This window comes from Vibrio chagasii (assembly GCF_024347355.1).
Classification (GTDB): domain Bacteria; phylum Pseudomonadota; class Gammaproteobacteria; order Enterobacterales; family Vibrionaceae; genus Vibrio; species Vibrio chagasii.
The window spans coordinates 1-57671 of record NZ_AP025465.1; the positions used below are offsets into that span (position 1 = coordinate 1).

Consider the following 57671-nt stretch of genomic DNA (forward strand, 5'->3'; position numbering starts at 1 on the left):
GTGTCATCTTCGCTTTGGTTGCAGTGTTTGCAACAGCTTCAAGAAGAGTTACCAGCTACAGAATTCAGTATGTGGGTTCGTCCGTTACAAGCGGAGCTCAATGACAATACTCTAACTCTATTTGCACCGAACCGTTTCGTACTCGATTGGGTTCGTGATAAGTACTTAAATAGCATTAACCGTCTGCTGCAAGAATATTGCGGCAATGATATCCCGCATCTGCATTTTGAAGTCGGCAGTAAGCGTGTGTCGGCACCAAAGCCAGCAGCGCCTGCATCGGCTCCTGCGCCAACTCGCACTGCTGCTGATGTAGCGGCAGAGTCGTCAGCGCCTGCACAGCTGCAAGCTCGTAAGCCTGTTCATAACACATGGCGTGATGAAGAGCCTGTGGATGTGGATATCAACCACCGTTCAAACGTCAACCCTAAGCATAAGTTCAATAACTTCGTTGAGGGTAAGTCGAACCAACTTGGTTTGGCTGCAGCACGTCAGGTGGCGGATAACCCAGGTGCGGCATACAACCCACTATTCCTATACGGTGGCACCGGCCTAGGTAAAACTCACTTGTTGCACGCGGTAGGTAATGCCATTGTTGATGGCAAGCCGAATGCAAAAGTGGTGTACATGCACTCTGAGCGTTTTGTTCAGGATATGGTTAAAGCGCTACAAAACAATGCGATCGAAGAATTCAAACGCTACTACCGTAGTGTTGATGCCTTGCTTATCGATGACATCCAATTCTTCGCTAATAAAGAACGTTCTCAAGAAGAGTTCTTCCATACCTTTAATGCGCTGCTTGAAGGCAACCAACAGATCATCCTAACTTCTGACCGTTATCCAAAAGAGATCAACGGCGTAGAAGATCGTCTTAAATCTCGTTTCGGTTGGGGTTTGACGGTTGCGATCGAGCCACCAGAGCTTGAGACGCGTGTTGCGATCTTAATGAAGAAAGCAGAAGACCATCAAATTCACCTTGCGGATGAGGTGGCATTCTTTATTGCTAAGCGTCTGCGTTCTAACGTTCGTGAGCTAGAAGGCGCACTGAACCGTGTAATCGCGAATGCGAACTTCACTGGCCGCCCAATCACGATCGATTTCGTGCGCGAAGCACTGCGTGACCTACTGGCTCTGCAAGAGAAGCTGGTTACTATCGATAATATTCAGAAGACCGTTGCTGAGTACTACAAAATCAAAGTGGCAGACCTGCTGTCTAAGCGTCGTTCTCGTTCTGTTGCTCGCCCACGTCAACTGGCGATGGCGCTAGCAAAAGAGCTGACTAACCACAGCTTGCCTGAGATCGGTGATGCATTTGGTGGCCGTGACCACACCACGGTACTGCACGCTTGCCGTAAGATTGCTCAGCTGCGTGAAGAGAGCCACGACATTAAAGAAGATTATTCGAACTTGATTCGTACCCTTTCTTCTTAATACACAGTATTCTTAACCTTAATAAGCAGAATCTTGGTCACGTACATATGCTGCGTGCCATTTAGACCGTAAGAGCAAGATATGAAATTTACCATTGAACGTAGTCATCTGATTAAGCCGTTACAACAAGTGTCTGGCGCGCTAGGTGGCAGGCCAACACTTCCAATTCTAGGAAACCTACTGATTAAGGTAGAAGATAACGTGTTGTCGATGACAGCAACGGACCTAGAAGTTGAATTGATCAGCCGTGTAACGCTTGAAGGTGATTTCGAAGCCGGCAGCATCACAGTACCTTCTCGTAAATTCCTAGATATCTGCCGTGGTTTACCTGATAGCTCAGTGATCACTGTGGTATTGGATGGCGACCGCGTTCAAGTACGTTCTGGGCGTAGCCGTTTCTCATTGGCAACCTTGCCTGCGGCCGATTTCCCTAATATAGAAGACTGGAGCAGCGAAGTTGAAGTGTCTGTGACGCAAGCCGAACTGCGTGGTCTTATCGAAAAAACTCAATTCTCAATGGCGAACCAAGACGTTCGTTACTACCTCAACGGTATGTTGTTTGAGATTGAAGGCTCTACATTACGCAGTGTGGCGACCGATGGTCACCGTATGGCGGTATCTCAAGCGCAGCTTGGTGCGGATTTCGCACAGAAGCAGATCATTGTTCCTCGTAAAGGCGTGCAAGAGCTGGTGAAGCTATTGGATGCGCCTGAACAACCGGTAACACTGCAGATTGGTAACTCAAACGTACGCGCTGAAGTGAACAACTATGTCTTCACTTCGAAGCTGGTTGATGGTCGTTTCCCAGATTATCGCCGCGTAATGCCGCAAAACACCACCAAAACGCTAGAAGCGGGTTGTGATGAACTGCGTTCAGCGTTCTCTCGAGCTGCGATTCTATCGAATGAAAAATTCCGTGGTGTTCGCGTTAACCTTGCAGATAGCGAGATGCGCATTACTGCTAACAACCCAGAGCAAGAAGAAGCCGAAGAGATGCTGGACGTGACCTTTGAGGGGGATGCACTAGAGATCGGCTTTAACGTAAGCTATGTACTTGATGTTCTCAATACACTGCGCTGTGAGCAAGTTCGTATCTCAATGTCAGACGCGAACGCGAGTGCCTTGATTGAAAATGCACAAGATGACAGCGCAATGTACGTTGTTATGCCAATCCGTCTGTAGAGTTGGTGCCATCGTTAATGATTAATATGATGACGCTATGCCACTCTCTCGTCTAATCGTTAAGCAGTTTAGAAATATTGAAGCCTGTGACATTCAACCGTCATCAGGCTTTAACTTTCTTATAGGGCCTAACGGAAGCGGTAAAACCAGTGTTCTTGAAGCGGTATATCTGCTCGGCCACGGTCGCTCATTTAAGAGTTCCCTAACGGGACGCATCATACAAAATGAGTGTAGCGAACTGTTTGTGCACGGCCGTTTTATGACCTCGGATCAATTTGAGCTGCCAATTGGCATTAATAAGCAGCGCGATGGCACAACAGAGGTTAAAATAAGCGGTCAAACTGGGCAAAAACTCGCGCAGTTAGCGCAAGTCTTACCTTTGCAGTTGATTCACCCGGAAGGGTTTGATTTACTGACAGATGGACCTAAGCATCGCCGCGCATTCATTGATTGGGGAGTCTTCCACAGTGAGTCGGGTTTCTATGATGCATGGGGCAGGGTAAAGCGCCTCAATAAGCAGCGAAACGCCTTATTGAAAACGGCAACGCATTATCGAGAGCTGAGCTACTGGGACCAAGAACTGGCCCGTTTAGCGGAAAGCATCAGTGAGTGGCGTGCCACCTACGTTGAGCAGCTTAAAGAAGTCGCCGAAGAGATCTGTGCGACCTTCCTACCTGAGTTTGAGATAAAGATTAACTACTATCGCGGCTGGGACAAAGACACCCCATACGCCGAGATATTAGAGAAGAATTTTGAAAGGGATCAGCAGCTTGGTTACACCTTTAGTGGGCCAAACAAAGCGGATCTGAAGATAAAAGTGAACGGCACTCCAGTGGAAGATGTCTTGTCACGAGGTCAATTGAAGTTGATGGTGTGTGCGTTGCGAGTAGCACAAGGGCAACACCTCACTCAAATGACAGGTAAGCAGTGCATCTATTTAATAGATGACTTCGCTTCCGAATTAGATAGCCAACGCCGTGCACGTCTTGCTGAGTGTTTAAAGGCGACCGAGGCTCAAGTTTTTGTAAGCTCTATTACCGCTGATCAGATTGCAGATATGCATGATGAAAATAGCAGGATGTTTCATGTGGAACATGGCAAAATAGAGCAAGGATAATTAGTCAGAGAGTAACTATGTCAGATAATTACGATTCATCGAGTATTAAGGTACTGAAGGGTCTGGATGCGGTTCGTAAGCGTCCTGGAATGTACATTGGCGACACGGATGATGGTACCGGTCTGCACCACATGGTCTTCGAGGTAGTAGATAACTCTATTGATGAAGCGCTTGCTGGTCACTGTAATGACATCATTGTTACTATCCATGAAGACAATTCAGTATCGGTACGCGATGACGGCCGTGGTATTCCAACTGAAATTCACCCAGAAGAGAACGTGTCTGCTGCTGAAGTAATCATGACGGTTCTTCACGCTGGTGGTAAGTTCGATGATAACTCATACAAGGTATCAGGTGGCTTGCACGGTGTAGGTGTTTCAGTAGTAAACGCACTGTCTAAGCAGGTTACTCTTACTATCCACCGCGGTGGTAAAATCCATACTCAAACGTACCACCATGGTGAGCCTCAATCGCCACTAGCTGTGATTGGTGATACGGACCAAACGGGTACAGAAATCCGTTTCTGGCCAAGTGAAGAGACATTCTCAAATGTACTTTTCCACTACGATATTCTAGCTAAACGTCTACGTGAACTGTCGTTCCTAAACTCAGGCGTTTCTATCAAGCTAATTGATGAGCGTGAAGAAGATAAATCGGATCACTTCATGTTTGAGGGTGGTATTCAGGCGTTCGTTGATCACCTAAACACCAACAAAACTCCGATCATCCAAAAAATCTTCCACTTCGACCACGAACGTGAAGACGGCATTACTGTTGAAGTAGCGATGCAATGGAATGATGGTTACCAAGAGAACATCTACTGTTTCACAAACAACATTCCTCAACGTGATGGTGGTACTCACCTTGCTGGTTTCCGTGCTGCGCTGACGCGTACTCTGAACAGCTTCATGGATAAGGAAGGCTTCTCTAAGAAAGCGAAGACAGCAACATCAGGTGATGATGCTCGTGAAGGCCTAACTGCGGTTATCTCGGTAAAAGTGCCAGATCCTAAGTTCTCTAGCCAAACTAAAGACAAGCTGGTTTCTTCTGAAGTGAAATCTGCCGTTGAACAAGCGATGGGTGAAAAACTGTCTGAGTTCCTTATCGAGAACCCAACAGAAGCGAAAACCGTTTGTACTAAAATTATCGATGCAGCACGAGCTCGTGATGCAGCGCGTAAAGCACGTGAAATGACGCGTCGTAAAGGTGCTTTAGACCTAGCTGGCCTACCAGGTAAGCTTGCAGACTGTCAGGAAAAAGACCCTGCACTGTCTGAACTATACATAGTGGAGGGTGACTCGGCAGGCGGCTCCGCAAAACAAGGCCGTAACCGTAAGAACCAAGCGATTCTTCCACTAAAAGGTAAGATCCTAAACGTAGAGAAAGCACGCTTCGATAAGATGCTTTCTTCACAAGAAGTGGCAACCCTAATCACGGCTCTTGGCTGTGGTATCGGTCGCGACGAATACAACCCAGATAAGCTGCGTTACCACAACATCATTATCATGACCGATGCCGATGTCGATGGTTCGCACATTCGTACGCTACTATTGACCTTCTTCTACCGTCAAATGCCAGAGCTTATTGAGCGTGGCTACATCTACATCGCTCAGCCACCGCTTTACAAAGTGAAGAAAGGTAAGCAAGAGCAGTACATCAAAGATGAAGATGCAATGAACCAGTACCAAGTGGCATTGGCTCTAGACAACGCAGCGCTACACGTAAACCCTGATGCACCAGCATTGGCAGGTGAAGCGCTAGAGAAGCTAGTTCAGCAATACAACTCTGGTATCAAGCTGGTAGAGCGCATGAGCCGCCGTTACCCATATGCTCTAATGCATGAAATGATCTACATGCCTCGTCTAACTGCAGAGCAGTGTCATGATGAGTCAGTAGTAGAAGCATGGGGCAAGCAGCTAGTAGAACAGTTGAACGCGAAAGAGGTTGGTGCAAGCCAGTACTCTCTAGAAGTTGAGAAGCATGAAGAGCTAGGTCTAAGCCTGCCTAAGATTGTGGTTCGTACTCACGGTGTGACACACGAACACGCGCTAAGCGTTGATCTGTTCAACTCGAAAGAGTACGGCAAGCTAGCAAGCCTATCAGAAGCGTTAGACGGTCTGATTGAGGAGGGCGCTTACATCAAACGTGGTGAGCGTACTCAAGCAGTATCAAACTTTGTTGAAGCGTTGAACTGGTTGATTAAAGAGTCTCGTCGTGGTCTAAGCCTACAACGATACAAAGGTCTAGGTGAGATGAACCCAGATCAGCTTTGGGAAACCACAATGGACCCAGAGACACGTCGCATGATGCAAGTAACTATTGAAGATGCAGTCGGTGCAGACCAACTGTTCACCACGCTAATGGGTGATCAAGTTGAACCGCGTCGTAACTTCATCGAAGAGAACGCACTTAAAGTATCAAACCTAGACGTTTAGTCATCAATATGGCTTGAGAGCTTTGGTTATGCTTTCCATTAAACCACCTCATTCGAGGTGGTTTTTTTGTCTCGAAAAACGGTGACTTTTGAGAGTTTTACTATTGAAATCGGCAACTTATCGGCCGTTATCTTGTATGGGTTCGAAGAGGCATGTTGATAAATATGCCACCAAATTGTATGCAACTTGTTGTTTTTGTGTGGATTGGTTCAAATATTGTTCAATTGATCTTTGTCTATCTGGCATGTTTATGGATAACTACGGAAATAATAATTTTTAGCATACTGGAATGAAAGGCATTTCCTTTTTAAAGGTTAATGTCCACCAGAACGTGTTTATCTTCAAAAAAAAGTCATACATAAGGATATATTATGAGCAAATTCAGGCTGTTGCCTTTGGCCATGTTGGTAGCATCAAGCTTTGCTATCGCAGATGATGCCAAAGTTTTTAAATATTCAGATAATGGAACACCGACTTCATTTGATACGACACAAGCTGGCACCAGCTACTCCAATACTATTGTGACGGCCGTTTACGATACTCTGTATGAATATAAGTATCTCAAAGTGCCTTTTGAGTTAAAACCTAACCTTGCCGTCGCATTACCTGAAGTTTCGGATGATGGCCTAACGTATACCATCAAAATCAAACAAGGCGTTAAGTACAGCGACGATGAAGCCTTTAACGGCGGAAAAGGCCGAGAGGTGGTAGCCAGTGATTTTGTTTACTCTATTAAACGACATTTTGACCCTAAAAATCGCTCACAAGGTGCTTGGTTATGGGCGGGAAAAATTGTTGGCTTAGATCAATGGAAAGCGGATGGCGCAGATTACTCGAAGGACATTGAAGGCCTGCATGCTCTCGATGACCACACCATTCAGATCAAGCTTACTCAACCTTTCCCTCAGTTGACGTATACATTGGCGATGGGTTATTCCGCCTTGGTGCCGCACGAAGCTGTCACAAAGTATGGTCGTGAACTTTCAGTACACCCTGTAGGCTCTGGGCCTTACAAATTGGTCTCACACAACAGTACGAAAACTGTCCTTGAACGGAACCCCACCTACCGAAATGAAACGTTTGATTTGGCTGGCTCGGGTTACGATCCTGCGGTTCATGGTAAAGCGGGTATTGCGGCGCTTGATGGTAAAACACTGCCGATCGTCGACCGTATTGAAGCGAACTGGATAAAACAGCCTTCCGCACGTTGGAATTCGTTCACAAAAGGCAATGAAATCCAAGTATCTACCTTGCAAAATGAGCAAATTGAAACGGTTTTGTCATCCAAACAGCCAGTAACATTGAATCCAGAGTATGCGGAAAAATACCACTATCGGGTAACGACGCAATCGGAATTAATTTATAACTTATTCAACTTCGATGACGACTATTTTGGTTTTGATGATGACGCAAAAACAGAGGCGCAAAATAAGGCATTACGTTGTGCGATCGTTAAATCTTTTAATTGGGATGAGCGTATTGAGCGTTTTTATCTCGGTTTAGGTAAAGCCTATCCAGGGTTTATTTTACCGGGCACGGATGGCTTTGATCCAAATATGGATAAGGCCTCGATACAGCAAGATATTGCTGGTGCAAAAGCGTTATTGAAAGCCAACGGTTGGAACGCAAAAAATCTACCGACTCTAGAATATCCAAGTGTCTCTAGCACACGTGATAAGCAGTTTTTTGAACAGTTTCGTGGCAACTTAATTAAGATAGGTTACCCGAAAAACAAAATTAAATTCAAAGGTTACGCAACGTTTGGGGATTACAACCGTGATTTGAAGAATAGTCAGACGCAGATGATGGGTCTTGCTTGGCTACTGGACTACCCAGATGCGGAAAATACTTTACAACTATTTTACGGTCCAAATCGCTCGCCTGGCTCCAACAGCTCAAATTACAGCAACCCAGAATACGATGTATTGTATAAGAAGTCATCGGTCATGCAACCAAGCCCAGAACGAACGGCGATCTATCAAACCATGAATACTATGCTAGTGGAAGACTGCGTCGGTATTGGCAGCTTTTCTCGCACGAGAATTGATTTGTGGAATAAAGACGTCGTTGTGTGGCCTCAACATGACTTTGTTGGCAACTACTTCAAATATGTGGATGTAAAGTAAGGCGAAGCTGAATGGAAACGTTGCGTTATTGTGGTAAAAAGCTGATATACAGCATGCCTCTACTATTCGGTGTTACGCTGATCAGTTTTATCTTGATGGTCTATTTTGGCCCGGATAAAACATATGATCTATTGGGACGAAACCCGACCATTGAAGACATTAATGAAATGCGTCATCAACTCGGTTACGACAACCCTTTTTGGGTCCGTTATGCTGAATATGTGAAGCAGGTTTTTACTTTTGATTTTGGGTATTCAGATTCAACGGGTGAAAAAGTTACCTCTATTTTAAGCAAAACCATTCCTGTCTCGCTTGCACTGCAAGCACCCGGCTTTATTTTGGGTCATTTGATGGGGGTTGGTTTGGCGTTATTGGCTGCGCAAAATAGAGCCTCGCTTATCGATAAGCTGGTGATGTCGTCTTCGGTTGTTGGCATGAGCATTTCATACCTGATTGTGATTATCGCAACACAACTGATTTTCTGTTCAAGTTTTGGCCTTAACCTCTTCCCAGTCTATGGCTGGGAAGTGAACTCTTTGTCTGATTATATTTACTATACGACAGTCCCTACGATCTCCGCAGTTTTTGTGTCAGTTGGATACAATACTAGGTTTTACAGGGCGGTGTTGGTCGAGGAGTTAAATCGAGATCACATTCGTACTGCCAAAGCATTTGGTCATAAGCCGACCACCATTCTTTTTAAACATGTGTTAAAGAACGCAATGATCCCCATCATCACGAGAGTGGTGTTCTCTATTCCGTTTGTTGTCATTGGTGGCTCTTTACTTTTAGAAAGTTATTTTGGTATCCCTGGAGTTGGGCTGATTACCTATGATGCGATTACAACGGGCGATTTACCGGTACTGAAGGCTGTCATTGTTCTAATTACATTCTTATTCATTGCTGTTGTGAGCATTGTTGATGTGCTTTACAAAACAGTGGATCCAAGAGTTTCTTTGAAGTAGGGGGAATACAATGTTAGAAGCGTTAGCTAAGCCTAGTACGGAGGAGTTAACCCTACAAAAGCGAGAGTCTTTATGGACAAAAGCTTGGGTTAAATTCAAACGAGATAAGATAGGTTTAATCAGTTTTTTCGTGGTTGCCGTCTACTTTACTGTTGCACTGCTCGTTTGGGCTGGCTTTATCGCTCAAGACTGGGATGAGATGATGGGGGCGAGTTTTTCAGCCCCAACAATAGAGCATTGGTTTGGAACAAACATCAATGGGCAGGACATCTTCCAGCGTGCTACATATAGCACCAAAACGGCTTTTGAAGTCGGCTTAACGGTTGCCATCTTCGCGACTCTTGTTGGAGCGGGGTTCGGTTGTATCACGGGGTATTTTTCAGGCACCGTTCTAGACGAATTTATTCTGTGGATCATGAATAGTATCGACTGTATTCCCTACTTTTTGATGGTCGCTGCGATTGCAGTCGCTTTCGATGATAGCCCATACTCTATGCACTTTGCCATGACGATCGCATTTTGGACGGGGACGGCGCGGGTTGTTCGTGGTGAGGTTATAAAACTTAAAAGCATGGAATTTGTTGAGGCGGCACATTCATTGGGTGTACCGACTTATCGAGTTATCTTTAAGCACCTTATGCCCAATACGATGCATCTGTTGTTGGTGGATATGACACTGTTGTTTATTACGGCCATAAAAAGTGAAGTTATTTTAAGCTTTCTAGGGTTAGGTATTAAAGACAGCATTAGCTGGGGATTAATGATTTCAGAAGCAAGCAGCGATGTGACTGCTGGGCACTTTGCGAATTTCTTTGCAGCATCCGGTTTGCTGTTTGTCCTAGTATTGGCGTTTAATTTGTTTTCAGACTCTTTGCAAGATGCATTAGATCCAAGGAAGGTATAGCGTGAGCGATGATCAACCGTTATTAAAAGTGAGCAATCTTGCTGTCGATTTCAAAAATGATAAAGGGACGGTACGTGCTATTGATGAAATATCCTTTCACGTAAACCCTGGAGAAACCGTTGCGATTGTCGGTGAGTCTGGTTGTGGTAAATCAGTGAGTTCTTTGGCTGTGATGGGGCTAGTTCCTTCACCGCCAGGGAAGATAGCGTCAGGCAGTATTCAGTTTAAAGGTAAAGAGCTTGTTGGGTTAAAAGAAAAAGAGTATCGCAGAGTTCGTGGTAATGATATTTCTATGATTTTCCAAGAGCCGATGACTGCTCTTAATCCTGTGCTAAAAATTGGGACACAGATGGTCGATGTGATTCGTTTGCACAGTAACCTTAACAAGGTGAATGCGAGACAACGTGCTATCGAAATGCTCGAAACTGTTGGTATTCCATCTCCAGAAACTCGCATTGATGAATACCCTCACCAGTTATCTGGAGGGATGCGACAGCGTGTCATGATTGCGATGGCTCTCTCATGCGGCCCGGATTTGCTGCTTGCAGATGAGCCGACAACGGCTCTGGATGTTACTATTCAGGCGCAAGTTATGGAAGAAATGGTTCGGTTGCAAAAAGAGTTCAACATGGCTGTTGTGCTGGTGACACACGATCTTGGAGTTGTCGCTGAATCCTGTCAGCGTGTTATTGTCATGTACTGCGGACAGATAATAGAGCAAGCACCGGTAGAGCAGATCTTCGCATCCCCCAAGCACCCCTACACAAAAGGCTTATTGCAATCTATTCCTGTTGTGCGAGATAAGAAAATACCTCGCTTACCCACCATTGAGGGAATGGTTCCAGATTTGGCCAATTTACCTAAAGGTTGCCGATTTGCTGACCGTTGTGATCGTGTCATTGACCTTTGTCGAGAGTCAAGACCACAGCTAAGTAAGGGAGAAACGCACCAAGTCGCATGTTTTCATGCAGAAGGGAGAATGGCATGAATATACCGCTGTTAGAAGTTAAAGGCCTCAAGAAAGAGTTTGTTGTTGGAAGTAGCTTTTTCAAAAAAAATCGTGCGGTTTGTAAAGCGGTGGATGATGTTTCATTTACTATTTACAAAGGAAAAACATTAGGCTTAGTGGGAGAGTCTGGGTGTGGGAAGTCCACGTTAGGTCGTTGTATTCTGCGTTTACATGAACCTACAGCAGGCAAAGTAAGCTTAAATGGTCAAGATCTGGTGGCCTTACCTAGTAAGGAACTTAAAAACTTACGTAAAGATATACAGATTATCTTTCAAGACCCTTTTGCCTCATTGAGCCCACGTATGACGATTCATGACATATTACGTGAACCTCTCGATATTCATAACATTGGAACTATTGAAGAGCGAGAAGCAAAAATAGCAGAAGTGATTGATATTGTTGGTTTAAGACCGCACGTTCTGAATCGTTATCCACATGAATTCTCGGGCGGCCAGCGTCAACGTGTAGGAATTGCGCGTGCTTTAGTTCTTGAACCAGAGTTTATTGTTGCTGATGAGCCTGTTTCTGCGTTGGACGTATCAGTACAGGCACAGGTGCTTAATCTCATTGCTGAATTGCAGGAGAAGAAGGGAATATCTTTTCTATTCATTGCCCACGATTTAGCGGTTGTGCAACATATATGCGATGAAGTCGGCGTGATGTATCTGGGGCGACTCGTTGAAAAAGCTTCAGCTGAGGAGCTCTATCGCAATCCGAAACACCCTTATACAAAAGCATTGTTATCTGCGATCCCGGTCCCAGACCCTACCAAAACGAAAGAGCGAAACTTTTTACAAGGGGATGTTCCGTCACCGTTAAGCCCTCCTAGTGGCTGCACCTTTAGAACGCGTTGTCCACAAGCAACACTCGAGTGTAAAAACGTTAAACCGGAGTTAACAAACCTGGCATTTGACGGTGAGATTGAGCACTTAGTTAGTTGTCATTTGTATAAATAACATCAATCACACCCAATGAAATATTGAGCTTATAGCAAAGTGCCTTCCTTGAGGGCACTTTTTTTGTTTGAGACCCTTGAAACTATTTTGCTCAATCCATATATCTATTTGTGAAGAGGATGACTGTCTTGCTCTACAAGAGAAGAAACAGAACCTTCATTACCGCTGACGAAGTATCGCTCAACAGAGGATAACTTTAGCAGCACACAACTTAAAAATTGATTCACTGTCATGTCCCAGTGTTGTCGCCAACAGAGGTGAAACCCGAGGAATGCGAATTGAATCTCTTAGCTGTTTACTTGGTCTCATACACAGGTTCGATCAAGTAAAATTCGCAGCTAAGATTATTGCTTACTAAAAGGATAGCATTATGAGAACTGTAGATTTCACTCCACTTTACCGCAACGCAATCGGCTTCGATCGTCTATTCAACATGATGGAAGCGAACACATCGAAGAATACTTCTGGCGGTTACCCTCCATACAACATCGAGCAAAAAGACGAGAACAACTACCGTATCACTATGGCTGTTGCTGGTTTTGCTGATGACCAATTAGATCTGACTCAGAAAGAGAACATGCTAATTGTTAAAGGTGAGCGTAAACCTGAAGCAGAAAAAACCTATGTGTATCAAGGTATCGCAGAGCGTGATTTTGAGCGTAAATTCCAACTTGCAGATTACGTAAAAGTAGTAGGAGCAAGCATGGAAAATGGTCTTCTTCACATCGACCTAGAACGCGAAATCCCAGAAGCGATGCAACCACGTAAGATTGCTATTAATGGTAATAGCCTACTAGAAGGCTAATCCCCGTCATACTTGAAGCTACAGCGTTGTTGACGTCGTAAATTCCCCCTAATCACATAGGTTCCCTATGCTCATAGGGCTGAATTTTCTAGTCGCCTAGCTGAACCCCCAATTATTTAGGGTATTCAAGTGACAAAACTATCGGGAAGTAAAAGTGAAAGAGCACCTATGAGGTGCTCTTTTTGTATTTGGTCTACGGTAAGCTAAAAGCTCTGATTACTGTTCTGCGTAAGCCTTTTTCACTTCTTCAGCAATAATCGCAATACCTTTTTGCATTGCTTCATCGTCTTGTACGTAGTTCATACGTAGGCACTGATGAGCATGATCCCACTCATCTTCTTGGCCGATAAAGAAGTATTCACCCGGAACAATCAGCACGCCGCGAGCTTTTAATCTGTCGTACAGTTCCATGGTGGTGATTGGCAGTTCATCAAACCATAGCCACAAGAAGATAGCGCCTTCAGGTTTGTGAATACGGAAACGTGGGTCATCAATCGCTTCTTGTAGCAGTTCGACAGCGCGCAAAGACTTCTCTTTATAGAAAGGTTTAATCATTTCGCTGCTTAAACGCAATAGATCACCTTTTTCAATCATGTGATTGGCAATCGCTGGCCCAACACTGCTTGGCGCTAAGCTTATGATGCCATTCATGTTGGTTAGTGCTTGAGTGACTTCTTCGCTCGCAATCACGATACCGCAGCGCACTCCTGGCAAACCAAGCTTAGAAAGGCTCATGCACAGAATCGTGTTTTCATTCCAGAATGGTTCCACATCTTCAAAGATGATGTTTGGAAATGGTAGGCCGTAAGCATTGTCGATCAGCAGTGGGATGTTGTTGTTACGCGCCAGCTTATCCAGTTTACGCACTTCTTCGTCGGTCAGTACGTTACCGGTTGGGTTGGTTGGGCGAGACGCACAGATAGCGGCGACTGAGTCATCCACTTTTAGCTGTTCGAAATCGACGTGGTATTTGAACTGGCGGTTTTCTAGCAGTTCGATCTCTGGGTGGTAAGAGATAAAGATATCGTCATCAATTCCCGCATCGCCGTAGCCGATGTATTCCGGTGCGATCGGCAGTAGGATTTTCTTATGTGAGCCATCTGGCTGTTGGCCTGCTAGCAGGTTGAACAGGTAAAAGAAGCCACTTTGACTGCCATTAGTTAGGCTGATATTCTTTTCGCTGATGTCCCAGCCATAGGTCTCTTTTAGCATCGCCGCTAAAGATTTAATAAAGCTGTCTTTGCCCTGCGGGCCATCGTAGTTGGCGAGGGCGGCGATGAGTTCTCCACTGGCGAGCATATCTGCACTGGCTTGGTTAAAGTAATCGAGCATGGCTGGGATAGCGGCTGGGTTGCCACCACCAAGCATGATTGCGCCAGGAGTGCGCAGGCCATCATTCAAATCATCCATCAAACGAGTGATTCCAGAGTAACGATTAAACTTTTCACCAAACTTAGAGAACTGCATTACTTATTTTACCTAATTCATTGTGATTGCTTGTTATGTGTCATTAAGGCAGACCTTATGTCTGCCATCAGTGTAATCCTTGAACATACCGCAATGTTTTTGCGACGCATAGCGCCAAATGCTCTAACACGTAAAAAACTTCTATAAAGTTTGGCTAATGAGTAACTGCTTGCTTATTACACTAGTTTTTGAGATCAAAAAGGAGAAGCCGAAGCTTCTCCATGAGTTTTGACTGTTTAACCCTGCTGGCTTATTTCGAGCCGGTATACACAACTAGCACCTTGTCATCTTGGTATTGACGTTCGAAGGCGTAATATCCCTTGCTGTTGCGGATGATGTGCTTACCTTGCGCGACAGCTGGGTGGCGTTGGCGGAATTGTCCGAGTGCTTGCCAGTGCTTTAACAACTCGGCATGCTCTCCGGTGATTTGCTCCCAAGGCATGTCTGAGCGAGTGCCTTGCATTGGGTCTGATCCTGTTGGTCCAAAGTCACGGGCTATTTCATCTCCGTAATAGATCTGGACTGCACCCGGAGCCAGCATTAACGCATTCGCGGCTTTGGTTTGTTTGGCAAAGTCATTGCCGTGCTGCGTCCAGAATAGTGAGGTGTCGTGAGAGGATAAGTAACTCAACACGTTGAACTCGCTGTCACTGCTGATCTTCTCTGCATAGCGAAGGTAGTCAGCATCGAGATCGGATAGGCATTTAAGCGCTTTAGGGGCGATATCGCTCTGGAATTCAAAGTTGATGATCGAATCAAATCCGTTAGCGAAGTAATCTGACTTCACCACGCTGTGTGCCCATACTTCGCCGGTCATCCAGAAGGGTAGGTCATCTAGAGCTTTGTCTGGGTTGTTCTGTTTCCATTCAGCCAGTGCTTGGTTAGTGCTCTTTTTCAGTTCTGCCCACGCTTCCAGCTCAACGTGCTTGGCGGTATCGACTCTAAAGCCATCCACGCCGTATTCACGTACCCAGTCTGAAAGCCAAGTGATGAGGTGGTCACGAGGTGTTTTGAGTTCATCAGTCGCGCTGGTGGATTTGTTGCGATAGAAATTCGGTAGCCCTGTGGTTTCTGTCGATTCTGTTTTGAAATCAGGCAAGTGCGCCAATGACATGGTCAGGTTGTTGTAACCCGGAGAGTCGTAAGCACCGATATCGCTACGCAGCCAGGCTTTGCCCCACCATTTTTCCCACGCTTCTTTGTCACCGTAAGAGATGTAGTTGTTGAAATAGTGCCAGTTCTGACCTTTTTCGGGTTGCCAATCTGTCCAGTTCTCACCAAGCTTTTTTGTTTCTTCTTCATCACTCAGGTTGAGCTTACCAAAGTCGAACTCCTGCATATCGGCCAGGGTAGCGTAGCCAGTGTGGTTCATGACTATGTCCCAGATGACACGAATGCCTTTGCTGTGCGCAGTATCGATGAAGGTTTTTAGCTCGTCTTCGGTACCCATGTTGTCATCAAGTTTGGTCCAATCTTGATGGTAGTAACCATGGTAGCCATAGTGTTTGAAATCGCCACGGTCACCACCGCCAACCCAACCATGTATCTGCTCTAAGGGAGACGTAATCCAGATCGCATTAGCACCGAGCGATTCAATGTAGTCGAGCTTTTCAGTTAAGCCTGCTAGGTCACCGCCGTGGAAGGTGCCGATTTCATCTTGCCCGTCTTGGCTACGGCCGTAGCTATTGTCGTTGTCAGGGTTGCCGTTGTGGAAGCGGTCGGTCATCACGAAGTAAACCGTAGCGTTATCCCAACTAAAATCTGCTTTGGTTTCAGGCTCAACCTTTTCTAGTAATAAGACGCCTTGGCTACTTTCAGCTGGTTGCATGGTGACACTGCTGTTAGTGACCGTTGTTTGTATTCCGGAAAGGGCATCTCTGACTAAGGTGCCATCGTCAAAGGTTTGAGCAACATTGATTGTGGTTGGCCCGTCACTAGGAACCGGACAAGCAAAGCTTTGGACTTGTTGCTGTTTTGGTTTTATTTGAACCGTTAACTCGTTGGTTTGCGGGTTGAGTGTAAATTGGTAGGTATTCGCGCGAAAGACCTTAATAGCGAGCTCAGATTTCTCAGCGCAGTCGTCTAGGCGAAGGGGTTTATTGAATTTAATGCGACTCTCTTCCGCCAGTGCATAGTTGGTGCCACAGGTGTTTTTACTATCGCTGATAGAGAAGGTATAGCTACCTTTAGCGAGTTCCTGTTCTGCGATCACAGTGCCTTTGCCTGTTGATTCGAATACAACTGTGTCGTTATCAATCGTCAGTAATAGGTTGTTGTCGCTGGTTTGGCTGCATGCGCTGAGTGCAAGCATTGAAAGTGCGAGTACTGTTTTTTTCATTGTTCCCTTCCCCTGAATAATCAGGTCAGTTATAGCAAACAATGCCCTCTACAGTCTGAGTGCTGATTCATTCAGTTAATCAATAACACCTCTACAAACAAATGCTTGGTTCACAAAAACAAAAAGGGAAGCTTTCGCTTCCCTTTGGGTATTTACCTTTCATTGTTCAGAGCATCGCTTTGAACAGCTTTCTCACTCGTACTTATTTTTGCAGTAGAGAGATGTCAGCAATCTGTAGGAACAGGTTACGTAGGTTATTCAGTAGTGTCAGACGGTTCTTCTTAAGTGCTTCGTCATCAGCCATAACCATTACGTTATCGAAGAACGCATCAACAGGCTCACGTAGAGCTGCTAGCTTGCTTAGGGCTTCTTGGTAGTTACCTGTCGCAAATGCTGGCTCTAGTGCTTCTGTCATTACAGCAACGTTTTCAGCCAGTGCTTTCTCTGCATCTTCTTGAAGAAGGGCTAGATCGATATCTGCTGCTAGCTCACCATCGAATTTCGCAAGGATGTTACCTACACGTTTGTTCGCTGCTGCTAGTGCTTCTGCCGCTTCTAGTTCACGGAAGTGAGAAACCGCTTTAACACGTTGGTCAAAGTCAGTTGGCTTAGTTGGACGGTTAGCTAGTACTGCCTGGATGATATCCACGCTGAAGCCAGCATCTTGGTACCATGCGCGGAAACGACCTAGCATGAAGTCGATAACGTCAGCTTCTACGTTGTCGTTGGTTAGCTTGTCGCCTAGTAGTTCTTTCGCTTTTGCGATCAGATCTGTTAGGTCTAGGTTGTAGCCGTTTTCAACGATAATACGTAGTACACCTAGTGATGCACGACGTAGAGCGAATGGGTCAGAACCTTTTGGAGCTTGGCCAATACCGAAGATACCTACGATAGTGTCTAGCTTGTCTGCCATTGCTACTGCAGAAGAGATACCAGTGCTTGGTAGGTCATCACCTGCGAAACGAGGCATGTACTGCTCGTAAAGTGCTAGTGCAACTTGCTCGTCTTCACCATCGTGAGTCGCGTAGTGCATGCCCATTACACCTTGAGTATCTGTGAATTCGAATACCATAGAGGTCATTAGGTCACATTTAGCCAATAGGCCTGCGCGCTTCGACTTCTCAACGTCAGCATCGATTTGTTCAGCGATGTAGCCAGCAAGCTCAGTGATGCGGTCTGTTTTGTCTTTGATAGTACCAAGCTGCTTCTGGAAGATAGCTTGGTCCAGTTCTGGAAGACGGTCGATAAGAGGACGCTTACGGTCAGTGTTGAAGAAGAACTCAGCATCCGCAAGGCGTGGGCGTACAACCTTCTCGTTACCTTCGATGACGTGGCGAGGCTCTTTAGACTCGATGTTCGATACGAAGATAAAGTTAGGCAGTAGCTTCTTGTTTTCATCGTAAACAGGGAAGTATTTTTGGTCACCCTTCATGGTGTAAACCAAAGCTTCAGAAGGAACTTTTAGGAACTCTTCTTCAAATTTCGCTGTTAGTACTACTGGCCATTCAACCAGAGATGTTACTTCTTCAACAAGGTCATCTTCTAGGTCAGCTTTACCGCCAACCGCTGCTGCTGCTTTTTGCGAATCAGCTAGGATGATTGCTTTACGCGCTTCGTAATCAGCCATTACTTTACCGCGCTCTTCTAGGATCGCTGGGTATTGCTCTGCTGAATCGATAGTGAACTCTTGTTCACCCATGAAGCGGTGACCACGGATAGTGCGGCCAGATGCTACGCCTAGGATCTCACCTTCGATAAGGTCAGCGCCCATTAGCATAGTCAGTGTTTTAACCGGACGGATGAATTGAGTCGTCTTGTTACCCCAGCGCATCGGCTTAGCGATAGGCAGGTTACCTAGTGCTTTAGCCGCTAGCTCAACAACGATTTCAGACGTTGCTTGACCTTTTACTTCTTGTTTGAAAAGAAGCCATTCGCCTTTGTCTGTTACTAGACGGTCAGCTTGTTCAACCGTGATGCCGTTACCACGAGCCCAGCCTTGAGCCGCTTTTGTTGCGTTGCCGTCAGCATCGAATGCCACAGAAACTGCAGGGCCGCGTTTTTCAACAACTTTGTCTTCTTGGCCTTCAGCCAGTGCTGCTACTTTTAAAGCAAGACGGCGAGGTGCTGCGTACCACTTCACGCCTTCGTGCGCTAGGTTTGCGCCTTTTAGCTCTGCTTCGAAGTTTGCCGCGAATGCTTCTGCTAGAGTGCGAAGTTGCGTTGGTGGTAGCTCTTCAGTACCCAGTTCAATTAGAAATTCTTTAGCCATGATTACTTCTCCTCGTCCTTCTTGCACATTGGGAAGCCAAGTGCTTCACGTGATGCGTAGTATGCTTCAGCAACTGATTTAGTTAGGTTGCGAATACGAAGGATGTAACGTTGACGCTCTGTTACAGAGATAGCTTTGCGCGCATCAAGGATGTTGAATGCATGGCCTGCTTTTAGAATGCGCTCGTAAGCTGGAAGCGGAAGTGGCTTCTCAAGCTCAAGCAGCTCTTTACACTCTTTTTCACACTGGTCGAAGAAACCGAATAGGAAATCTACGTCTGCGTGTTCGAAGTTGTACGTTGATTGCTCAACTTCGTTTTGGTGGAAGATGTCACCGTAAGTTACGTTAGAGCCGTCTGGTGCAACGTTCCATACTAGGTCGTAAACTGAATCTACTTCCTGGATGTACATTGCTAGACGCTCGATACCGTAAGTGATCTCGCCTGTTACAGGCTTACACTCAAGGCCGCCAACCTGTTGGAAGTAAGTGAACTGAGTTACTTCCATGCCGTTTAGCCATACTTCCCAACCAAGACCCCATGCACCTAGTGTTGGGTTTTCCCAGTTATCTTCAACGAAGCGAATGTCGTGAACAAGTGGGTCAACACCAAGAACCTCTAGTGAGCCTAGGTACAACTCTTGGATATTGTCTGGCGATGGTTTCAGCGCTACTTGGAATTGGTAGTAGTGCTGCAGACGGTTAGGGTTTTCACCGTAACGGCCATCGGTCGGACGACGAGAAGGTTGAACGTAAGCTGTAGACATTGGCTCTGGGCCAAGTGCTCGTAGACATGTCATTGGGTGAGAGGTGCCTGCACCTACTTCCATATCTAGAGGTTGAACAATGGTACAACCGTTTTGAGCCCAGTAATCCTGCAGCGCGAGGATCATTCCCTGGAAGGTTTTGATATCGTATTTTTGCATAGTCAGGTTCGCGCGATTCTTTTAAATGAATGAGAAAAATAACCTCTGAGTATACCGAGATATTCGTAAAGCGAGTAGGGGTAATCTTGTTTAATTAGTGGTCTAAAATGTCGTTTAATGGATTTTTTTGCCTTTAATGTTTGTTTTTCGGTGCAAGTAGATATTTTGATAAGTTTGACACTTGTTTTTGTCTACGTGGGTGATTAGAATCTCGCGGTCTTTGGGGAGTAGCTTACTTGTTCATATCCTAGTGAATGAGTTCGTTCGTCAACATAATTGATGCAAAATCATCATGGCGTTCGAGGCAACCACCACCTTGGTGGCGCTTAGCAAGACCTTAGACAAGCATCGTGAACCGGGATGGGGCGCGAGGTTTGTCTTTGGTTAAATATAATAATCTCCATCCCAAATGAGCATGTCGTGAGCGTTTTAGCAATTTCAATTACAACTGTCGCCTTAGCCGAGATCGGTGATAAGACCCAGTTGCTATCCCTTTTATTAGCCAGTCGATATCGCAAGCCGATACCTATCATTGCGGCTATCTTCTTTGCCACCATAGCCAATCATGCCCTTGCAGCATGGCTCGGTGTGGTCGTCGCCGATTACTTATCGCCAGAAGTTTTAAAATGGGTGCTGGTGGTCAGCTTTATTGCAATGGCGGGCTGGATTCTGATTCCCGATAAGCTCGATGATGACGAACAAATTTCAAACCGTGGTCCTTTTGTCGCCAGCTTCATTGCGTTTTTTATCGCTGAAATTGGTGATAAGACTCAGATTGCGACTTCTATTCTAGGGGCACAATACGCCGATGCTTTGGCGTGGGTGATTCTGGGTACAACCATAGGCATGTTGCTGGCGAACGTACCTGTGGTGATCATTGGTAAGCTGTCGGCAGATAAGATGCCACTTGATCTGATTCGTAAGATCACAGCCCTGTTATTTGTTGGTTTGGCTATCGCTGCTGCGTTTTACTCATGAGTGTTTTGAGTCTTATTATACTCAACCAGTGGAGTAATGTATTGTAGGTCATACTCTTACAGAATTGTGGGGTTTATCGAGCGAATGGACATATAACTGTCATACTTGTCATGATATTTTAATCTTGTGAGTTAAGAACACGAGGGCATGATTATGTTGACGCGTTATATGGGTATTACTCCACAAAGCCAAAGCTATCTATTTACCTTTGGTCTTGCACTTACACTATTAGGCATGGTGCTGACGGACATGTGGCTACCAATGGTCGCCGGCGCTATGATCATGACTGGACTTGCAGTTGAGGCTTGGATTCGAGTCGCGCATATTATTCCGATGCGTAAAGACATCCGAGCGTTACAACAACAGCTTGTTTATCTGCAAACCAAGTCTAGAGATGAATAAACAAAAAGCCGCTGGTACTCTGAGTTCTGCTTGAGAACATAAGGTACCAGCGGCTTTTTTGATGTTTGATTCTCGGTGGGGCGTTACGCCTCCAATCCCTTTTTGATCAAATACTGGTATGGCAGCGTTTCTGTCTCTTGGCCTACCAACTGGTGATCCATGAATCGACAAAAGCTCGGGATATCTCGAGTGGTCGACGGATCGTCAGCTTTTACCAGTAACACATCGCCATCCTGCATGTTTCTAATTGTCTTCCTGACCATCATTACTGGCTCTGGGCAACGCAGGCCTTCAGCTTCTAAAGTATGGGTTGCCAGTTCAGGTTTGAATGTCATGGTTTGTATCTCTATATCTATCTAACGTGTGAATAATACGTCTGCAGAAAAAATATGCAATAAGTGCTTGGCAAACAGAATCATTTCCTATAACTTAGTTAACAAGTTGATAACAACTTGAAACAAAGGCAACTAGCTAAGGAGTGGCGATGTTGACAGGATTAGATAGATTAACAATTTATTCGGTTCTCTGTTTTATTTCTTTTTGTGCGTTAGTTTTACGCTCATCAACAGAGACCTCACTGATGCCTATTTTTGGCATAGTAGCAACGATTATTGGTATTTGGGTTGAGATGCGCCGTTGGCAGGGTGTAGCCGAAGAGCAAGAGCACTAACCTAAGTACAGCAAACAAATTCCGATACGACATTCCGACACTATCCCCAAATTTTCTTGGGCTTCCCCGCGTAATTGCGGGATTTTTTTTATCTAAAGCATGCTATAAACAAGTTAGTGAACAATGATCATTGTATTCAGCTAGGTAAGTGGCGTGGAATTAGAAGACATCTATCGTAGAGACCTTAATTTATTGGTCGCTTTAAAGGTATTGATTGAAGAGGGCAGCGTTAGTCAGGCCGCGCTTCGTCTTAACTTGAGTCAGTCGGCAACCAGCCGAGTGCTCGGGCGCTTAAGAGACCTGCTCAACGATCCTCTGTTTACTCGTCAGGGCCAACATCTTATTCCGACCAAAAAAGCGCTCGAGATCAGTCAGCGAATTGATCAGCCTTTAGAATCATTCCGCCAACTACTTAGCCCTAGTGATTTCGACCCTTACTATTGCAGCGAACGCTTTCTAATTGCGACCACTGATTACGCGATGCAAACCATCTTGCCTTATGCATTGCCGAAGATTTATGAGCAAGCACCAAATATCTCTTTGGAATTTGCCCCGCTGCAGCATGAGCATTTGTTTAAGCAGCTTAGTACCGAGCGCGTCGATATGGCGATTTGCCGACCAAGTGGCAGTGTTGCGCCACTTCATCAAGAGGTCCTTGGCCCTGTCGGGGTGTCGTGCTTACTCTCTAAAAATCACCCTTTGGCAGACAGTTCATTGAGCCTTGAGGATTATGTCTCTTTACCTCATGCGATGATTGCGATCAGTGATGGTGTAAAGGCGTTATTGGACAACGCTTTAGCCAATCAACAACCTCGAAAAATGGTACTGCGTGCTTATCACCTTGAAGCGGCATTGGCGATTGTCGATAGAATGCCGTTAGTGATTACGGTACCGGCTGATTTGGCATACTTGGTTGCAGAGCGTTATGACTTAGTCGTTAAGCCGCTGCCATTCGAGTTTATGCCGTTTGATTACTCGTTGATTTGGCATTCACGCTGTGACTCTTCTGCCTCACAACAATGGTTGAGAAGCGTGGTCAAAGAAGAGTGTGGTGAGTTAATTCAAAAGCGGATTGCTGATGTCGGTTTAGGCTAGACTTAAGAGTTGGTAGCAAGTAGCAAAAAGGGCTGATCATGATCAGCCCTTTTGTTTTTTACATGTCGCACTTTAGAGTCCGAGCGATTACAGCTTGATAACGACACGGCCTGTGATTTGACCGTTAGTGATGTCTTCTGCCGCTTGAATCGCGTCATCTAGAGATACTTCTTTTGTCGCGCTGCCGTAGAAAGACTCAGGTAGCAATTCAGCCAGTTGTTCCCACGCTTTAATGCGTTTTTCACGAGGGCACATAACAGAATCAACACCTTGTAGGCGAACGTTACGTAGAATGAATGGCATTACCGTCGTTGGTAAGTCAAAGCCACCCGCTAGGCCACAGATTGCAACCGCGCCGTTGTAATCAATTTGTGCCAATACTTTCGCAAGTACTTTGCTGCCTACGGTGTCGATAGCACCAGCCCACAGTTGTTTCTCAAGTGGTTTCGCTGGCTCTTCTAGTTCAGCACGCTCAACAATGCGAGTTGCACCGAGCGATTTTAGTAGCTCACCATTTTCTGAAGCTCGACCTGTTACTGCTGCTACTTTGTAACCTAGCTGGTTTAGTAGAGTGATAGACACGCTACCTACACCGCCACTTGCGCCAGTAACTAGGATTTCACCGTCTTCAGGTTTGATACCTGCATCAACAATTGCTTGAACACAAAGCATTGCTGTTAAGCCTGCTGTACCAATCGCCATTACTTTCTTAGCGTCTAGACCTTTAGGCATAGGCACTAACCAGTCACCGTTTAGGCTTGCTTTCTCAGCCATGCCACCCCAGTGACCTTCACCAACACCCCAACCAGTTAGAACCACTTCGTCGCCTGCTTTGTAGCGAGGGTCATCAGATTGTGAAACCACACCAGAAAGGTCGATACCAGGAACCATAGGGAAGTTGCGAACAATGCGCCCTTTACCTGTAATCGCCAAACCATCTTTGTAGTTCAAAGAAGAGTAGCTTACATCGATCTTCACGTTACCTTCAGGTAGTTGAGACTCTTCAATTTGAGAAACTGATGCGATAGTTTTTTTGTCTTCTTGGTTTAGTACAAGTGCTTTAAACATGATCTGCTCCATGGGAGAAATATTAGGAAACTGAAGTAACTTTAGTTGAATCGTTGGAGAAAAAAAAATGAAACATCAACATTGAATCTATGCGTTTTATGCATAGATATTGTTGGCTACTTTCCTCCTGATTGAGTTTGCTGAACGAACCTATCGTTTGTCTGATAGTTGGAAATAAAAAGTGCAGCTATATAAAGATAGCTGCACTTAAGATTATCCGACAAAATTACCGTCGATGAGTGCTATGGGCGTTCAAATACCGTTGCAATACCTTGGCCTAAACCAATACACATGGTTGCTAATCCGTATTTCACGTCTTGCGCTTCCATTAGGTTGATTAGCGTTGTAGAGATGCGAGAGCCTGAACAGCCTAGAGGGTGACCTAGGGCAATGGCACCGCCATTTAGGTTCACTTTTTCGTCAACCACATCCAGTAGACCTAGGTCTTTAGCACAAGGTAGAGATTGCGCCGCGAACGCTTCATTCAGCTCAATCACACCCATGTCTTCAATTGTTAAACCTGCACGCTTCAGCGCTTTTTGAGTTGCAGGTACTGGGCCGTAACCCATGATTGAAGGATCGCAGCCTGCGATAGCCATAGACTTAACGCGAGCACGAATCTTAAGACCCAGTGCATTAGCTTTTTCTTCACTCATTATAAGCATTGCCGATGCACCATCAGATAGAGCTGATGAAGTACCTGCAGTTACTGTACCGTTCGCTGGGTCGAACACTGGGCGCAGTTGAGATAGACCTTCAACCGTCGTTTCTGGACGAATAACTTCATCGTGATCCAGTGTAAACAGCGAACCGTCAGCAGCGTGACCTTCTGTTGGTAGAATTTCGTTTTTGAAACGACCTTCAACCGTTGCCGCATGTGCACGGGCGTGTGAACGTGCAGCGAATGCATCTTGGTCTTCACGGCTAATACCGTGCAGTTTGCCAAGCATTTCAGCGGTTAGGCCCATCATGCCTGCAGCTTTTGCTACGTTCTTTGACATGCCAGGGTGGAAATCAACACCGTGTGTCATTGGTACGTGACCCATGTGTTCCACACCACCGATTAGGCAAATTTCCGCATCACCAACCATGATTGAGCGAGTCGCATCATGCAGAGCTTGCATAGATGAACCACACAAACGGTTAACCGTGACAGCACCAATCTCAATTGGCAAACCAGCCAGTAGAGCTGCGTTACGTGCAACGTTGAAGCCTTGCTCTAGTGTTTGCTGTACACAGCCCCAGTAGATATCTTCGATCTCTGAAGGGTTAACTTCTGGATTACGCTCTAAAATACCCTTCATTAAATGTGCAGACAGATCTTCAGCGCGAGTGTGACGGTAAGCTCCACCTTTGGAACGTCCCATTGGGGTGCGAAGGCAATCAACAACAACTACATTATTCATTTTGCTATTCCTTTTCCAAATGTGGGTTACAGAGAACTTGCTTGTTGAGCGTCGTAAAAGCTTTCGCCTTTCTCTGCCATATCAAGTAATAGTTGAGGAACTTGGTACATTGCACCTAAGTCTTGGTAGCTCTTCGCCATTTCTACGAAGTTACCAATACCCACACTGTCTAAGTAACGGAATACGCCGCCTCGGAATGGAGGGAAGCCTAAACCGTAAACCAGTGCCATATCCGCTTCTTGCGGTGTTGCGATGATGCCTTCTTCTAAACAAAGCACGACTTCGTTGATCATTGGAATCATCACACGTTGGATAATTGTTTGGTCATCAAAATCTTGTGGTGCTTGGCATACGTCAGCCAAGATAGGAAGAATGTCTTCAGAGAATGTCTTCTTCGGGCGACCACGCTTGTCTACGCTGTATGTGTAGAAACCGCTACCGTTTTTCTGACCGTATTTTTCAGCAACGTAAAGTGCATCAATCGCATCACGACCTTCTTTGCCCATACGCTCTGGGAAACCTTGCGCCATCACAGCTTGTGCGTGGTGTGCAGTGTCTAGACCTACAACGTCTAGTAAGTAAGCTGGACCCATTGGCCAACCGAACTTGCGCTCCATGACTTTATCGATCTTAGTGAAATCAGCACCGTCACGTAGCAACATGCTGAAACCGCCAAAGTAAGGGAAAAGTACACGGTTAACGAAGAAGCCTGGGCAATCATTTACAACGATAGGGGATTTGCCCATCTTCGCTGCGTAAGCCACAACGCGATTAATCGTCTCTTCTGAAGTGTGCTCGCCACGGATGATCTCAACCAAAGGCATGCGGTGCACTGGGTTAAAGAAGTGCATACCACAGAAGTTTTCTGGGCGTTTCAGAGATGTCGCTAGCAGGTTGATAGGAATCGTAGAAGTATTTGAGGTCAGTACAGTGTCTTCACCGACTAGGCCTTCCACTTCGCTCAGTACCGCGGCTTTTACTTTTGGATTCTCCACCACGGCTTCTACGACAACGTCTGATTGCTCAACACCAGCGTAATGCAAGCTTGGAGTAATCGAAGACAGGATGCCTGCCATCTTGAAGCCATCTAGGCGACCGCGAGATAGGCGCTTATTCAATAGCTTAGACGCTTCGTTCATACCAAGGTCAAGCGATGCTTGTGCGATGTCTTTCATCATCACTGGCACGCCTTTCAGCGCAGATTGGTAAGCAATGCCGCCACCCATGATGCCTGCACCTAGTACAGCAGCACGTTGAGTGTCTTTGGTTGCTGACTTACCTGCTTTTTTAGCAAGACCTTTGATGTATTGGTCATTTAGGAACAGACCAACCAGCGCTTTGGCTTCTTCAGATTTCGCTAGCTTGATGAAGTGTTTACGTTCGATATCGAGTGCAGCATCACGATCGCTTCGTGCCGCTTCTTCAATAGCAATGACTGAAGTAATCGGAGCTGGGTAGTGAGGGCCAGCTTTTTGAGCAACGAGGCCTTTCGCCATGGTAAAGCTCATCATCGCTTCGAGTTTGCTTAGCGATAATGCTGATGTTTTCTGTTTGCGGCGTAATTGCCAGTCTAGTTTTTCATTAGCAGCCAGAGAAACGGTATTGATTGCCGACTCTAGCAGTTGGTCTGTTTCTACAATCGCGTCTAACAAGCCAATTTTTAGTGCTTCATCAGCTCGGCATGCTTTGCCTTGAGTGATGATTTCCATTGCACTGTCAGCACCAATAACGCGAGGCAGGCGCACACAACCACCAAAGCCAGGCATGATGCCAAGTTTGGTTTCAGGTAAGCCAATGCTGGTGGTCTTGTCACCGATACGGAAGTCAGTTGCCAATACACATTCACAACCGCCGCCTAGGGCATGGCCGCGCATCATTGAAAGAGTTGGAACAGGAAGGTCTTCTAGCTTGCTGAAGATGGAGTTTGCAAATCTTAACCATTCATCAAGTTCTGATTCTGGCTTAGCAAATAGACCAAGAAATTCAGTGATGTCTGCGCCTACAATGAACGCGTCTTTGTTTGAAGTTAAGATTAAACCACGTAGTCCTGCGTGAGCTTTAAGAGCGTCTAACGCTTTGTCTAGTGATTCTAAAGTAGCAAGGTCGAGTTTGTTTACAGAGGCTGGAGCACAGAAGCTTAATTCTGCAATGCCATCTTGTAATTCCTTTACCTGTAGGGTGTTAGCTTGGTAAATCATTGTCTATCTCCATGACATACAATCCACGATTGTTTGAGAGAATCTTGTTGTCTTTCTATTATTGTAGAATACCTGGTAAGACCAGTTAACTTAGTCTGTACCTCTGTAAGATGAATTTCAATACATTTTTTAAACAATTGTTTAACATTGTGCGATAGCACAGATCCTCTAACCCTTATTATTCACGCGTGATACACTTCGCCGCTCTTATTAATTAAGTTAACGATATGAATGAACAGCCTTATTTAATACCGTCAGCTCCGGCTCGGTTTGAAGAAGAGATCAAGAAGAGCATCTTTATTACTCACCTTGCGCATACTCCAAGTGTAGAAGCCGCGAAGCAGTTCGTAGAGCAGGTAAAAAAAGAGCACGCTTCAGCGAGGCATAATTGTTGGGGCTTTGTTGCTGGTCGACCTGAAGACTCAATGCTTTGGGGCTTTAGTGATGATGGAGAACCCTCCGGTACCGCGGGTAAGCCTATCTTGGCGCAATTGTCTGGATCTGGTGTGGGTGAATTAACGGCTGTCGTCACGCGTTACTCTGGCGGAATTAAGCTTGGAACCGGTGGTTTGGTTAAAGCTTATGGTGGCGGAGTGCAACAAGCTCTCAAGCTGCTTCAAACTATCGAGAAAAAAATAACCACAAAATTACGGCTAGAGTTAGACTATGGCTTTGTGCCAATCGCACAATCCATCATGGCTCAGCATCAGGTTGTTGAGATCCAAGCGGATTATGGTGTGCAAGTTGAGCTTATTATTGAGATAGAGCTCCTTCAGGTAGATGCGTTTACCCAAACCATGATCAATAAAAGCGGTGCCAAGGCACTGGTAACGAAAGTAAAAGACAACTAGGAAGTGTGAAGCATTTCGCTTCGTTCAATAGCTCATGCAATTTCGCTCAATTATTCGAATCGTCGGATTATTATTAGCACTTTTTAGTGTATCAATGCTCGCACCTGCGTTAGTCGCTCTGATCTATCGAGATGGTGCGGGTGTGCCATTTGTAACGACTTTCTTTGTTCTGTTATTTTGTGGTGCGACGTGTTGGTTTCCAAACCGACGTTATAAGCATGAGTTAAAAGCGCGCGATGGCTTTTTGATTGTGGTTCTGTTTTGGACTGTAATCGGTAGTGCGGGTGCGTTGCCGTTTTTGATCGCTGATAACCCCAATGTTTCGGTAACCGATGCCTTCTTCGAATCCTTTTCTGCACTGACCACTACCGGTGCGACGGTGATTGTCGGCCTTGATGATTTACCTAAGGCGATCTTGTTTTATCGCCAGTTCCTGCAATGGTTCGGTGGTATGGGTATCATCGTATTGGCGGTAGCCATTCTTCCTGTTCTGGGTATCGGTGGTATGCAGCTGTACCGAGCTGAGATTCCAGGCCCGGTAAAAGACAGCAAAATGACTCCGCGTATCGCTGAAACGGCAAAAGCGCTGTGGTACATCTATCTCAGCCTAACCATTGCTTGTGCGGTGGCGTTTTGGCTAGCCGGTATGAGCTTCTTTGATGCAATCAGTCATAGCTTCTCTACTATTGCTATTGGTGGCTTCTCCACTCACGATGCAAGCATGGGCTATTTCAACAGCCCGGCTATTAACATGATTACCGTGGTGTTCCTGCTTATATCTGCGTGTAATTACTCTCTTCACTTTGCTGCATTTGCTTCAGGTGGTGTGCATCCTAAGTACTATTGGAAAGATCCTGAGTTCCGTGCCTTTATCTTTATTCAGGCAGTACTGTTCTTGGTTTGTTTCTTATTACTGCTCAATCATCACTCTTATGACTCGTACTACGATGCTTTCGATCAAGCCTTGTTCCAAACCGTGTCTATCTCTACGACCGCTGGTTTTACAACGACTGGTTTCTCAGAGTGGCCATTGTTCTTACCCGTACTGCTTTTGTTCTCTTCTTTTATAGGGGGATGTGCAGGTTCTACGGGTGGTGGTATGAAAGTGATTCGAATCTTACTACTTACTCTGCAAGGTGCTCGTGAAATGAAGCGTCTTGTTCACCCTCGGGCTGTCTATACCATCAAGGTTGGCGGTTCTGCACTACCACAACGTGTCGTAGATGCGGTCTGGGGCTTCTTCTCTGCATACGCATTAGTGTTTGTGGTTTGTATGCTGGCTCTTATTGCAACTGGTATGGACGAGTTGAGTGCTTTCTCTGCGGTAGCGGCGACATTAAATAACCTTGGCCCGGGCCTTGGTGAAGTCGCGGTGCACTTTGGCGATGTGAACGACAAAGCAAAATGGGTACTTATCGTATCTATGCTGTTTGGCCGATTAGAAATCTTCACCTTATTAATCTTATTGACCCCTACGTTTTGGCGTAGCTAAGGACAACATTGTGGCAAAAGCTCTATTTTTGTATTCAAGCCGTGAAGGGCAGACCAAGAAAATCTTGAACTATATAAAAGAAGAAATGAGTGAGTTCGAATGTGAGCTTCAAGATCTGCACACTATTGGCAAGGTGGACTTTGCTCAGTACGACAGAGTGTTGATTGGCGCATCGATTCGTTATGGCCACCTTAATAAGAAGCTATATCAATTTATTGATGCCAACCTTACTCAGTTGCAATCAAGCAAGGTTGCGTTCTTCTGCGTGAACTTAACGGCGCGTAAAGAAGACCAAGGCAAAGATACACCAGAAGGCAGTGCGTATATTAAGAAGTTCCTTATCAAGTCTCCATGGCAGCCGACTTTAATCGGTGTATTTGCAGGTGCCCTCTATTACCCACGTTATAACTGGTTCGATAGAACCATGATCCGCTTTATTATGAATATGACAGGTGGTGAAACGGATACAACGAAGGAAGTTGAGTACACAAACTGGGAAAAAGTCTCTTTGTTCACTGAAAAACTGAAGAATATGTAAGATAAAAGCCTACTTTTGAGGCGTTTTGAGTTCTTTTTAATCGAACGAATAAAAAAACGAAAAAAACTTAAAAAAGGGCTTGCCAGTGTGATCGAAATCTCTATAATGCCACCTCGCTGACACGGGATGGCTTCTTAGGAAACCAGAACGAATCAGCAAGCCAAATTAGCCAAGCCAAGCGCTTGAAAAAAGTTTTGAAAATAGTGGTTGACACTAAAACTTAAATCGCTAAAATGGCCGTCCGATTTGAGCGAGGCTCAAAAAGGAAAAGCTCTTTAAAAATTTAAACCTATCAATCTGTGTGGGCACTCGTTGATGAATATCAAAAAATGAAACTTCGGTTTCAACTTGATTTCAATGAACTGAGTGACCAATCGATATTTTATTATCGGCACAGTCAATTCATTATCATTCTGTTGGAATGGTAATAGCTTTAAAATTACACAGTAGTTTTGAAGTCAGTATTCGTTGAGTCACAAAATCTTAAATTGAAGAGTTTGATCATGGCTCAGATTGAACGCTGGCGGCAGGCCTAACACATGCAAGTCGAGCGGAAACGACTTAACTGAACCTTCGGGGAACGTTAAGGGCGTCGAGCGGCGGACGGGTGAGTAATGCCTAGGAAATTGCCTTGATGTGGGGGATAACCATTGGAAACGATGGCTAATACCGCATGATGCCTACGGGCCAAAGAGGGGGACCTTCGGGCCTCTCGCGTCAAGATATGCCTAGGTGGGATTAGCTAGTTGGTGAGGTAATGGCTCACCAAGGCGACGATCCCTAGCTGGTCTGAGAGGATGATCAGCCACACTGGAACTGAGACACGGTCCAGACTCCTACGGGAGGCAGCAGTGGGGAATATTGCACAATGGGCGAAAGCCTGATGCAGCCATGCCGCGTGTATGAAGAAGGCCTTCGGGTTGTAAAGTACTTTCAGTTGTGAGGAAGGGGGTGTCGTTAATAGCGGCATTTCTTGACGTTAGCAACAGAAGAAGCACCGGCTAACTCCGTGCCAGCAGCCGCGGTAATACGGAGGGTGCGAGCGTTAATCGGAATTACTGGGCGTAAAGCGCATGCAGGTGGTTCATTAAGTCAGATGTGAAAGCCCGGGGCTCAACCTCGGAACTGCATTTGAAACTGGTGAACTAGAGTACTGTAGAGGGGGGTAGAATTTCAGGTGTAGCGGTGAAATGCGTAGAGATCTGAAGGAATACCAGTGGCGAAGGCGGCCCCCTGGACAGATACTGACACTCAGATGCGAAAGCGTGGGGAGCAAACAGGATTAGATACCCTGGTAGTCCACGCCGTAAACGATGTCTACTTGGAGGTTGTGGCCTTGAGCCGTGGCTTTCGGAGCTAACGCGTTAAGTAGACCGCCTGGGGAGTACGGTCGCAAGATTAAAACTCAAATGAATTGACGGGGGCCCGCACAAGCGGTGGAGCATGTGGTTTAATTCGATGCAACGCGAAGAACCTTACCTACTCTTGACATCCAGAGAAGCCAGCGGAGACGCAGGTGTGCCTTCGGGAGCTCTGAGACAGGTGCTGCATGGCTGTCGTCAGCTCGTGTTGTGAAATGTTGGGTTAAGTCCCGCAACGAGCGCAACCCTTATCCTTGTTTGCCAGCGAGTAATGTCGGGAACTCCAGGGAGACTGCCGGTGATAAACCGGAGGAAGGTGGGGACGACGTCAAGTCATCATGGCCCTTACGAGTAGGGCTACACACGTGCTACAATGGCGCATACAGAGGGCAGCGAACTTGCGAGAGTGAGCGAATCCCAAAAAGTGCGTCGTAGTCCGGATTGGAGTCTGCAACTCGACTCCATGAAGTCGGAATCGCTAGTAATCGTAGATCAGAATGCTACGGTGAATACGTTCCCGGGCCTTGTACACACCGCCCGTCACACCATGGGAGTGGGCTGCAAAAGAAGTGGGTAGTTTAACCTTCGGGAGGACGCTCACCACTTTGTGGTTCATGACTGGGGTGAAGTCGTAACAAGGTAGCCCTAGGGGAACCTGGGGCTGGATCACCTCCTTATACGAAGATATTCACGATAAGTGTCCACACAGATTGATTAGGTTTAGAAAGTAAAAGAGACGAAGAACTCCCAAGTTCTTCAATCCAGTGTCCCGTTCGTCTAGAGGCCTAGGACACCGCCCTTTCACGGCGGTAACAGGGGTTCGACTCCCCTACGGGATACCATTGGGTCGTTAGCTCAGTTGGTAGAGCAGTTGACTTTTAATCAATTGGTCGCAGGTTCGAATCCTGCACGACCCACCATTCTTTCTCCACGAAGGAATTAAAACTTTTAGTGGGCGATTAGCTCAGTTGGGAGAGCACCTGCCTTACAAGCAGGGGGTCACTGGTTCGAGCCCGGTATCGCCCACCATTCTCTAAATATTCTTGGAAGTTAAAACTCCAAACCACTTCTTATGTCGTTGGTTGGTTTTTTCGACTGTGAGAGTCTTTAGAAAATGAATTCTTCGGAATACATGCTCTTTAACAATTTGGAAAGCTGACTGATTAACTCTAAGAGTTAATCAAATTAAAAGTTCTCAATGTTTATCTTTTGGATAAACACAACACAAACACATTCAAGTGTCTTGTATTCGATTCAAACTTGTTTGAATCATATTGAGTCCGGCAAACACGTAATAAGAACTAACCCTTCTTGTTACAACCAAAAACCTTGGTTAGTTGCCATACACTAAGACCCTTTCGGGTTGTATGGTTAAGTGACTAAGCGTACACGGTGGATGCCTTGGCAGTCAGAGGCGATGAAGGACGTATTAACTTGCGATAAGCCCAGATTAGACAGTAAAAGTCATTTGAGTCTGGGATTTCCGAATGGGGAAACCCACTTACATAAGTAAGTATCTTGTTGTGAATACATAGCAGCAAGAGGCAAACCGGGGGAACTGAAACATCTAAGTACCCCGAGGAAGAGAAATCAACCGAGATTCCGAAAGTAGCGGCGAGCGAAATTGGATTAGCCCTTAAGCTTTTAATGAGACAGACGAAGGCTCTGGAAAGTGCCGCAATAAAGGGTGATAGCCCCGTAGTCGACATCTCATCATCAGTGAAAACGAGTAGGGCGGGACACGTGATATCCTGTCTGAATATGGGGGGACCATCCTCCAAGGCTAAATACTACTGACTGACCGATAGTGAACCAGTACCGTGAGGGAAAGGCGAAAAGAACCCCTGTGAGGGGAGTGAAATAGAACCTGAAACCGTGTACGTACAAGCAGTAGGAGCACCTTCGTGGTGTGACTGCGTACCTTTTGTATAATGGGTCAGCGACTTAATTTTAGTAGCAAGGTTAACCGTTTAGGGGAGCCGTAGGGAAACCGAGTCTTAACTGGGCGTACAGTTGCTAGGATTAGACCCGAAACCAGGTGATCTAGCCATGGGCAGGTTGAAGGTTGAGTAACATCAACTGGAGGACCGAACCGACTAATGTTGAAAAATTAGCGGATGACTTGTGGCTAGGGGTGAAAGGCCAATCAAACCTGGAGATAGCTGGTTCTCCCCGAAAGCTATTTAGGTAGCGCCTCGGACGAATACTACTGGGGGTAGAGCACTGTTAAGGCTAGGGGGTCATCCCGACTTACCAACCCTTTGCAAACTCCGAATACCAGTAAGTACTATCCGGGAGACACACGGCGGGTGCTAACGTCCGTCGTGGAGAGGGAAACAACCCAGACCGCCAGCTAAGGTCCCAAAGTATAGCTAAGTGGGAAACGATGTGGGAAGGCTCAGACAGCCAGGATGTTGGCTTAGAAGCAGCCATCATTTAAAGAAAGCGTAATAGCTCACTGGTCGAGTCGGCCTGCGCGGAAGATGTAACGGGGCTAAGCTATACACCGAAGCTGCGGCTACGCACTTATGTGCGTGGGGTAGGGGAGCGTTCTGTAAGCCGTTGAAGGTGGTCTGTAAGGGCTGCTGGAGGTATCAGAAGTGCGAATGCTGACATGAGTAACGATAAAGGGAGTGAAAAACTCCCTCGCCGGAAGACCAAGGGTTCCTGTCCAACGTTAATCGGGGCAGGGTAAGTCGACCCCTAAGGCGAGGCCGAAAGGCGTAGTCGATGGGAAACGGGTTAATATTCCCGTACTTCTTACAATTGCGATGGGGGGACGGAGAAGGCTAGGTGGGCCTGGCGACGGTTGTCCAGGTTCAAGTACGTAGGCGGAAGAATTAGGTAAATCCGGTTCTTCTTAACGCTGAGATACGATGTCGAGCTACTACGGTAGTGAAGTCATTGATGCCATGCTTCCAGGAAAAGCCTCTAAGCTTCAGATTGTAAGGAATCGTACCCCAAACCGACACAGGTGGTCGGGTAGAGAATACCAAGGCGCTTGAGAGAACTCGGGTGAAGGAACTAGGCAAAATGGTACCGTAACTTCGGGAGAAGGTACGCTCTTATCAGTGAAGTCCCTTGCGGATGGAGCAGACGAGAGTCGCAGATACCAGGTGGCTGCAACTGTTTATTAAAAACACAGCACTGTGCAAAATCGTAAGATGACGTATACGGTGTGACGCCTGCCCGGTGCCGGAAGGTTAATTGATGGGGTTAGACTTCGGTCGAAGCTCTTGATCGAAGCCCCGGTAAACGGCGGCCGTAACTATAACGGTCCTAAGGTAGCGAAATTCCTTGTCGGGTAAGTTCCGACCTGCACGAATGGCGTAATGATGGCCACGCTGTCTCCACCCGAGACTCAGTGAAATTGAAATCGCTGTGAAGATGCAGTGTACCCGCGGCTAGACGGAAAGACCCCGTGAACCTTTACTACAGCTTGGCACTGAACATTGAACCTACATGTGTAGGATAGGTGGGAGACTTTGAAACCGCGTCGCTAGATGTGGTGGAGTCGTCCTTGAAATACCACCCTTGTAGTTTTGATGTTCTAACGTTGGTCCCTGAATCGGGATTACGGACAGTGCCTGGTGGGTAGTTTGACTGGGGCGGTCTCCTCCCAAAGAGTAACGGAGGAGCACGAAGGTGGGCTAAACACGGTTGGACATCGTGTGGTTAGTGCAATGGCATAAGCCCGCTTGACTGCGAGAATGACAATTCGAGCAGGTGCGAAAGCAGGTCATAGTGATCCGGTGGTTCTGAATGGAAGGGCCATCGCTCAACGGATAAAAGGTACTCCGGGGATAACAGGCTGATACCGCCCAAGAGTTCATATCGACGGCGGTGTTTGGCACCTCGATGTCGGCTCATCACATCCTGGGGCTGAAGTCGGTCCCAAGGGTATGGCTGTTCGCCATTTAAAGTGGTACGCGAGCTGGGTTTAGAACGTCGTGAGACAGTTCGGTCCCTATCTGCCGTGGGCGTTGGAAAATTGAAGGGGGCTGCTCCTAGTACGAGAGGACCGGAGTGGACGAACCTCTGGTGTTCGGGTTGTCATGCCAATGGCATTGCCCGGTAGCTAAGTTCGGAATCGATAACCGCTGAAAGCATCTAAGCGGGAAGCGAGCCCTGAGATGAGTTTTCCCTGACACTTTAAGTGTCCTAAAGGGTTGTTCAAGACTAGAACGTTGATAGGCAGGGTGTGTAAGCGCTGTGAGGCGTTGAGCTAACCTGTACTAATTGCCCGTGAGGCTTAACCATACAACACCCAAGGGGTTTTGATGGACTCAAAGATACAAACGCTTGAATGAGTTTGATGAGACAACACTTTTAATAAGCTTTCCAGATTATTTTGCCTTCAGTTTTTAAAAAAGCTGAAAGTAAAAGCAAAATTTTGCTTGGCGACCATAGCATTGTGGACCCACCTGATTCCATGCCGAACTCAGAAGTGAAACACAATAGCGCCGATGGTAGTGTGGGGCTTCCCCATGTGAGAGTAGGACATCGCCAGGCTTTGATTTCGTTATTTGCTATGCAAATAACAACCTCAACAGTGTACTAATCTGTTGATGACAACTTGTTGGAGGGATGGCTGAGTGGTCGAAAGCACCGGTCTTGAAAACCGGCAACCGTTAATAGCGGTTCTAGGGTTCAAATCCCTATCCCTCCACCACCATTAGAAAAGCCCGCTGAGAAATCAGCGGGCTTTTCTCTTATCTGCGATATATAAATAAAAAAGGGAAGAGCACTAACGTGCTCTTCCCTTCTTAGTATTGAAAGCCGTGACAACTAGTCAGCCAAATACTTACCTTCTGCGACTTTCCAGAACGCTCGAATTAGAGGGTTATCTAGCTGTGCTCGCTTACAACATACGCCTAACTCAAATGGCTTGATGGGCTCTATCTTTAAGCGGCTAACCTTATCTCTTACTGGACTGTTGTTTATGACCACATCAGGTGCGATGCCAAGTCCACACCCTAGTGCCACCATACTTACAATCGCCTCATGGCCAGAAACTTGCGCGTATATGTTGGGTTTTATCTTCATCTTTTTAAACCATGCATTGGCTCGTTCACGCGCTGTACCCGCTTCAGGGATGATAAAAGGCACTTCATTCCAGTTTGGCTTGTCGGATTGCAGTTGTTGAGTAAAGCTACTGACACCAGATGGGATGATGACAGATAGTGGTATATCACTAATGGTTTCGAACTCTAACCTTGAAGGGAGGATGTCTGGTTTCGCTGAAATCGCGATGTCTGCTTCGTCATTTAATATCTTATCGATAGACTGAGCAGGGTCGCCTGTAGAAAGCTTGAACTCGATATATGGGTGAATGGCTCTGAATTCGGTAATTAGCTCAGGAAGATGGCTATAGCTTGCAGTCACGGAGCAAAATATCCTGATCTCCCCCTTTAACTCTTGTTCACCGCCTTTTAGGTGAAGGTTATATTGCTGCCACTCTCCAACAATACTCAACGCTACTGGCAATAGGTGTTTTCCTGCCGGAGTGAGATCAACGCTGCGGTTGTCCCTGATAAGCAGTTCCTGTCCTGTTTCTTCCTCAAGCTTTTGTATCTGACGGCTCAGTGCAGAAGGGCTGACATGCATGGCTGCAGCGGTTTTGCTGAAACTCTTGCTATCACATAAATGTATAAATAATTGTAGAGATTTTATGTTCATGTTCTGTGATCGTTTCCATGTTGCATTTATTGCAATAACTAATTGTGAATATATCACTTTCAGCAACGGAATGTCTGTTTTAGTATGAAGTCATTCGATAGAGAGATATCGACCTTACGGACTTATTTTTAAAGGAGTGCCTCAAATGGCTAACTATTTCAATACATTAAACCTTCGTGAACAACTAGACCAACTAGGTCGTTGCCGCTTCATGGATCGTGAAGAATTTGCGACAGAAGCTGAATACCTTGAAGGCAAGAAAATCGTAATTGTTGGTTGTGGTGCTCAAGGCCTTAACCAAGGTCTAAACATGCGTGATTCAGGCCTAAACGTGGCTTACGCTCTACGTCAGGCGGCGATTGACGAGCAACGTCAGTCTTACAAAAACGCAAAAGAGAACGGATTTGAAGTAGATAGCTACGAGAAGCTGATTCCTGAAGCGGATCTAGTAATCAACCTAACTCCAGACAAACAACACACTAACGTAGTTGAAACAGTAATGCCTCTAATGAAAGAAGGCGCTGCATTAGGTTACTCACACGGCTTCAACGTAGTTGAAGAGGGCATGCAAATCCGTAAAGACCTAACCGTTGTAATGGTTGCACCTAAGTGTCCAGGTACTGAAGTACGTGAAGAGTACAAGCGTGGTTTTGGTGTTCCAACACTAATCGCTGTTCACCCAGAGAATGACCCTAAGGGTGAAGGTTGGGATATCGCTAAAGCTTGGGCTGCTGGTACAGGTGGTCACCGCGCAGGTTGTCTAGAGTCTTCTTTCGTTGCTGAAGTTAAATCTGACCTTATGGGTGAGCAAACAATCCTTTGTGGCATGCTACAAGCTGGTTCTATCGTATCTTACGAGAAGATGGTTGCTGATGGTATCGACCCAAGCTATGCAGGTAAGCTTCTACAATACGGTTGGGAAACGATCACTGAAGCGCTTAAGTTTGGTGGCGTAACTCACATGATGGACCGTCTATCTAACCCAGCTAAAATCAAAGCATTTGAGCTTTCTGAAGAGCTAAAAGACCTAATGCGTCCGCTTTACAACAAGCACATGGACGACATCATCCAAGGCGAATTCTCTAGCACTATGATGGCTGACTGGGCGAACGACGATGCGAACCTACTAGGCTGGCGCGAAGAGACAGGCGAAACAGCATTCGAAAATTACCCAGCTTCTGATGTAGAAATCTCTGAGCAAGAGTACTTCGATAACGGCATCCTACTTGTTGCTATGGTTCGTGCAGGTGTTGAGCTAGCGTTCGAAGCAATGACAGCATCTGGCATCATCGATGAGTCTGCATACTACGAGTCTCTACATGAGCTTCCACTAATCGCGAACACGGTTGCTCGTAAGCGCCTATACGAAATGAACGTTGTAATCTCTGATACTGCTGAATACGGTAACTACCTGTTCGCTAACGTTGCAACACCACTACTACGTGAGAAGTTCATGCCTTCAGTAGCAACAGACGTAATCGGTCGTGGTCTAGGTGAAGTATCTAACCAAGTAGATAACGCTAAACTAATCGAAGTTAACGAAGCTATCCGTAACCACCCAGTTGAGTACATCGGTGAAGAGCTACGTAGCTACATGAGCGACATGAAGCGCATCGCAGTAGGTGGCTAATCTCTTAACTCGATAACATCGAACAAATTTAAAGAGCTCCAAAAACTGGAGTCATAAATAAAAAACACAACATCTAATTAAAAGGCTTGGTCGCCGTTGACCAAGCCTTTTTGTTTATTGGGAAAGATGTATCGCGACTCGGAGTGTTGTTAGGAGTCTAGATCGAAAAACTCGAGTGCATAAAAAAGGGCTGACGTTTTCACGTCAGCCCTCTTATCTTTGCTCGCTTGAGTGCTTACTTGTCTGCAAGCTTAGCTTCTAGCTTTGCAAGCTTTTGTTCCATTTCAGTCAGCTTTTGACGAGTGCGCAGTAGTACTTGAGTTTGAACATCAAACTCTTCACGGCTTACAACATCTAGTTTGTTTAGCTGGCCTTGGATAACTTGGCGAACTTTCTGGTCTACGTCTGAACCTAGTTCTTTCACTGGCTGAGGCATAGAGTCGTGGATCTGCTTAGCAATTTGCTCTAGTTTTTTTGGATCAAACATATCGATTAAAACTCCTGACTATTTATCACTATTCTATTTAATCACATCTAAGATGTCGCCTATCGCGTATAAAAAAAGGCCACCGAAGTAGCCTTTTTAATTATTTTACGACTCAGCGATTACTTGTTGTCTGCTAATTCTCTGTGTGCTGCTTTTGCTTCATCGACGCGAGCTAGTTTTTCTAGATCTTTGTCTTCAACAAATACAGGAAGAGGTTTGTGTTTTTCAGCTAGGTAGCTGTAAATCACTGGCAGTACAAACAGCGTAAAGATAGTACCAATCGCTAGACCTGCAACGATTACAATACCGATACTAAAACGCTGAGCTGCACCCGCACCACTTGCGTACATTAGTGGGATTAGGCCCGCGATCATAGCTGCCGTTGTCATCAGGATTGGACGAAGACGAACTTTCGCCGCTTCCATTACCGCTTCAATACGAGTTTTGTGGTGATGCAGCTGTTCTTCTTTTGCAACCTCACAGATCAAGATACCGTGCTTGGTAATCAGACCGACCAGCGTGATCAAACCTACTTGTGAGTAGATGTTCATCGTTGCCGCGCCCCAAGCTAGAGCAATTAAGGCACCACAAATCGCCAGTGGTACAGATACCATGATAACCAATGGATCTTTTAGAGATTCGAACTGAATCGCCAGTACTAAGAAGATGATTGCTAGCGCCAAACCAAAGGTTGCGTAAAGTGCGCTACCTTCTGTTACGTATTGACGTGCTTCACCCATGTAATCGTGGTTGTAGCCACTTGGTAGCTTGTTCGTTGCCGTATCTTCAAACCACGCAATCGCATCACCCATGGCTGCGCCCGGGGCTGGTACTGCACCAATCGTTGCTGAGTTCAATTGGTTGAAGTGAGGAAGAGAGCGAGGCTCTGCCACAACATCAATCGTAATTAAACTGCCCAGTGGCACCGCTCTGCCATCTGCAGCACGAACGTAGTAGTTATTCATCGATTCAGGGTTCAAACGGAACTTACGCTCTACCTGAGGGATAACCTCATAAGAACGACCGTTTAAGTCGATACGGTTTACGTAGCCATCAGACATCATTGTACCAAGTGTGATACCAATATCTTGCATGGTCACACCGTATGCGCCTGCTTTGTCTTTATCGATGTGTACTTTCATCGTTGCTGAATCGTAGTTCAGATCAAGATCTGAGTAAACGAACAGTGGGTTCGATGCTACATCAGCCAAGATGTCAGTAGTGATTTGGAACAAGCTCTCAAAACTGTTTGGTGTTGTAATAACAAACTGAATTGGAAGGCCTGAACCGGCACCTGGAAGTTCAGGCATTTGGAACGCCGTTACTGACATTCCTGGTACGTCTTTTACTAGCTCACCTACGCGATTAGTCACTGCTGACTGGCTTTCCTTACGCTCACCCCATGGAACCATAGATGCGATACCAAACGCTTGGTTTGCATTTGGCATACCAGTAAACACCTGTGCATACGCCACTTCTGGCTGATCAGACAGAATCGTGTTTACGTCGCTCATGGTATTTTGCATGAAGTCTAAGTTTGCGTTTGATGGTGCTGTACCCATTAGCACGACCACACCTTTATCTTCAGAAGGTGCTAACTCACTTGGGATAAACTTAAACAGCATCGGTAAGCTGGCAAATACGATAACCGCAAAACCAATGAATACCGGGCGATGGTTCATTACCGCACCAAGCATACGCTCGTAACGGTTAGTTATACCATCCAGTACGCTATGTACCTTTTTTTCAAACTTGCTTGGCTCTGCATGAGCTTTCAGCATTTTTGAACACATCATTGGCGACAGCGTTAATGCCACGATACCGGATACAAATACTGAACCCGCTAGGGTTAAAGCAAACTCTTTAAATAGTGAGCCTGTGATACCACCCATCATCGCGATCGGAGCGTATACCGCGCCTAGCGTTAATGTCATTGCAATAACGGGTACCGCAATTTCACGAGTACCGATGATTGCAGCACGGAAAGGGGATTCCCCGAGCTTGATATGTCGGTCGACGTTCTCTAGCACTACGATCGCATCATCTACTACCAGGCCGATGGCGAGTACCATTGCCAGTAGCGTCATCAGGTTCCAAGAGAAGCCCATTGCCTGCATTACCATTGCTACACCAATCAAAGACAGTGGGATAGTAACGATAGGGATCAGTACCGCACGGAACGAACCTAGGAACAAGGTAATTACAACCAGTACGATTAATGCTGCTTCAAGGATGGTCTTGATAACCTCTTGAATCGATTCGTTAATCGCAATCGTTGAGTCATACATTACGTTCATTGAGATGTTGCTTGGTAGGTTCTTCTCTAGCTGAGGAAGAAGCTCAAGAACATCGGCTGCAATGTTGATCGGGTTAGCACTTGGTGCCGCGTTAATCGCTGCAACAACCGCTTCCTGACCGTTCGCACTTGCACGGTACACATCGTGGCTTTTCTCTAGAGAAACCTTAGCAATGTCAGATAGACGGATGATTTCGCCTTCACCGCTTCGTACTACAAGATTCTCTAGCTCTTCAACGTTAGATACTTGGGTATCAGAACTGCCGTTGTAGAGAACGAACTCACCCGTTGCTTGACCGGTTGCCGATTGGTAGTTGTTGGCATTCAGTACCGACATCACATCGCTAGCCGTTAGATCAACGGCAGCCATTTTTGACGGGTCTAGCCACACGCGTAGTGCGTATTTCATACCACCGATTAAGTCGACTTTCGATACACCGTTTACCGTAAATAGCTGCGGGTTGATTACACGCTCTAGATAATCGGTAATTTGGCTCGAAACCAACTCATCACCAGTAAAACCAATGTAGAGTACCGCCGTTGTTGAACCGGTCGACATGGTTACGGTTGGATCTTCCGCTTCTTTTGGAAGCTGAGAACGAACCGAGTTTGTCTTGGCCAGTATGTCAGATAGCGCTGCATTCGGGTCGGTGTTCAACTTCATGTTAACGGTAATCGTAGAGCTACCGAGTACAGAAGATGAAGTCATATAATCGATGTTATCCGCTTGTGCCACAGCCTGTTCGAGGGGCTGGGTGATAAAGCCTTGAATAAGATCGGCACTTGCCCCGTAGTAACTCGTGGTCACGGTTACGACGGTATTCGTCATTTCAGGGTATTCACGCACCTGCATTTTGAAGATTGCTTGTAAGCCAAGCAGAGCAATCAAAAAGCTGATGGATACCGCTAGAACTGGACGTTTAATAAAAACATCAGTAAAGCGCATTATGCCTCCAGTTACAGCTTAGGTGTTTCAGTTGGTGGTGTGATTGCATCACTTTCCACAACCTTAACTTTGGCACCGTTACTTAGACGTACTTGGCCAGAAGTCACAACGGTATCGCCAACTTTCACACCTTCAAGGATGTGTGCGATATCAGCGGTACGTTCACCAACTTTTACAACATGTTGAGTAACGCGTTGAACACCGTCTTCTTCATTCAGGATGTAAACATTGTCACCGTATAGAGTGAAAGTAATCGCTGTTTGAGGCAGGGTTACTTGGTTCTCTAGTTTAGGCAGAATGATGTTAGCGCGAGCAAACATACCGCTACGAAGCTTGCCATCATTGTTTGGAATGTCTGCTTGAACTTGAATAAGACCGCTTTGTACGCTTACTGCTGGCTCAATAGCACTGATTGATCCTTCAAATGGGATTTCAGGGTAAGCGTCAACGAAGATATCAACCGCTTGACCCACACTGATGCGAGAGATGTCAGTTTGAGATACTGTGAAGCGTAGGCGCATTACACTGGTGTCTTCTAGACGAACGATATCTGTACCTGATTGTAGGTACTGGCCTAGGTAAACGTTACGGATACCAACGGTGCCATCGAATGGTGCGCGAATTTCACGACGATCGATAGACGCTTTTAAGCTCTCAATATCAGCCGAAAGAGAGAAGTAGTTTGCTTCTGCTTCGTCATAAGCTTCCTTAGAGATAGACCCTTTTTTGAATAGGCCTTGGTAACGCTTGTACTTCGCTTTTGCAGCAGGTAAGCGCGCTTCAGAACTTTTCAAATTCGCTTTCTCAACATCAGAATCTAAACGAACAAGTTGCTGACCGCTTTTAACTTCAGTGCCTGATTCGAAAGAAATTTGGTCGATTACACCACTGGTTTCATTCGCTAGAGTGACACCTTGGTTTGGTTCGATGAAGCCGATAGCTTCAATCACCGGAACCCAGTCGATCGGCTGAACTTCAGTAACGGTGACAGGAAACTCTGGTTCAGGGCGATTTGCCAAGTATTCCGCTATTTTTTGTTGCTTGAACATGTTAAACCCAATAACGCTGCCGAAAAGTAATACAGCGATGAGTAACATGAAGAAAGTCCACTTTTTCATTATGGTCAAAACTCCGATCTAGTGTGTAATTATTGCGTCCCAACTGGCTTCTATTGCTGCTTCTAATGCTGCCTCATCCATTTGGTAAAATCCTAAAGAATGCTTTCGCGCTAGAGAAACACTAGCCGCTAAGCTCAACCCGCTTAATACTTCGTTATGAAGCGGTTTAAACAACCCTTGCTCTTTCCCCTCATTAAATAGCTGCTCAACTTGGTCAAACATTTTCCGTTCAAGTTCCCTGAAGTTTAGGCTATTTGTGATGGGTAGAGCCTCATACTGGACCCGATTTTTAATCGCAGCCAAGTTCGTTCCTGCTAAGTTCCAGATGTTAAGCCACATGGTTCTATAGCGTTGCTTGATTGGATCTGAATCGTTCACGCCTTCTTGAACAGCATCAGCTACTCGTTGAGTTACGAGTACACAAACATCAGCAATCAAGTGTTCTTTATCGTCGAAGTAGCGATATATCGTCCCCGCAGCGACTCCAGCTTCCTTTGCAAGCTTTTGCATCGACAGACCTTGAAAACCGACGTCAGCAATCAGTTTTTCTGCAGCAGAAAGTATTTGCTGGCGTTTGTCCCTATGTGTATGAATTGTCATATACTTATCACCCCAGCGAATGAACGTTCATTCATTATAGCCTAATAACTAGACTTATGTGTAACCCCCTTTTGTATGAATGATGTAAATTCTTCAATAGGAGAACGTAGCATTCGTGATGTTGCAGCATTACTATAGGCACGCGACTAATTTGACCTTGTAAAAACAGATAGAGAACCAAATGAAACTGAACCCCAGACAAGATGAAGCCGTGAAGTATGTTTCAGGACCCTGTTTAGTATTAGCAGGCGCTGGATCAGGCAAAACACGTGTTATCACCAATAAGATTGCTTATTTGGTTCAGGAGTGTGGCTACAAGGCGCGTAACATCGCGGCTGTGACCTTTACCAATAAAGCTGCGCGTGAGATGAAGGAGCGTGTTGGGCAAACCTTAGGTAAAGGTGAAGCGAAAGGACTTATCGTTTCGACGTTCCATACTATGGGCCTAACCATTATTCGTCGCGAGTACAAAGCGCTGGGCCTAAAAGCGGGCTTCTCTCTATTTGATGACCAAGACCAGTTAGCCCTATTAAAAGAGCTAACTGAAAGACAAATCGATGGCGACAAGGATTTACTGCGTGCATTGATGAGTGCAATTTCGAATTGGAAGAATGACATGCTGACGCCAGACCAGGCGAAAGCGCGCGCTCAAGGAGAGCAAGAGCAGCTATTTGCGTTCTGCTTCGAGATGTATCAAAAACAGATGAAGGCCTACAACGCCCTCGACTTTGATGACTTGATTGCACTGCCAGTACAATTACTCAAAACCAATCAAGAAGTGCGTGAACGTTGGCAGTCGCGTATTCGTTATCTACTTGTGGACGAATACCAAGATACCAACACTAGCCAGTACGAATTGGTTCGCTTACTGGTTGGAGAGCGTGGGCGTTTGACGGTAGTAGGTGACGATGACCAATCTATTTACTCATGGCGTGGTGCGAAACCGCAAAACTTAGTGTTGCTGGGTGAGGACTATCCAAACCTTCGCTTAATTAAGCTGGAGCAAAACTACCGCTCAACCAGTCGAATCTTGCGTGCAGCGAACATCCTGATCGCCAACAATCCGCACGTATATGAGAAGTCTCTATTCTCTGAGATCCCAGACGGCGAAAAGCTTAAGGTATTGAATGCCAAGAACGAGGAGCATGAGGCTGAGCGTATTACTGGTGAGATCATCGCACACAAGTTTTTGAACCGTACTGAGTATAAAGATTACGCGGTGCTTTACCGTGGTAACCACCAATCGCGCTTAATTGAAAAAGCGTTGATGCAGAACCGTGTGCCTTACAAGATCTCTGGCGGTACCTCGTTCTTCGCTAGAGCGGAAATTAAAGACATCATGGCTTACTTGCGTGTGTTGGTGAACCCTGATGATGACAACGCCTTCCTACGTATTGTAAACACGCCACGCCGTGAGATAGGCCCGGTTACGCTAGAGAAGTTAGGTAGCTACGCCAACATGCGTGGCAAGAGCTTGTTTGAGGCCAGCTTTGAGATGGGTTTAGAGCAAACCCTAACAGGCCGAGGCTTAGAGAACCTGCGTCGATTCACGGATTGGATTGTTCGTATCTCAGATAACGCAGAGCGTGGCAATACCGTAGATGCGGTTCGTGCTTTGGTTCGCGATATTAACTACGAAGATTGGTTATACGAAACCTCAGCAAGCCCGAAAGCGGCAGAGATGCGTATGAAGAACGTCTCTGATCTCTATAGCTGGATTGTCGCCGATTTAGAAGGTGATAATTACGATAAAGAAGAGAAGACGCTGCGTGAGGTCGTGCAACGCTTAACCCTGCGCGACATGATGGAACGAGGTGAAGACGATGACGATGCTGACCAAGTACAGTTAATGACACTACACGCATCGAAAGGCTTGGAGTTCCCATATGTGTATTTGATGGGAACAGAAGAGGGCATCTTGCCGCACCAAACCAGTGTTGATGAAGGTAACGTTGAGGAAGAGCGTCGCCTGATGTATGTGGGTATTACTCGAGCGCAGAAAGAGCTGACTTTTACTAAGTGTCGTGAACGTCGTCAGTTTGGTGAGTTAATTAAGCCAACACAGAGTCGTTTTCTTGATGAATTGCCGCATGATGATGTGGAATGGGAAAGCGTGAAGAAGCTACAGTCTGCTGAAGAGCGAATGGAGAAAGGGCAGGCGCACATTGCCAATATTCGAGCGATGTTCAATAAGAAGTAATGTTCTGCTTTATATAGCACTATATAGAAGACAATAAAAAAGGTGACCTGATGGTCACCTTTTTTGAATTTGGCATTTTTAACTATAGATCGGCAAATTACAGACCAGCAATCATGTGCTCGATAGCATCTTTGATTTCGTCGTCTGAACAGTCCATACATGAACCTTTTGCTGGCATCGCGTTGAAGCCGTTGATTGCGTGGTCAGCCAGAACATCGCGACCTTGAGCAATACGAGGACCCCAGTCACCAGCATCACCTGTTTTAGGTGCGCCACTTACGCCAGATGCGTGACAAGCTATACAAAAGGTACCATAAACTGTTGCGCCATCACGAGGGCCTGTTGGTTCAGCGGCTACTGGCTCACTGCCGACTAGGTATACTTGACCAACTGGTTTGATGCGCTCAGCAATTGCATCTTGCTCTGCTTTACTTAGGCCTGAAGCCATTGCACCAGTTGAGAAGGTTAAAACTGCGATGACAACGCTTAAAATTCGACGAGACATATCCATTAAACTCACTTTACATTCCCAAGGTAAGTACATGCTTACCAAATTATAGTGTTGGAGGGGGTGTTTTGGCTTTAACCAGTAAAGAGCAACTGTTAAACCAATGTAAATAATGGGTGATTATATCCCGATAAGTTGTTGCAATAAACAACAACTTATAAGCTGTGGCGGGTTGTAGTACTCAAATAAGGGGTTTATCACATATTAACTGTCGAAAAAGAGACCAAACAGAAAAAAAAGTTAAAAAAGTACTAGACGGCATTGGGTGATATACGTATTATTCCACTCCGCCGACAGGGCATGCGCCTGTAGCTCAGCTGGATAGAGCGTTGGCCTCCGGAGCCAAAGGCCGAAGGTTCGAATCCTTTCAGGCGCGCCATCCGGTCACTTACTTCGGTAAGCGAGAAATTGGCAGAAAAAGAAATTATGGTGGCTATAGCTCAGTTGGTAGAGCCCTGGATTGTGATTCCGGTGGTCGCGAGTTCGAATCTCGTTAGCCACCCCATTCTTTCTTTACAAATTATCGGTAGCTTCGGCTTCCAGTGTTGATTCACTATCCCAAGAATCGATACAAAACTAGTCGGTGAATAGCGCAGCTTGGTAGCGCATCTGGTTTGGGACCAGAGGGTCGGGGGTTCGAATCCCTCTTCACCGACCACTATTTCAATAATCGCTTGTTAAGCGGTTATACAAAAAGATTAGTGGTGGCTATAGCTCAGTTGGTAGAGCCCTGGATTGTGATTCCGGTGGTCGCGAGTTCGAATCTCGTTAGCCACCCCATTAATTTTGTCGGTGAATAGCGCAGCTTGGTAGCGCATCTGGTTTGGGACCAGAGGGTCGGGGGTTCGAATCCCTCTTCACCGACCACTATAAGAAAGCCTCGTCAGAAATGACGGGGCTTTTTTACATCTGAAATATAGATGGCTTTAGACCTGAGTGTCGGGGGCTGGATCGCCAGCCCGGTGAAAGCCCAGTCGCATCGCCTCCCTCTTCACCGACCACTATAAGAAAGCCTCAACTAGCCGTCCGCGTCAGAAATGACGGGGCTTTTTTCGTTTGGTGTTTAGAGTATTTGTGCCCAGAAGGCTGTTGGCTTGAGAGCTAACCCGATCGAACCTACTATAAATAGCCTTAACTAGCCGTCCGTGCCATAAATGCGGTACAAGAAAAATAACCTCTTCGAAGTGTCACGCGTTCAATGTGACTGCTCTTCTCCACACAAAACCACAATTCATTAAACCGGTCGATCTATATCTAATTTTATATAATTTAATGGCTAATAAATTCGACAGATTGATAGGTTTGATCTAAGGACTTTTACGAAAAATGAAACCTAACCCCAATACTGTCGATTAATGTCCGTATTTAGCATTTTTCCCCCTCTCAAATCGCCGAAAATTCCAACTAATTTATCCATCTGCTTGTTTTGTTATCTCATATTTGCCTAACCTATATTAATGGTTGTAAATATGGCTCACACAACCCTATTTAGTTGTTCTGTTTGATATAAATAGATAAATTAGATTATGTTTCTATAGTGTTAATTGTTTTTTGGAATAATTATTTGTTTTTGATGATTGGTAGTGAGATCTGCTCTCAACCATGGCTTTAGCTTTACAAGTAAGTTGTGGCAAGGGTTTTGTGAGTGTTTATTACCACTAGTATAATGCTGTTTTTTCTTACTATATGCCTTTGTGGTGAATAGTTATGTGTTGGTTTTGCTTGTTAAGCGTTTAATGTCGACTTTTTATCCTATTTTTGTTGATTTTCTGTGAATTATTTGCCAAATTGTCAATCGTATAAAATATCAGAACAATATTCTGGTAAGAATGGATTCAATTTTGCAGACAGGGCAGAAAGCTGCCAAAGCAGTAGAGGTCTGGTAATGTCACTTTTAGAAGTAAAAAATCTTCGTATCGAATACCCATCTCGTCATGGAGTTCACGCCGCAGTTAAATCGCTTTCGTTCAATATTGAACGTGGTGAGATTGTTGGTGTTGTAGGCGAATCTGGTGCTGGTAAGTCAACGGTAGGTAACGCGGTTATCGATCTGTTGAGCCCTCCTGGTCGCATTGCTAGCGGCGAGGTATTTCTGGATGGCGAAAAAGTCTCTGGCTTATCTCCTGAACAGATGCGTTCTGTTCGCGGCTCAAAGATTGGTTTTATCTTCCAAGATCCAATGACGTCTCTTAACCCTCTATTCACCGTAGAACAGCAGTTAAAAGAAACGATTCACGCCAACATGAAGGTTTCTGATCAAGAAGCCTATGAACGCTCCCTCGACTTGATGAATCAAGTTGGTATCCCACAGCCAGAAAACCGCTTAAAACAGTATCCTCACCAATTCTCTGGCGGTATGCGTCAGCGTGTGGTTATAGCGATTGCATTGGCAGGTGAGCCTGACCTTATCATCGCAGATGAACCAACCACCGCACTGGATGTGTCTATCCAAGACCAAATCTTAGGTTTGATTCGCGATCTATGTATTAAGAAAAACGTAGGTTGTATGTTGGTAACGCACGACATGGGTGTGGTATCTAACGTAACCGATCGTGTAGCCGTAATGTATCGTGGTGACTTAGTTGAGTTTGGCCCAACTGCCAAAGTGCTTGGTACGCCAGAACACCCATACACACACAGCTTGATCTCTGCGGTTCCGCGTTCAGACCGTAAACTCGATCGTTTCCCACTAGTGAGCTACATCGAAGAAGCACACGAGATGGAACCACTTGATGTGAAAAATCACTGGTTGGGTCAAAGCCAAGATCACCGTGATTACACAGGCCCATTATTAAATGTTGAAAACGTAAACCTGCGTTTCACCACTAAAGATTCGTTCTTCGAGAGCCGCCGTGAGTACGTACAAGCGTCGAACAACGTTAGCTTTGAGGTGCATGAAGGTGAGACGTTTGGTTTGGTGGGTGAATCAGGCTCAGGTAAATCAACGATTGCTCGTGTAATTGCTGGTTTGTACGCGCCAAACTCGGGCAAGGTAACGTTTGAAGGCGTTGACCTGACTGGCCTGAAATCTGAAAAAGAGCGTCGCCCTATGCGTCGCCAAATGCAGATGGTTTTCCAAAACCCTTATACATCAATGAACCCTCGAATGAAGATATTCGACATCATTGCTGAACCTATTCGATTCCATAAGCTTACTCGCAACGAAAGCGAAACTCGTCAGATCGTTAATGACCTGCTAGAGCACGTTGGTTTAGGTAAAATGGCTGGGGTGAAGTACCCACACGAATTCTCAGGTGGTCAACGTCAGCGTATTTCTATCGCTCGCGCTTTGGCGACTCGCCCACGTCTTTTGATTTGTGATGAACCAACATCGGCACTGGATGTGTCGGTACAGGCTCAAATCCTCAACCTACTAAAAGACTTACAAGACGAGTTAAACCTAACCATGCTGTTCATTAGTCACGATTTACCGGTTATTCGCCAAATGTGTGACCGTGTTGGCGTGATGCAGATGGGGACACTATTGGAAGTTGCGCCTACAGAGCAGCTATTCCAATCACCTCAGCATGAATACAGCAAACAACTGATTTCTTTAATGCCTGAATTTACAGGTTTGAGAGAAGAAAAAGCAGTGGCACAAGCCGCGGTATAAAAGTCAGCAGGCTGGAGTTTAGCTTGCTAACAACAATAAACAGACGCAAATACAACAACTAGGGATCTGGATTCCCGCATGAAGGAGTTATGCAATGAAAACCATGAAAAGCAAATTAGCAGTAGCTTTGATGGCAGCTGGCCTAAGCTTTAGTGCAGCAGCAGCAGATATTACCGTTGGCTATGCAGCTGACCCTGTATCACTTGACCCGCACGAGCAGCTGTCTGGTGGTACACTGCAAATGTCTCACATGGTATTTGACCCTCTAGTACGTTTCACTCAAGAGATGGACTTCGAAGGCCGTCTAGCGACAAGCTGGGAGCGAATTGATAACGAGACTATGCGCTTCAATCTTCGTAAGGGAGTCAAATTCCACTCAGGAAATGCATTTACAGCTGATGATGTAGTTTGGACTTTCGAACGTTTGAAGTCTTCGGCAGATTTCAAAGGCATCTTTGGTCCTTTGGTATCTTTGACTAAGGTAGATGACTATACCGTTGAAGTTAAGACTGATGGTACGTATCCATTGATCGAAAATGTGGCGACCTATATTTTCCCAATGGACAGCAAGTTCTACTCTGGAAAAACTGCAGACGGAAAAGACAAATCTGAGTTGGTTAAGCATGGTAACTCCTTTGCATCAACCAATGAGTCTGGAACGGGGCCTTTTATCATCAAGTCTCGTGAACAGGGTGTTAAGGTTGAGTTTGAACGTTTCGCTGATTACTGGGATAGCGCTTCAAAAGGTAATGTCGACAAGCTTACGCTTGTGCCAATTAAGGAAGATGCAACGCGAGTCGCTGCTATTCTTTCCGGTGATGTTGATATGATCGCGCCTGTTGCACCAAATGATTACAAGCGAGTTAAAAATGCTGATGGTGTTGATTTATATACAATGCCTGGAACGCGTATTATTACCTTTCAAATGAACCAAAGCAGTAATGAGGCACTGAAAGATGTGCGCGTTCGTCAAGCGATTGTTTATGCGATTAACAACGAAGGTATCGTTAAAAAAATCATGAAAGGTGCGGCTACTGCAGCTGCGCAACAGAGCCCTGTGGGATACGCTGGCTATAACGAAGAACTAAAACCTCGCTATGATGTTAAAAAAGCAAAAGAGCTGATGAAAGAAGCGGGCTATGAAGATGGCTTTACGCTAACTATGATGGCACCAAATAATCGTTATGTGAACGATGCTAAGATTGCGCAAGCAGCGGCGGCAATGCTATCTAAGATTGGTATTAAAGTTGATCTTAAAACTATGCCTAAAGCGCAGTATTGGCCTGAGTTTGATAAGTGTGCTGCTGATATGATGATGATTGGTTGGCACCCTGATACTGAAGACTCTGCGAACTTCTCTGAATTCCTCACGATGACCCGTGATGAAGCTACAGGTAAAGGTCAGTATAACTGTGGTCACTACTCAAATTCTGAAATCGATAAAGTAGTTTTAGAAACGAATTCAGAAACTGATCTTGTTAAACGAAGTGCGATGCTGAAGCAAGTTGAAGCCGTCCTATATGATGAAGCTGCGTTCGTACCACTTCATTGGCAAGACCCTTCATGGGCAGCTAAGAGTAACGTTGAGATTGGTCCAATTATCAACGGCATGAACTTCCCTTACTTCGGTGATCTAGTTGTAAAATAACCTAGCTTGCTAGAATCGAGAGCCTGAAGCTTTCAGGCTCTCAAACTATTAAGAAATATATTTAAGTTTAGGTATTTGGTCTTCCTTCAGTCTGGCTAAATACCTTTTTTAAGACTGAATTTTTGTTATCTGGTCGCGGATTTTGATTAGATAATCATGGATAGATAAGGGGCAAGGAATGGTTACGTTTCTGGTCAAGCGCCTGTTTCAGGCACTGATAGTGATGTTTGTGATCAGTTTGGTGGCGTTTGCCATTCAGGATAACCTGGGCGACCCGTTGCGTGAGTTAGTCGGTCAATCTGTGTCAGAATCGGAGCGTCAAGCGCTGCGTGATGAACTCGGCTTAAATGATCCCTTCATTACAAAATACACTCGCTTTGTAGGCGCAGCTCTACAAGGTGATCTTGGTACTTCATATTTCTTTAAACGCCCTGCAGTGGACGTAATCTTAGATAAGCTGGTGGCGACGCTTGAACTTGTGTTTGGCGCTTCTCTGATCATCGTTTGTCTGTCGATTCCACTTGGCGTTTATTCAGCAATACACCCAAAAAGTTTCTTCACTAAGCTGGTGATGGCGGGCAGTAGTATCGGTATCTCTGTGCCTGTTTTCTTAACGGCAATCATGCTGATGTATGTCTTCTCAATTGAACTTGGCTGGCTGCCGTCGTTTGGCCGTGGTGAAACTGCAAACTGGTTTGGCTGGGAGTCTGGTTTCCTAACGCTAGATGGCCTTGCACACTTAGTTCTGCCAAGTATCGCGCTTGCGTCTATCATGCTACCGCTTTTCATTCGTCTGGTTCGTTCAGAGATGCTAGAAGTGCTGAGCTCTGAGTACATCAAGTTTGGTAAAGCGAAAGGTCTGGAACTGAACAAGATTTACTACCAGCACGCTCTGAAAAACACAATGCTACCTGTACTAACGGTAGGTGGTGTTCAGATTGGTACTATGGTGGCTTACACCATTCTTACTGAAACTGTATTCCAGTGGCCGGGCACCGGCTTCCTATTCCTTGAAGCGATTAACCGAGTGGATACACCACTGATTACCGCATACGTTATCTTCGTTGGTCTTATCTTCGTAGTAACGAACACCATTGTTGACCTGCTATACGGCATCATTAACCCAACAGTGAACATCACAGGGAAAGGAGCATAATCATGGAACAAACAACAACAGCTCCATCTCGTTGGGAGCGATTTAAGCAGTCAGACATTTTGTACTACTTCTTGCGTGACAAAGTGGCAATGTTCAGCTTTGCTGTTTTCACTGCTTTCTTAGTGATGGCATTGGCGGCACCTGTTCTAGCGCCAACAGACCCGTATGACGTGACGTCTATCGACATCATGGACTCTGAGCTACCACCGTCTTGGATGGAAGATGGCGAAGAGCGTTTCCTACTGGGTACGGATGAACAGGGTCGTGACATTCTATCGACCATGCTTTACGGTTCTCGCTTATCACTGACGATTGGTTTCCTAGCCGTTGGTCTACAGCTGACCCTAGGTATCATCATTGGTCTATCTGCGGGTTACTTCGGTGGTCGTATCGATAGCTTCTTGATGCGTTTTGCTGATGTTCAGCTCTCGTTCTCCACCATGATGGTTGCGATCATTGTCTCGGCTATCTTTAAGGCGAGCTTCGGTAGTGACTTCTACGCGCAATATGCGGTAGTGATGCTGGTGGTGATCATCGGTATTGCTGAATGGCCGCAGTATGCTCGTACGATTCGTGCATCGGTATTGGCTGAGAAGAAGAAAGAGTATGTAGAAGCAGCACGCGTGATGGGCTTCAGAGCTCCGCGCATCATGTTCCGTCATATTCTACCAAACTGTTTATCGCCAATTTTGGTTATCTCTACGGTACAGGTGGCAAATGCCATCATGTCAGAAGCGGCACTTTCTTTCCTAGGTTTGGGCCTACCGGTAGACCAACCGTCACTAGGTGCACTAATCAGTACTGGTTTTAACTACATTTTCTCTGGTGCGTGGTGGATTACAGCCTTCCCTGGTGTCGTATTGGTGACGCTAGTACTGGTGATCAACCTACTGGGTGACTGGTTACGTGACGTGTTTAACCCTAAAATTTATAAAGGGTGATAGCTTGGTTTGATTTTTAGTAAAAAAAATCACTAAACTAAGAGCCGTAAGCAATTACGGCTCTTTTTTTGCTTAATGGATCTTGAACTAAGTATCATTGATAGTGTCAATAATACTTAAAATGGAATTCGTGTTTTATCGACATTAATTCGGTAACAATTAACCCGTGAGGGTTTAAGTGGTGGTTATGAAATTGACAATGAATGATGTATGTCGCGCTGTGATTAGAAATTATCGTATGGGTCTTATTGCTGCATCCCTCTTGGTATCGAGCCAAGTCAATGCAGAATCGGTTTTATGTGATGCTACTCAGGCAAGTACTAATCAATTACCACAGCTAGAGCAATCATGTCCGATCGGTAAGGGTGTTTGGGGTAATAAAGCGCCTAAGCGTCATTCAGATAATGAGCTGTTTTGGGTTCAATGTGGCCTGCTGAACAAGCCTTTGTCACTGAGCCAAGCAAAACCTCTTTACGGCAAAATTTCGACCAACGTATGGATGAAACCTGAGGGTGGTGATTATCGTTGTTTGATTGGTCCTTACTCTACATTTTCAGATGCGAGAAAAGATCTAGCTCAGGTTCGTAAGGTGCCAGGTTATGGCGAAGCCTTTATTCGTATGGTTGATAAGTCGAAGACCTCATCACAACCTATCGTGGCAAAAGCGGCCGAGCCTAAAGCAGCAAAACCGACACCGGTTAAGGCTCCAGTAAAACCTGCAACTAAGCCTGCGGCGAAACCCGTAGCAGCCAAGCCAGCGGCAGCAGTGACGAGTGCGGCTGCCATTCAGGCACTGCCAAGTGGTGACAAGAATTCAGATAACGATCTAGAGATTGAAGTTCGCGTGACGGCAAATGTTGCCGGTAGCCAATATGCGATCCCTTACTTGCTAGACCATGAGCAGCAGTTCTACATGGAGCAAGGTAAGCCTTGGAGTCGTTTGGATTATGGCAGCGCAGAGCTGGTATGTAATAAGATCAACATGAAGCTGATGACTGAAAAGCAATGGCAGAGCATCCTCGGCTCAAGAGTGATGGAAAATCAGAATTGGCCAATGCACCTACCTTATTGGGGAGCGGATAAGAAAGGCCTGTTCACCAATGGTAACGTAAACCAACTCAAAGGCTCTTCATTACTTAACGTGATGTGTGTGAATTAGCTTCAATCATACCTGGGCTCTCATAGACTAGAAGGTTTTGATAAAAGAAACCCCAGCGCTGTGCTGGGGTTTTTGTTTGGGGGGATGAATATTACTCGTGATTAGACTTACCATCCCAAGTCATGTTGAAGCGGATATCGGTAATGTATTCACTCCAACTATCTGATATATAACCCATGATGCTGTATGTTTTATCTTGCTCAAGACGGTAATTGTTATCATAATTGAATAAGAATGATATCACTGCGCTTGGTGTTCCATCTTCGTCAACTGTGAAACAAGAGTTATTGTTCGCGTAGATACCATTTGGGCTATCGTCAAAAGTCACCATAAATCTTTCAAACATAGCCTCATCACCATCCTGACCTTCAAATAGACCATCACAGCTAATACCATTCATCCACACTTTAATATAATCATGAGAATTACCAGAGCCATTAGCTACATCCATTTGAAGGGTGGTAGAGGTCAGTGTGAATTTATCTTCTTGAGATGTTGGCCAATAGATAGCTGCGTCTCTAACATCAGAGCTATCGCTTGATAATACTTGAATACGTTTCTCAGCATCCAGCTCATTCTTAAACCAAGTGTAACGACTTGATTTATTATCCTCGGTATGAACTACTGCCTTTGAGCCATTTGATATTGCATCGCTATCGTAATCATTTTTCACATCATAAGTGATGATACCACCCTCATCGCCCACTTCATATTTGGCTTCCAACAGATCGTCTTTGATAGAATACGTACCTATCTGAATATCAGCTTCTGCTGTACATTCGGTTTTGTTTTCAACAGTTCTTTTATTTTGATAAACATTGCCATCTTTGAAAAGAACAGTGTCACACCAAACACGGCTTGGTCCACTTTCATCACTTCCATTTGAGTGACCTTCTTCAAGGTAATACCAAGTTTTACCTTCTAAAGGGTGAGTCTCAGGTGGAGTGTAGCCTTCCAATACTTCAGGTAACGTAAATGTCACGTAGGTTGGTTCGTTATCATCATCAACGCCACCGACATTGAAAGTTTGCCCTGCTGGGTATGACTTACTTGGTGTGCCCGAAATAGTAACGATTGAATTTGTGTCTTCCTTTGGGGTAATGGTTAACCCATCAACAGTCAGAGCACCAGAGCGGTATTTAACGATGTCACCATCAGCATCGTTAAATAAGCCTGATAGATCGAGAGTTTGGTTGAAGACTTCACCTTCTTGAGGTTGCCAGCCATCAATGACACTTTGTAGTCTTACTTTTTCTTCATCGACGACTTCTGGAGCTAGGTTCTCAGCTAACTTAATGACTTTAAGGTGCAGTGGGTATGACAGTGCGCCATGCTCATCTTTTGCGAAGATTTGGTAATTGTAAGTGCCAGCCTTAGTAAGATCACCACTGATAATGCCAGTATTGCTATCGATCACTAGCCCATTGAGGTCGTTGGCTAGCTCTTTGAGTTTGAACGTTAATCTATCGCCTTCCGCATCTTGGAAAAGAGTAGAAGCATCTAGGTCTAACCAAGCATCTGAAGGAGCGAGAGTAATATCTTTCAATACAACATTTTCACTATCAACAGGACGAGAGTTAGGGGTTACCGTGATTCGGTTACCATCGGCAGGAACATTAACCGTTGGGGAGAAATCATCAATCTTTTGTGAAGGATCAACAATGATAGCTTGAGCTTTTACTGCCACAGCTTCAGTCAGTTCTAGTT

Annotated in this window: 39 protein-coding genes, 9 tRNA genes and 3 rRNA genes (1 of these 51 running past the window's edge); 36 read left to right on the forward strand and 15 right to left on the reverse strand. The window is 45.6% G+C overall.

Annotated features, from left to right (window positions below):
• The 10 genes from dnaA (at position 1) to OCV52_RS00050 (ending at position 12927) form a co-directional block, all read left to right on the forward strand.
• Positions 1-1428, forward strand: coding sequence for a chromosomal replication initiator protein DnaA (gene dnaA, locus OCV52_RS00005; RefSeq protein WP_004739264.1), 1428 nt, complete (start codon positions 1-3; stop codon positions 1426-1428).
• A gap of 81 nt (positions 1429-1509) precedes the next feature.
• A complete protein-coding gene (dnaN, locus tag OCV52_RS00010; RefSeq protein ID WP_061033947.1) occupies positions 1510-2610 on the forward strand; it encodes a DNA polymerase III subunit beta in 1101 nt (366 codons plus the stop codon).
• Positions 2611-2647: 37 nt separating this feature from the next.
• Positions 2648-3727 (forward strand): DNA replication/repair protein RecF, encoded by a 1080-nt coding sequence (gene recF, locus OCV52_RS00015; protein ID WP_137407570.1) that lies wholly within the window; start codon positions 2648-2650, stop codon positions 3725-3727.
• Positions 3728-3744: 17 nt separating this feature from the next.
• The gene (gyrB, locus tag OCV52_RS00020) at positions 3745-6162 is read left to right on the forward strand and encodes a DNA topoisomerase (ATP-hydrolyzing) subunit B (protein ID WP_137407571.1); all 2418 of its coding nucleotides are present in this window, start codon (positions 3745-3747) and stop codon (positions 6160-6162) included.
• Positions 6163-6533: 371 nt separating this feature from the next.
• Positions 6534-8288 (forward strand): ABC transporter substrate-binding protein, encoded by a 1755-nt coding sequence (locus tag OCV52_RS00025; RefSeq protein ID WP_137407572.1) that lies wholly within the window; start codon positions 6534-6536, stop codon positions 8286-8288.
• Between the two features lie 11 nt (positions 8289-8299).
• Positions 8300-9253: an ABC transporter permease gene (locus OCV52_RS00030; protein WP_137407573.1), complete on the forward strand. Its 954-nt coding sequence runs from the start codon at positions 8300-8302 to the stop codon at positions 9251-9253.
• A gap of 10 nt (positions 9254-9263) precedes the next feature.
• Entirely contained in the window at positions 9264-10157 is an 894-nt protein-coding gene (locus tag OCV52_RS00035) for an ABC transporter permease (RefSeq protein ID WP_137407574.1), read from the forward strand.
• Position 10158: 1 nt separating this feature from the next.
• Positions 10159-11145 carry an ABC transporter ATP-binding protein gene (locus tag OCV52_RS00040; protein WP_008223241.1) on the forward strand — a complete coding sequence of 329 codons (987 nt, stop codon included), beginning with the start codon at positions 10159-10161 and terminating at the stop codon, positions 11143-11145.
• A complete protein-coding gene (locus OCV52_RS00045) occupies positions 11142-12122 on the forward strand; it encodes an ABC transporter ATP-binding protein (protein WP_137407576.1) in 981 nt (326 codons plus the stop codon). The genes OCV52_RS00040 and OCV52_RS00045 overlap by 4 nt, the downstream gene beginning before the upstream one ends.
• 370 nt (positions 12123-12492) lie before the next feature.
• Positions 12493-12927 (forward strand): Hsp20 family protein, encoded by a 435-nt coding sequence (locus OCV52_RS00050; protein WP_004739258.1) that lies wholly within the window; start codon positions 12493-12495, stop codon positions 12925-12927.
• A gap of 216 nt (positions 12928-13143) precedes the next feature.
• Here the strand turns inward: OCV52_RS00050 and OCV52_RS00055 are convergent, their stop codons facing one another.
• From OCV52_RS00055 to glyQ, 4 genes are all read right to left on the reverse strand, one after another.
• Entirely contained in the window at positions 13144-14394 is a 1251-nt protein-coding gene (locus OCV52_RS00055) for a valine--pyruvate transaminase (protein ID WP_137407577.1), read from the reverse strand.
• Between the two features lie 250 nt (positions 14395-14644).
• A complete protein-coding gene (locus tag OCV52_RS00060) occupies positions 14645-16732 on the reverse strand; it encodes an alpha-amylase (protein ID WP_137407578.1) in 2088 nt (695 codons plus the stop codon).
• Between the two features lie 202 nt (positions 16733-16934).
• Positions 16935-19001 carry a glycine--tRNA ligase subunit beta gene (glyS, locus tag OCV52_RS00065; protein ID WP_004739251.1) on the reverse strand — a complete coding sequence of 689 codons (2067 nt, stop codon included), beginning with the start codon at positions 18999-19001 and terminating at the stop codon, positions 16935-16937.
• Between the two features lie 2 nt (positions 19002-19003).
• Positions 19004-19924, reverse strand: a complete 921-nt coding sequence (glyQ, locus tag OCV52_RS00070) for a glycine--tRNA ligase subunit alpha (RefSeq protein WP_008223226.1) — start codon at positions 19922-19924, stop codon at positions 19004-19006.
• Positions 19925-20344: 420 nt separating this feature from the next.
• Here glyQ and OCV52_RS00075 point away from each other — a divergent pair, with 420 nt between their 5' ends.
• Complete coding sequence (locus OCV52_RS00075) at positions 20345-20902, forward strand: TMEM165/GDT1 family protein (protein WP_004739245.1); 558 nt, start codon at positions 20345-20347, stop codon at positions 20900-20902.
• A gap of 147 nt (positions 20903-21049) precedes the next feature.
• On the forward strand, positions 21050-21304 hold the full coding sequence (locus OCV52_RS00080; RefSeq protein WP_198778639.1) for a hypothetical protein: 255 nt from the start codon (positions 21050-21052) through the stop codon (positions 21302-21304).
• Between the two features lie 83 nt (positions 21305-21387).
• Here OCV52_RS00080 and tusA read toward each other — a convergent pair whose 3' ends face one another.
• On the reverse strand, positions 21388-21639 hold the full coding sequence (gene tusA / locus OCV52_RS00085; protein WP_004739242.1) for a sulfurtransferase TusA: 252 nt from the start codon (positions 21637-21639) through the stop codon (positions 21388-21390).
• A gap of 149 nt (positions 21640-21788) precedes the next feature.
• On the opposite strand from tusA, the gene OCV52_RS00090 reads away from it, so the two are divergent.
• Positions 21789-21974: a hypothetical protein gene (locus OCV52_RS00090; RefSeq protein WP_004739241.1), complete on the forward strand. Its 186-nt coding sequence runs from the start codon at positions 21789-21791 to the stop codon at positions 21972-21974.
• A 153-nt stretch (positions 21975-22127) separates the two neighbouring features.
• On the forward strand, positions 22128-23069 hold the full coding sequence (locus OCV52_RS00095) for a LysR family transcriptional regulator (RefSeq protein WP_137407579.1): 942 nt from the start codon (positions 22128-22130) through the stop codon (positions 23067-23069).
• An 87-nt stretch (positions 23070-23156) separates the two neighbouring features.
• On the opposite strand, the gene acuI is transcribed toward OCV52_RS00095, so the two are convergent.
• The 3 genes from acuI to fadB all read right to left on the reverse strand — a co-directional run bounded on the left by acuI (position 23157) and on the right by fadB (position 27741).
• Positions 23157-24137: an acrylyl-CoA reductase (NADPH) gene (gene acuI / locus OCV52_RS00100; protein WP_137407580.1), complete on the reverse strand. Its 981-nt coding sequence runs from the start codon at positions 24135-24137 to the stop codon at positions 23157-23159.
• Between the two features lie 242 nt (positions 24138-24379).
• Positions 24380-25543, reverse strand: a complete 1164-nt coding sequence (gene fadA / locus OCV52_RS00105; protein ID WP_102425459.1) for an acetyl-CoA C-acyltransferase FadA — start codon at positions 25541-25543, stop codon at positions 24380-24382.
• A 26-nt stretch (positions 25544-25569) separates the two neighbouring features.
• Complete coding sequence (fadB, locus tag OCV52_RS00110) at positions 25570-27741, reverse strand: fatty acid oxidation complex subunit alpha FadB (RefSeq protein ID WP_137407581.1); 2172 nt, start codon at positions 27739-27741, stop codon at positions 25570-25572.
• A 227-nt stretch (positions 27742-27968) separates the two neighbouring features.
• On the opposite strand from fadB, the gene OCV52_RS00115 reads away from it, so the two are divergent.
• The 10 genes from OCV52_RS00115 (at position 27969) to OCV52_RS00160 (ending at position 36655) form a co-directional block, all read left to right on the forward strand.
• Positions 27969-28592 carry a YigZ family protein gene (locus tag OCV52_RS00115; protein ID WP_137407582.1) on the forward strand — a complete coding sequence of 208 codons (624 nt, stop codon included), beginning with the start codon at positions 27969-27971 and terminating at the stop codon, positions 28590-28592.
• A gap of 34 nt (positions 28593-28626) precedes the next feature.
• Complete coding sequence (locus OCV52_RS00120) at positions 28627-30084, forward strand: TrkH family potassium uptake protein (protein WP_008223210.1); 1458 nt, start codon at positions 28627-28629, stop codon at positions 30082-30084.
• Positions 30085-30094: 10 nt separating this feature from the next.
• Positions 30095-30622 (forward strand): menaquinone-dependent protoporphyrinogen IX dehydrogenase, encoded by a 528-nt coding sequence (gene hemG, locus OCV52_RS00125; protein WP_061033935.1) that lies wholly within the window; start codon positions 30095-30097, stop codon positions 30620-30622.
• A gap of 485 nt (positions 30623-31107) precedes the next feature.
• A 16S ribosomal RNA gene (locus OCV52_RS00130) occupies positions 31108-32660 on the forward strand.
• An 89-nt stretch (positions 32661-32749) separates the two neighbouring features.
• Positions 32750-32825, forward strand: a tRNA-Glu gene (locus tag OCV52_RS00135).
• A 2-nt stretch (positions 32826-32827) separates the two neighbouring features.
• Positions 32828-32903, forward strand: a tRNA-Lys gene (locus OCV52_RS00140).
• 33 nt (positions 32904-32936) lie between these two features.
• A tRNA-Val gene (locus OCV52_RS00145) sits at positions 32937-33012 on the forward strand.
• Positions 33013-33352: 340 nt separating this feature from the next.
• Positions 33353-36243, forward strand: a 23S ribosomal RNA gene (locus tag OCV52_RS00150).
• Between the two features lie 136 nt (positions 36244-36379).
• Positions 36380-36495, forward strand: a 5S ribosomal RNA gene (gene rrf / locus OCV52_RS00155).
• The 16S, 23S and 5S rRNA genes sit together here with 4 tRNA genes alongside, the layout of an rRNA operon.
• Before the next feature lie 69 nt (positions 36496-36564).
• Positions 36565-36655: transfer RNA gene (locus OCV52_RS00160), tRNA-Ser, on the forward strand.
• A 116-nt stretch (positions 36656-36771) separates the two neighbouring features.
• On the opposite strand, the gene ilvY is transcribed toward OCV52_RS00160, so the two are convergent.
• Entirely contained in the window at positions 36772-37662 is an 891-nt protein-coding gene (gene ilvY, locus OCV52_RS00165; RefSeq protein ID WP_137408736.1) for an HTH-type transcriptional activator IlvY, read from the reverse strand.
• Between the two features lie 145 nt (positions 37663-37807).
• Here ilvY and ilvC point away from each other — a divergent pair, with 145 nt between their 5' ends.
• Positions 37808-39292: a ketol-acid reductoisomerase gene (gene ilvC / locus OCV52_RS00170; RefSeq protein WP_008224071.1), complete on the forward strand. Its 1485-nt coding sequence runs from the start codon at positions 37808-37810 to the stop codon at positions 39290-39292.
• 235 nt (positions 39293-39527) lie between these two features.
• On the opposite strand, the gene ubiK is transcribed toward ilvC, so the two are convergent.
• The 4 genes from ubiK to OCV52_RS00190 all read right to left on the reverse strand — a co-directional run bounded on the left by ubiK (position 39528) and on the right by OCV52_RS00190 (position 44739).
• Complete coding sequence (ubiK, locus tag OCV52_RS00175) at positions 39528-39779, reverse strand: ubiquinone biosynthesis accessory factor UbiK (protein ID WP_137408737.1); 252 nt, start codon at positions 39777-39779, stop codon at positions 39528-39530.
• 119 nt (positions 39780-39898) lie between these two features.
• Positions 39899-43021 carry a multidrug efflux RND transporter permease subunit gene (locus OCV52_RS00180; RefSeq protein ID WP_137408738.1) on the reverse strand — a complete coding sequence of 1041 codons (3123 nt, stop codon included), beginning with the start codon at positions 43019-43021 and terminating at the stop codon, positions 39899-39901.
• An 11-nt stretch (positions 43022-43032) separates the two neighbouring features.
• The gene (locus tag OCV52_RS00185; protein WP_137408739.1) at positions 43033-44139 is read right to left on the reverse strand and encodes an efflux RND transporter periplasmic adaptor subunit; all 1107 of its coding nucleotides are present in this window, start codon (positions 44137-44139) and stop codon (positions 43033-43035) included.
• An 18-nt stretch (positions 44140-44157) separates the two neighbouring features.
• Entirely contained in the window at positions 44158-44739 is a 582-nt protein-coding gene (locus OCV52_RS00190; RefSeq protein WP_004740926.1) for a TetR/AcrR family transcriptional regulator, read from the reverse strand.
• A 181-nt stretch (positions 44740-44920) separates the two neighbouring features.
• Here OCV52_RS00190 and rep point away from each other — a divergent pair, with 181 nt between their 5' ends.
• Entirely contained in the window at positions 44921-46939 is a 2019-nt protein-coding gene (gene rep / locus OCV52_RS00195; RefSeq protein WP_137408740.1) for a DNA helicase Rep, read from the forward strand.
• A gap of 97 nt (positions 46940-47036) precedes the next feature.
• Here rep and OCV52_RS00200 read toward each other — a convergent pair whose 3' ends face one another.
• Positions 47037-47450 (reverse strand): c-type cytochrome, encoded by a 414-nt coding sequence (locus tag OCV52_RS00200; RefSeq protein WP_137408741.1) that lies wholly within the window; start codon positions 47448-47450, stop codon positions 47037-47039.
• Between the two features lie 299 nt (positions 47451-47749).
• On the opposite strand from OCV52_RS00200, the gene OCV52_RS00205 reads away from it, so the two are divergent.
• The 10 genes from OCV52_RS00205 to OCV52_RS00250 all read left to right on the forward strand — a co-directional run bounded on the left by OCV52_RS00205 (position 47750) and on the right by OCV52_RS00250 (position 55964).
• A tRNA-Arg gene (locus OCV52_RS00205) sits at positions 47750-47826 on the forward strand.
• Positions 47827-47876: 50 nt separating this feature from the next.
• Positions 47877-47952 (forward strand) — tRNA-His (locus OCV52_RS00210).
• Between the two features lie 76 nt (positions 47953-48028).
• Positions 48029-48105 (forward strand) — tRNA-Pro (locus OCV52_RS00215).
• 46 nt (positions 48106-48151) lie between these two features.
• A tRNA-His gene (locus OCV52_RS00220) sits at positions 48152-48227 on the forward strand.
• Between the two features lie 10 nt (positions 48228-48237).
• A tRNA-Pro gene (locus OCV52_RS00225) sits at positions 48238-48314 on the forward strand.
• A gap of 1018 nt (positions 48315-49332) precedes the next feature.
• The gene (locus OCV52_RS00230) at positions 49333-51060 is read left to right on the forward strand and encodes a dipeptide ABC transporter ATP-binding protein (RefSeq protein ID WP_004740930.1); all 1728 of its coding nucleotides are present in this window, start codon (positions 49333-49335) and stop codon (positions 51058-51060) included.
• A gap of 94 nt (positions 51061-51154) precedes the next feature.
• Complete coding sequence (locus OCV52_RS00235) at positions 51155-52708, forward strand: ABC transporter substrate-binding protein (RefSeq protein ID WP_105025664.1); 1554 nt, start codon at positions 51155-51157, stop codon at positions 52706-52708.
• 178 nt (positions 52709-52886) lie between these two features.
• Positions 52887-53864, forward strand: coding sequence for an ABC transporter permease (locus OCV52_RS00240; RefSeq protein ID WP_061033080.1), 978 nt, complete (start codon positions 52887-52889; stop codon positions 53862-53864).
• Positions 53865-53866: 2 nt separating this feature from the next.
• On the forward strand, positions 53867-54805 hold the full coding sequence (locus OCV52_RS00245) for an ABC transporter permease (protein ID WP_004740935.1): 939 nt from the start codon (positions 53867-53869) through the stop codon (positions 54803-54805).
• Positions 54806-54992: 187 nt separating this feature from the next.
• Complete coding sequence (locus OCV52_RS00250; protein ID WP_137408742.1) at positions 54993-55964, forward strand: SPOR domain-containing protein; 972 nt, start codon at positions 54993-54995, stop codon at positions 55962-55964.
• A 91-nt stretch (positions 55965-56055) separates the two neighbouring features.
• Here OCV52_RS00250 and OCV52_RS00255 read toward each other — a convergent pair whose 3' ends face one another.
• Positions 56056-57671 carry the 3' portion of an Ig domain-containing protein gene (locus OCV52_RS00255; protein WP_137408743.1) on the reverse strand. 637 nt of this gene lie beyond the right edge of the window, so 1616 of the gene's 2253 nt are visible here — the last part of the coding sequence; the start codon falls outside the window, past its right edge; it ends in the stop codon at positions 56056-56058.

What these genes read in the sequence shown, in the direction of transcription:
- dnaN (WP_061033947.1), top strand. Translation starts at nt 1,510, where the DNA reads ATGAAATTTACCATTGAACGTAGTCATCTGATTAAGCCGTTACAACAA.
- recF (WP_137407570.1), top strand. Translation starts at nt 2,648, where the DNA reads ATGCCACTCTCTCGTCTAATCGTTAAGCAGTTTAGAAATATTGAAGCC.
- gyrB (WP_137407571.1), top strand. Translation starts at nt 3,745, where the DNA reads ATGTCAGATAATTACGATTCATCGAGTATTAAGGTACTGAAGGGTCTG.
- OCV52_RS00025 (WP_137407572.1), top strand. Translation starts at nt 6,534, where the DNA reads ATGAGCAAATTCAGGCTGTTGCCTTTGGCCATGTTGGTAGCATCAAGC.
- OCV52_RS00030 (WP_137407573.1), top strand. Translation starts at nt 8,300, where the DNA reads ATGGAAACGTTGCGTTATTGTGGTAAAAAGCTGATATACAGCATGCCT.
- OCV52_RS00035 (WP_137407574.1), top strand. Translation starts at nt 9,264, where the DNA reads ATGTTAGAAGCGTTAGCTAAGCCTAGTACGGAGGAGTTAACCCTACAA.
- OCV52_RS00045 (WP_137407576.1), top strand. Translation starts at nt 11,142, where the DNA reads ATGAATATACCGCTGTTAGAAGTTAAAGGCCTCAAGAAAGAGTTTGTT.
- OCV52_RS00050 (WP_004739258.1), top strand. Translation starts at nt 12,493, where the DNA reads ATGAGAACTGTAGATTTCACTCCACTTTACCGCAACGCAATCGGCTTC.
- OCV52_RS00055 (WP_137407577.1), bottom strand. Translation starts at nt 14,394, where the DNA reads ATGCAGTTCTCTAAGTTTGGTGAAAAGTTTAATCGTTACTCTGGAATC.
- OCV52_RS00060 (WP_137407578.1), bottom strand. Translation starts at nt 16,732, where the DNA reads ATGAAAAAAACAGTACTCGCACTTTCAATGCTTGCACTCAGCGCATGC.
- glyS (WP_004739251.1), bottom strand. Translation starts at nt 19,001, where the DNA reads ATGGCTAAAGAATTTCTAATTGAACTGGGTACTGAAGAGCTACCACCA.
- glyQ (WP_008223226.1), bottom strand. Translation starts at nt 19,924, where the DNA reads ATGCAAAAATACGATATCAAAACCTTCCAGGGAATGATCCTCGCGCTG.
- OCV52_RS00080 (WP_198778639.1), top strand. Translation starts at nt 21,050, where the DNA reads ATGATTATGTTGACGCGTTATATGGGTATTACTCCACAAAGCCAAAGC.
- tusA (WP_004739242.1), bottom strand. Translation starts at nt 21,639, where the DNA reads ATGACATTCAAACCTGAACTGGCAACCCATACTTTAGAAGCTGAAGGC.
- OCV52_RS00090 (WP_004739241.1), top strand. Translation starts at nt 21,789, where the DNA reads ATGTTGACAGGATTAGATAGATTAACAATTTATTCGGTTCTCTGTTTT.
- acuI (WP_137407580.1), bottom strand. Translation starts at nt 24,137, where the DNA reads ATGTTTAAAGCACTTGTACTAAACCAAGAAGACAAAAAAACTATCGCA.
- fadA (WP_102425459.1), bottom strand. Translation starts at nt 25,543, where the DNA reads ATGAATAATGTAGTTGTTGTTGATTGCCTTCGCACCCCAATGGGACGT.
- fadB (WP_137407581.1), bottom strand. Translation starts at nt 27,741, where the DNA reads ATGATTTACCAAGCTAACACCCTACAGGTAAAGGAATTACAAGATGGC.
- OCV52_RS00115 (WP_137407582.1), top strand. Translation starts at nt 27,969, where the DNA reads ATGAATGAACAGCCTTATTTAATACCGTCAGCTCCGGCTCGGTTTGAA.
- OCV52_RS00120 (WP_008223210.1), top strand. Translation starts at nt 28,627, where the DNA reads ATGCAATTTCGCTCAATTATTCGAATCGTCGGATTATTATTAGCACTT.
- ilvY (WP_137408736.1), bottom strand. Translation starts at nt 37,662, where the DNA reads ATGAACATAAAATCTCTACAATTATTTATACATTTATGTGATAGCAAG.
- ilvC (WP_008224071.1), top strand. Translation starts at nt 37,808, where the DNA reads ATGGCTAACTATTTCAATACATTAAACCTTCGTGAACAACTAGACCAA.
- ubiK (WP_137408737.1), bottom strand. Translation starts at nt 39,779, where the DNA reads ATGTTTGATCCAAAAAAACTAGAGCAAATTGCTAAGCAGATCCACGAC.
- OCV52_RS00180 (WP_137408738.1), bottom strand. Translation starts at nt 43,021, where the DNA reads ATGCGCTTTACTGATGTTTTTATTAAACGTCCAGTTCTAGCGGTATCC.
- OCV52_RS00185 (WP_137408739.1), bottom strand. Translation starts at nt 44,139, where the DNA reads ATGAAAAAGTGGACTTTCTTCATGTTACTCATCGCTGTATTACTTTTC.
- OCV52_RS00190 (WP_004740926.1), bottom strand. Translation starts at nt 44,739, where the DNA reads ATGACAATTCATACACATAGGGACAAACGCCAGCAAATACTTTCTGCT.
- rep (WP_137408740.1), top strand. Translation starts at nt 44,921, where the DNA reads ATGAAACTGAACCCCAGACAAGATGAAGCCGTGAAGTATGTTTCAGGA.
- OCV52_RS00200 (WP_137408741.1), bottom strand. Translation starts at nt 47,450, where the DNA reads ATGGATATGTCTCGTCGAATTTTAAGCGTTGTCATCGCAGTTTTAACC.
- OCV52_RS00230 (WP_004740930.1), top strand. Translation starts at nt 49,333, where the DNA reads ATGTCACTTTTAGAAGTAAAAAATCTTCGTATCGAATACCCATCTCGT.
- OCV52_RS00235 (WP_105025664.1), top strand. Translation starts at nt 51,155, where the DNA reads ATGAAAACCATGAAAAGCAAATTAGCAGTAGCTTTGATGGCAGCTGGC.
- OCV52_RS00240 (WP_061033080.1), top strand. Translation starts at nt 52,887, where the DNA reads ATGGTTACGTTTCTGGTCAAGCGCCTGTTTCAGGCACTGATAGTGATG.
- OCV52_RS00245 (WP_004740935.1), top strand. Translation starts at nt 53,867, where the DNA reads ATGGAACAAACAACAACAGCTCCATCTCGTTGGGAGCGATTTAAGCAG.
- OCV52_RS00250 (WP_137408742.1), top strand. Translation starts at nt 54,993, where the DNA reads ATGAAATTGACAATGAATGATGTATGTCGCGCTGTGATTAGAAATTAT.